Genomic DNA, 56864 nt, shown 5'->3' on the forward strand with positions numbered 1-56864 from the left:
TGTCACAAGCGTGATATCGGCTGACGTCGCCGAGTGTCTGTGGGACAATGGCGGCCAGATTATACAGATATAGAGTATGCATGGCGCTGTCCCCCGCAATAAAATTGCAGATTGGTCAATGGTATAAGGCCCTGCAAGCGCAAATCCCGGATTTTATTTCCCGCGTTCCCCAGCGACAGATGATTGCCGAAGTGGCGAAAACGCTGGCGGGCGATTACCCGCGCCATTTGGCTATCGAAGCACCAACCGGCGTCGGGAAAACGCTTTCTTATCTGATTCCGGGGATCGCTGTAGGGCGTGCGGAGGACAAAACGCTGGTGGTCAGCACCGCGAATGTGGCGTTGCAGGATCAGATTTACAGCAAAGATTTGCCATTGTTGCAGAAATTTATTCCCGAACTGAAATTTACCGCGGCATTTGGCCGTCGTCGTTATATTTGCCCTCGTAATTTGGCAATGCTGGCAACCGATCCCGATGCACAGGGGGATTTACCGCTCTTTCTGGATGATGAACGGCTGTCTGCCAGTAAGGAAGAAGAACGCGTCTGTGTAAAGCTTGAAAAAGCACTACAAGGCCACGCCTGGGACGGGCTGCGCGATCATTATCAGGATTCAATTGACGATAGCCTGTGGCAGAAATTGTGTACGGATAAAGCGAACTGCCTTGCGCACAACTGCCACTACTATCGCGAGTGCCCGTTCTTCATTGCACGGCGTGAGATCGAACAGGCGGATGTCGTCGTGACCAACCATGCGCTGGTGATGGCGGCAATGGAAAGTGAGTCGGTGCTTCCTCCCCCGAAAAATTTATTGCTGGTGCTTGATGAAGGACACCATATCCCCGATGTTGCCCGCGATACGCTGGAGATGTCCGGCGATATTCATCCCGCCTATATGATGGCGCAAATGGAACAACTGGTGCAGCTCATCGGACAGTGTATGGCGCAGTTCGCGCCAAAATCGCCACCGCGCCTCGCTAACAGTGAACGGTTAACCAGCCATTGTGAGGAGATCCGTGAATGTGTGCTGTCGTTCTCGCAAATGTGCGGGCTGTTTCTTCCGCACGATGGGCAGGAAACCGAGTACCGCTTTGCGATGGGTAAAATGCCGGATGAAATGCGTGAGCTCTGTGTGCGATTGTTCAAGCTAACCGATACGCTGCGGGCGTTGGTGGAGTATATGCTTAACGATCTCAGCGAGAAAACCGGCAAGCATGATGTGGTGCGGGTCTATCACGCGTTGCTGAAAATGAGCCGCCAGCAAGGCTACGTTGAGTCGATGAGCAAGCTATGGCGACTGGCGGCGATGGAAAAGTCGTCGAACGCACCGGTATCTAAATGGATTACGCGAGAAATACGTGATAACCAGCCGCATCTTCACCTGTACTGCGCGGGGATTCGCGTTTGCGATCAGCTTGAAAGGCTGCTGTGGAGTAAGGTGTCACATGTGGTGGTGACGTCGGCCACGTTGCGGTCGCTTAACAGCTTTGCGCGCATGCAGGAGCTTTCTGGTTTGGGCGAGCAGGAAGGGGACACCTTCATCGCGCTGGATTCGCCGTTCAACCACCGCGAGCAGGGGCGTCTGGTGATTCCCAAAATGCGTTATGAACCGCTGATGGAGTCAGAGGCGCAGCATATTGCTGAAATGGCACAGTTCTTCCGGGCGGAGTTAAAACAGGATAAGCATAAAGGGATGTTGATGCTGTTTGCCAGCCAGCGTGCTATGCAGCTCTTTCTAACGCAGGTTACCGATTTACGCCTGATGCTGCTGGTTCAGGGAGATAAGCCGCGTTACAGGTTGGTCGAGCTGCATCGTCAGCGGGTACAGGAAGGTCAGACTAGCGTGTTGATTGGCTTACAGTCCTTTGCTGAAGGGTTGGATCTGAAAGGGGAGCTCCTTTCTCAGGTGCATATCCATAAAATCGCGTTTCCGCCCATCGACAGCCCGGTGATTTTGACGGAAGGCGAATGGTTAAAAAGCCTCAAACGGCATCCGTTTATCGTACAAAGTTTGCCCAGCGCCTCGTTTAATCTTATCCAACAGGTTGGACGCCTTATTCGTAGCCATGACTGTTTTGGTGAAATCGTTATTTACGATCGTCGTTTGCTGACCAAAGGCTATGGCGCACAGCTGCTGGCGGCGCTGCCCGTTTTCCCGATTGAGCAGAGAGATATGCCATAGCAAAGTCGGTCTGAGTATTACCGTCCGCCGAATAAGGGGGTAATTGTCCCCTATTTAGCGCTATATTTTTTTATTCTTATTTGTTAGATTTGTCTCCGAACAGCAAGGATGCCGTTAATACGTGTGACAATTTATGTCATTACGCCGCGCGGTTTTTATCAACCAAGGACAGGTACCATGATGAAAATTAACGCAGTGAATAAAAACCCCTTCCTTTCCGAAAATGAACGCTGTCTGGCATCCGTTTCTCTTGTTTTTCATATCAATACCAATAATAAAAATTAGTCACCGTGACTTTATTATTTATCATTTGATAATAACGAAAATAATTGGCGTTATTTCTTAATTATTTCCTTATAGAGATAATTTTTATTTATATGCATTTTTTGGATATAAATATTTTTAGTGAGCTCTATTTACCCAGGAGACGATTAGACCGCGACCACGTGCGGTACATGCAATACCGCTATTGCATGAAGGGAATTAGGATTCTGATCATCCCGATCAGACTTATGGAGAAGAAAAGATGGCTTTACGAGATCAAGATAAGGATACCTCCGAATCGGCATTGCATGCAGCGGGTACGGGGTATAGCGATGTATACGATCTGTATAATTACCACTCCCGTGGTGAGGGACAGTTTAATGGCAAACCTTCGTTCACCAGCGAGCTGGCCGCGAAGGAAATTGTCCGCGACGGCCTGACCTGGAATGGCACGAACGTATTCGGTAAATCTGCTAATTTGACCTATTCGTTCTTACAGAACGTGCGGTCTATCCCTTCTGGCGATCAGGGCTTTGTAAAATTTAACGCCGCTCAGACCGAGCAAGCTAAGCTGTCTCTGCAATCGTGGTCAGATGCCGCTAATATTACGTTTACCGAGGTTAATCCAAGCGAGAAAGCCACCATCACGTTTGGTAACTACACCCGTGATTCAAGCGGTCGGCTGGACAATAGTACTCAGGCCTATGGCTATATGCCGGGTAACTACTCGGCGGCGGGCAGTACCTGGTACAACTATAACGTCGATAATATTCGTAACCCGGATACGATGGAGTATGGACGTCAGACGCTGACGCATGAAATCGGTCATGCGCTGGGTCTGAATCACCCAGGCGATTATAATGCGGGTGAAGGTAACCCGAGCTACCGCGATGTGACCTATGCGGAAGATACACGCCAGTTCAGCCTGATGAGCTACTGGAGTGAGCAAAACACTGGAGGCGATTTTCATGGGCACTATGCTGCTGGTCCGCTGCTCGATGACATCTCGGCGATCCAATATCTTTACGGCGCAAACATGACCACGCGTACCGGTGATACGGTATACGGTTTCAACTCCAACACGGATCGTGATTTCTATACAACCAACAGCAATAGCCAAAAACTAATCTTCTCCGTCTGGGACGCGGGTGGTAATGATACGTTTGATTTCTCTGGTTACCGAAACGATCAGCGCATCAATTTGAATGAAGGCGGATTCTCTGATGTTGGCGGCCTGAAAGGTAACGTTTCTATCGCTCACGGTGTCACGATCGAAAACGCCATTGGCGGCTCCGGCAACGATATTATTGTCGGTAACGACGCAAATAATATTCTGAACGGTGGTGCAGGCGACGACGTTATTTACGGCGGCGGCGGTGCAGATACGCTGACGGGCGGTGCGGGCAAGGATATTTTCGTCTACGCCAGCGCGAGCGACTCTTCCGATAAAACTGGTAATGACACCATCACCGATTTCCAACGCGGCATCGACAAAATCGATCTGTCAGCGTTAAATCAAAATAAAGATTTGCAGTTTGTTGATGCTTTCACCGGACGTGGCAATGAGGCACTGCTTGATTGGGATGCGGGTAGCAATACCACCAATCTGTGGCTGAATTTTACCGATCAGACCACGCCAGACTTTCTTGTGCATATTGTTGGCCAGCCTTCTGCGGCAACCGATTTTATCGTGTGATGTAGCAAGGACGGGGAAACCCGTCCTTTTCTGTTATCGATTTGGGGCCACTATGAAAAAATTAATCATCGCGGCGTTGTTAAGTGCAATCAGCGGAGGATGTATGGCAAATAGTCTGAAATTACCTTCAGCAAGTGAGCTAAGCGGCGTATGGCAATTGCGTAGCGGGGAACAGCAGTGTGAGGTTGTACTGCACAATACGCCGTTAGTGGATAGTACCTGGCGCCTTGACGGCGATGCTCAATGTTTAAAAGCGCTATTATCTGATGTACCCGCCGGCTGGCGGCCGACGCCGGACGGTATCACGTTAACGAAAGAACAGGGTCAATCCGTCGCGTTCTTTAGCAAGGAAAAAGAGGGCTATACGCTGATATTGCCTGATGGCAGTACACGTACGTTGCACAAGCAGCCCTAACAGGAGAGGCAAACGCAGTGAGTCAACTATCAAATAAGGAACGTTCGTTGTTGAGTATACTGCGTCCTTTCCGGCGCAGCTTCTGGAGCATTGGGATTTTCAGCGCTATCGTTAATATACTGATGCTCTCGCCTTCGATTTATATGCTTCAGGTTTACGACCGCGTACTGGCTTCAGGGAATGGTACGACATTGCTGATGCTCACTCTGCTGATTGCGGGGTTGGGCGTATTCATGGCGGCACTCGAATGGGTGCGAAGTTTGGTGGTCGTCAGACTTGGTACGCGGATCGATTTACAGTTGAATCAGCAGGTCTTCAACGCCGCGTTTGAGCGCAATCTGGAGGCGGGCGAGGCAAAAGCCGGGCAGGCGCTGAACGATCTCACGCTATTACGGCAGTTTATTACGGGCAACTCACTGTTTGCCTTCTTTGATATTCCCTGGTTTCCCTTCTTTTTATTGGTGCTGTTCCTGATTCATCCGGTTCTCGGCTTTCTGGCGTTAGGGGGAACGGTGGTTCTGCTGCTGTTGGCGTGGCTGAATCAGTATCTCACCACGTCGCCGTTGGAAGAAGCCAACCATGAAGCGCTACAGGCGACCCATCTCGCTGATACGCAACTGCGTAATGCGGAAGTGATTGAATCAATGGGGATGCTGCCTAACTTACGTCGGCGCTGGTTAGGGCAACATTATCGCTTTATTACCCTGCAAAATCTGGCGAGCGAACGGGCCGCGGTTGTCGGCGCTGCGTCAAAACATGCGCGCATTTTTCTGCAATCGCTGATGCTTGGCGTGGGGGCCATGTTAGCGATTAAGGGCGAAATTACGCCGGGGATGATGATTGCAGGGTCAATTCTTGTCGGGCGCGTGCTAAGCCCTATTGATCAGTTTATTGGTATTTGGAAACCATTGAGCAGCGCACGGCAAGCCTGGCATCGACTGAATCGAATTATGACGGCGTATCCGCCCAAAGCAGAGGCGATGGCCTTGCCTGCGCCGATTGGCCAGCTTAGCGTCGAAAATGTGTTATTGCAGACGCTGCAAGGAGCATCAAGATTGCAGGACATCCATTTCTCGCTTCAGGCGGGGGAAACGCTGGCGATTCTGGGCGCATCGGGCTCAGGAAAATCCACATTGGCGCGTTTACTGGTCGCGACGCAAGCACCGACGCGTGGCAAGGTTCGACTGGATGGAGCCGATCTTAGTCAGGTAGATAAAACGGCATTTGGCCCGGCAATGGGCTACCTGCCACAAGATGTACAGTTGTTTAAAGGCACGCTGGCGGAGAATATTTCCCGCTTTGGCGAGCATGACGCAGAAAAAATTGTCGCAGCGGCGAAGCTGGCTGGCGTCCACGAAATGATTCTTAGCCAACCGCAGGGATATGACACGCCTCTTGGCGCTGACGGCAACGGACTGTCGGGTGGGCAGCGGCAACGTATCGCGCTGGCGCGCGCGGTATATGGCGATCCCTGCCTGCTGGTACTCGATGAGCCAAACTCCAGCCTCGATAACGAAGGTGAAGTGGCGCTGGCGCAGGCGATCTCGCACCTTCAGAAGCGAGGAGCGACGGTGGTGTTGATTACGCATCGTCCTGCATTAACCACATTGGCGCATAAAATTCTGGTTCTTAACCAAGGCAGACAGCAGCGTTTTGGGCCTGCCCGCGACATTCTGAACGAATTGCAGCCGCGTCGTGCCGCCAATCAAGCACAAATGACACCTGCTGCCGCTGTCCAGCAGTAACAGGGAATGACGAATACAGGGAAAGACATGTTCGCATCAGAAATAAGTGAAGAGAGTATGAGCCAGACGGCGCGGCGCGATGAGAAACGTGCTGTGCGTCTGGGGTGGTTGCTGGTGCTTGCCGGGTTCGGCGGTTTTCTCCTGTGGGCACTGTTTGCGCCGTTGGACAAGGGCGTCATGGTGAACGGGAGCGTCGTGATTTCCGGTAATCGTAAGGTAGTGCAGCACAATCAGGGCGGTATTGTCGATAAAATCCAGGTGAAAGATGGCGACAACGTGGAAGCCGGTCAGATCCTGTTAACGTTGAATGAGGTTGATGCACGTTCGGCGAGTGAAGGTCTGGATGGTCAGTATTTACAGTTGGTGGCGCGGGAAGGTCGGCTGCTTGCCGAGCAGCAGCGGTTGAGTGACATGGTGATGACGCCTCGCCTGCAACCGCTAGCGGAAAAGCCAGAGATGAACGTGATTATGGCACTACAGCGTGATTTACTGCACAGCCGCCAGCAGTCGCTCAAGCTTGAAGCGGAAGGGATGCGCACCAGTATTGCGGGTATGGCGGCATCGCTCAGCGCCCAGCGTCAGGTGATGGCCAGTAAGCAGAAACAGCGGGAGACGTTGGAACAACAGCTGCAAGGGCTGCGTTCCCTGGCTGCGGAAAATTATGTGCCGCGCAACAAAATGCTGGAGAACGAACGCCTGCTGGCGCAGCTTAACGGTGATATCGCGCAGCTGGCGGGAGAGATTAATCGCACCCGTCGTGACATTGAGCAACAAACGCTGCTGATCGCACAACGCCAGCAAGAATATGACAAAGAAGTAAACAGCGAACTGGCAGAAGTCCGGGCGCTGCTGAGCGATGTGGGCAGCAAGAAGGAAAAAGCCGATTTCAATTTGGCGAATATCCAGATGCGCGCGCCGGTTTCGGGTACGGTGGTCGGGTTGAAAGTGTTTACGGAAGGCGGTGTGATTGCGCCGGGTCAGACACTTCTGGAGATCGTACCGGACGATCAGCCTTTATTCGTGGATGCGCGTCTACCCGTTGAGCTGGTGGATAAGGTCTGGCCGGGGTTATCCGTCGAGCTTCAGTTCGTCGCGTTTAATCAAAGCACGACGCCACGCGTGGCGGGAACGGTCGAACTGCTGTCCGCCGATCGCCTGCTCGATGAACGAGACGGTTCTCCCTATTATAGCCTGCGCGTGATGGTGGATGAGGCAGGGAAACGTGCGCTGGAGGGGCTGGAAGTCAAGCCAGGTATGCCGGTGCAGGGATTTGTTCGCACCGGAGAGCGATCGTTCGTCAATTATCTATTTAAGCCTTTAATGGATCGCCTGCATCTGGCATTAACGGAAGAGTAATCATGCAAAGGATCGCGATAATCGTGCTGTTTGGGCTGCTTTCTTCAGGCGCCAACGCATTAGGACTGCTTGATGCCTGGGAGCTGGCGCTGCGTAACGATGCGCAGTTTCGGGCTGCGGGGTTTGAGCATGCAGCAGGTCAGGAAGAGGAGACGATCGGTCGCGCTAACCTGCTCCCGAATCTCCAGTATGGCTATAACGCTAACCGTAGTCATTCCAAAGTCACCCAAACGGATAGCTTCACGGGTAACACGTTAAAACGCGATTATGACAGCTACACGTCAACGCTATCATTGCGTCAGCCGCTGCTAGACTATGCGGCCTGGGCGCGTTATCAGCAGGGTGTTGCCCGCACGCTGATGGCCGATCAGCGTTTTCGCGATCGCAGCCAGGATTTGATGGTGCGGTTATATCAAGCTTGGAGCAGCGCGCTGCTGGCGCAGGAAAAGCTGCAATTGCTGGATGCGCAGCAGCGTGCTTATCAGGAACAGCTGGCGCTGAATAAACGCCTCTTGCTGGCAGGAGAAGGCACGTTAACGGATGTGCGGGAAACGGAAGCACGTTTTACGCTGACAGAAGCGCAGCGCATTGAGCAGCAGGACAATCTGGATGCGGCAATCACCGATCTGGAAAATATGACGGGCACGATGCTGGATATCGCGGCGCTACATCCTCTGACGCTCACGCAACTGCCATCAACGGAATCAGGTAAGCAGACGCTGGCGCAGTGGCGCGATCTTGCCGTGCAGCACAATGCAAAATTGGCGACGCAGCGCGAAGGACTGGCAGTCAGCCGCTATGAAATCGAACGCAGCCGCGCCGGACATTTACCTACGTTGTCGCTGGTAGCATCGTCGCGCAATAGCCGTTCGGAAAGTGAATACAACTACAACCAGAAATACGACACGCAGAGTGTTGGTTTGCAACTGAATGTCCCACTTTACTCCGGTGGCTCCGTCTCGGCATCGATGCGGCAGGCGGCGGCGGAATATCAGCAAAGTCAGGCGGAGTTGGACGATCAAACCAAGCAAACGCTGGCGGAATTGAAAAAGTACTACAATTTGTACAATAACGGTTCGGCGAAAATTAAGGCTTGGCAAATGACGGCCTCATCCGCCCAAGAAGCCGTTAATGCCACACGGTTGAGCGTTGCGGGCGGAGAACGTATCAATCTGGATATTTTGTTGGCCGAGCAGGATTGGTATAACGCCCGGCGAGAGCTGGCGGAAGCGAAATACAGCTGGCTTCAGGCGTGGCTATTACTACGCTATACGGCGGGTACGTTGAACGAGAAAGATATTCTGGAACTGGCGGCCTGGTTTCAGCCGGCTGGCAAGCCATCATTTTAAATGGTTCAATTTTGTGGGATATTGCGCCGCAATAATGCTTAACCTCCTTTAAAATCATCAAATCTTTCCGTTTTTCATAATAGCCTCCATTCTTATCGGGAGGCTTTATTGTGAAAAAAATCAAAAAACCGCGTCTTACTGGCTGGATCGCTCACTGTTTCCTAAAACGCGTCCTGGTTTGTTTCTCGAACAAGGTGATGAACCTGTGCCACGTGGACGTTTCCGGTTCGGGACGGCCATCACACCGTATTTGCCGCGGCAATGTTACGACGGACACTGATTGTGTCAGCCGTTTGCATCGGCGTAGCGATGGGGCTGTGATATGCGACATCTTCTTATCCCCTCGTTTTTTAACGCTCCGGTCTGTGCTGACACTATCCCCCGAGCCGCACAGACGTATCGCAGTGATGTGATCCGCAGCGCACGACTGGATTGTGGCATGAATGCCCCGATTGCTGATTTTGCAGCGCAGTTGCATCAGGAAAGCGGCTGGAATCGATGCGTTGGCATTTACTCATCGCATTAAATAAAACACGTCCTTATACATACCGCGAATGAAATGTTTTTATTGGCCGTGATGCAACTGATGCGCCGCGCGATAAATTGAGTACCAGATCAATTTCACATATTGATAATAAATTACAAAATCAGACCGTAGTTGCTGGAAAATATTTATAGAGGGCCGATATGCCGACATCATCGATAATTGCCAACTGACATCTGCTATGCTTGTTCTCCAGCAATTTGCCAATCATATCCCTATCGTCCAGTGTGAGTACGCGTGGCCTTCAACCCCGCTAATTACACGTATTTCCCCGCATGGGAGAAAGACAGCATTCCTGTCATTGACTAAAAAGCGGCGGGATAGCAATTTCCTCTGTGCCAGAGTCACCAGAACCCCACCAAACATGTTATTTTCATTGATAAGTTCTTTACTGTCTCGCCGCAAATGAGAGGCCAGAATGGATTACACCAAAATTATCAAAGAAGTTGGGCGCGGGAAAAATCATGCGCGTGATATCGATCAGGCAACGGCTTATGAACTGTATAGCGCCATGTTGCGTGGTGATGTACCGGATTTGGAGCTCGGTGGGCTGTTGATTGCATTTCGCATCAAAGGAGAGTCCGAATCTGAGATGTTGGGTTTTTATCAGGCGATGAACGAGCATGTGCTACGTCTGAATCCGCCTGCGAGCTTTCCCATGCCTATCGTTGTCCCTAGCTATAACGGGGCGCGGAAGCAGGCAAACCTGACGCCGTTGTTGGTGCTACTGTTAGCAAAACTGGGTTTTCCGGTCGTGGTTCACGGCGTCAGCGAGGATCCGACTCGTGTTACCAGCGCGGAGATTTTACGTAATCTCGGCGTGACGATTGCGGAGAACGCTGGGCAGGCTCAGCAGGAACTTGATAACGGCAGTCCGGTATTTATTCCTGTCTCTGTGCTGTGCCCTGCCATCGATCGTCAGCTACAGTTACGCTGGCGTATGGGGGTACGTAACAGCAGCCACACGCTAGCCAAGGTGGCGACGCCATTTGGTGAAAGCGAGGCGCTACGCGTCGCCAGCGTGTCCCACCCTGAATATGTTTCCCGTGTGGGAACATTTTTTAACGACATCAATGGGCGCGCGCTTCTGATGCACGGCACGGAAGGGGAGGTTTATGCCAACCCGCAGCGTTGCCCGGAAATTCATTTTATCCGTCAGCAAAATACCAAAGTGCTACAACTTCGTCAGGAGATCAGCGTCGCGCCTGCTGCTCTGCCTATTGCTAAGGATGCTGCAACCACGGCGCGCTGGACACTACAGTGCCTGACGGGAGAAATTGCCATCCCGCAGGCGATTCGCCTGCAACTGGCGTGCTGTCTGGTTGCGGCTGGCGAAGCGGCGACCATGGAACAAGCTGTCGCAACGATTAATAAACGCCTTGGTTGATCGGTTTGCCGAGGCGGAATCAGGCGCGGATTACCGCGCCACTTCACACAGCCAGACGGCTGTCATTTGAAGAGAAGGAATAGCATGCAACAAGTAGCGGACTATTTTAATGCATTGAATCGTGACTATCTCGCGGTCCATCAGACGAAAGAAGAGCTGTTTTGGCAACTGTATATGGGAACGGGTAACGATGAAGTGTCTGAGCGTTTCTCCACCGCAGAGAGTGCGTATAAGCGCTTTATTTCACAACCGCAGCGTCTGGCTGAGCTGAGAGCCCATATTGCAACACTGGAAAGCAGCCCGCGTGATGAACAACAGGCTCTGTTACATGGTTTGCACGGCTGGTATCGGTTTTTTGACTGTAATGTGATTGAGGATCCGCAGGCTCAGGCGTTAATGGACGAGATTATTGCGGCAGAAAGCGCGCTATACGCCAAGCGTAAATCTTATGAGATGACGCATCTGGATGCCAAGGGAGAACGTGTTTCCGCTTCGCTCGGAGAACTGCTGACCAATCAGGCAACCAATGATACGGAAGCCTATCGTCACAGCTCTCAGCAGGCACTGCGCGATCTCGAGCAGTGGTTGTTGCAGAACGGTTTTCCTGAGCTGATTTCACTGCGTAACCGCTTTGCCCGTCAAATGGGCTATCGGAACTATTTTGACTATAAGGTCAACAAGACGGAGCGAATGACGCCGGAGCAGCTTTTTGCCATTCTCGATCCTTTCGAAGAGCAGACCCGTGAAGCAAATGCTCGTAGCCTAAAAAATCTGGCTGATGAAAAGGGTGAAGACGCGCTGCAACCGTGGAATATTCGCTATGCCAGTGCGGGGGATGTGACGCGCCAGCTCGATCCTTATTTCCCATTCTCTGCATCGCTGGAACGTTGGGTCAACAGCTTTAAGCGTTTACGTATCGGGTTTAACGGTGCAGAAATGCAGCTCGATTTATTGGTGCGCAAAGGCAAATATGAGAACGGCTTTATGCACGGCCCAGTGCCGCCGTTTGTACAGGAAGGGAAATGGCTGCCGGCTCGGATTAATTTCACCAGTTTGGCAAAACCCGATCAAATTGGCAGCGGATCTAGCGGCATTAATACGCTGTTCCATGAAGGCGGGCATGCCGCACATTTTGCCAATATTAAGCAGAATGCCCCCTGTTTTTCTCAGGAGTTTCCACCAACGTCGATGGCCTACGCTGAAACACAGTCCATGTTCTGTGACAGCCTGCTGGGTGATGCCGACTGGCTAAAACGCTATGCAAAGAATGCACAGGGAGAGACGATTCCTGATGAATTGATCCGTGCGGATATCAGCACGCAGCAGCCGATGCGCGCTTTCAATGAGCGACACATTCTGTTGGTGCCGTATTTTGAGTGGCAACTCTATTCTTGGGATGATGAGGCGCGCACGCCAGAGGCGATGACCAAACTGGCGCGTGATACCGAGCAGCGAATTCTTGGCACCAGCGGTAGCCCCCGTCCGACGTTGGCGATTCCACATTTGTTGTCTATGGAATCCGCGTGCTCTTATCAGGGATATCTGCTGGCGCTGATGGCGGTGGAGCAGACGCGGAACTACTTCCTGCAACGCGATGGCTATTTGACAGATAATCCCGCTATCGGGCCGGATTTGGCGCGGCACTATTGGTTACCGGGTAATAGCGTGAGTCATGACGATACGCTGCGTAGTTTGACGGGTGAGGGGTTCAATCCGGCCTATCTCGCGCAGGCCTGCAATCTGACGGTAGAGGAAGCCTGGCAACAAGCGCAGGGTACGATGGTGCAGGCTGCTGCACGCCCTCAGCCTGCTGCGGATTTCGATCTGTCAGCCCACATTCGTGTGGTCGATGGTCGCCGCGTGCTGGCGGATAATGCTCAGGGTGATGAGAAGATGTGTCAGGATTTTGCGACGTTTATTGAACGGGAGTATCCGCGTTCGCAGGTATAAGGCTGAAAAGAAGCAAGGGGGCGAAAGCCCCCTTTGTTGATCAAGATACGTGTTGTAGGAACTCGCGCAGGCGGTCGCTGGGTGGATTCGTAATCAGCGTTTCTGGGTCGCCATCTTCCGCGATGCGGCCTTTATCAATAAAGATCAGTCGTGAAGCCACTTTATGGGCAAAGCCTACTTCGTGGGTGACGATCACCATCGTCATGCCTTCCTCTGCCAGATCTTTCATGACGGTCAGCACTTCATGACGCAGTTCTGGATCGAGTGCAGACGTTGGCTCATCGAACAGCATCAGTTTCGGTTTGACCGCCAAGGCACGGGCGATTGCCACACGCTGCTGCTGGCCACCAGAAAGCTCAGAAGGGTAGTGATGCGCGCGTTCTGACAGACCGACTTTCGCCAGCAATTCCAGCGCCAATTTCTCTGCTTCTGCTTTACTCGCGCCGCGCACACGAATCGGGCCGAACGCGACGTTTTCCAACGCGGTAAGGTGTGGGAACAGATAAAACTGCTGGAACACCATCCCCGCTTCCTGACGGATTAAGCGCTCATCAACGCGTGGATCGTTCACTTTGAGGCCGTCAACAATCAATTCACCGCTGGTAATTTCTTCCAGCTTATTGATGCAGCGCAGCAGCGTGGATTTACCCGAACCTGAAGGCCCGATGATGACTACAACCTCACCCTGACCGATGGTGAGATCGATATCGTGTAAGACTTGCGTTTTGCCAAAGTGTTTGGATACGTTTTTAAATTCAATCATATAATCTTAAGTCTTCTTTCCAGACGACGCAGAATAAAGCTGAGGACCAGCGTGATGCACAGGTAAATAATGGCAACCGCAGTCCAGATTTCCAGCGCGCGGAAATTGCCCGCAATGATTTCCTGGCCTGAACGCGTGAGTTCAGCCACGCCGATAACAATAAACAGTGACGTGTCTTTAATGCTGATAATCCACTGATTGCCCAGCGGTGGCAGCATGCGGCGCAGTGCGAGTGGGGCAATGACATGCCGTAACGTCGCACGGCGAGATAGCCCAAGCGCCAGACCCGCTTCACGGAAGCCATTATGGATTGACAATACTGAACCGCGAGTAATTTCTGCGATATACGCACCGGAGTTAATCATGATGGTCACTACGGCGGCGGCGAAAGGGTCGATCCGCACGGACGTGAAAATCATCGGTAAGGCGAAGTAAATAAACATCACCTGCACAACAATCGGGGTACCGCGGATTATTTCAATAAAAACGAGCGAAATGCGGCTGGAAAACCAGCCGCCGTAGGCGCGGGCAAAACCCGCGACCACGCCAATCACCAGGCCGCCAAGCAGACCCAGAACAGAAATCAACAACGTCATTTTTGCCCCTTCCATCAGGAGGGGCAGAGAAGGCCAAATGGCACTCCAGTCAAACTGCATGGAATATCTCCAGATTAAATCGGCAATTACTTAGGTTCTACGCCAAACCACTTCTTGTAGATCTCAGCATAAGTGCCGTTTTCACGCAGTGTTTTCAGGGCGCCATTCACTTTTTCACGCAGTTCGTTGCTGCCTTTCGGGAACGCGATGCCGTATTGCTGGGCTTTAATAGAATCACCTACTGCTTTAAATTGGCCATTGCCTGCGGTTTTGATGAAGTAAAGGATATTTGGCGTATCGTGCAGAACGGCGTCAGCACGGTTGGTGCCCAACTCCATATAGGCGTTGTCGATGTTAGGGAACTGACGTAGATCTTTGGTTTTGATATTGGCTTTTGCGTAATCAACGGAACCTGTGCCGCTCTTCACCGCAACCACTTTACCGGCCAAGTCCTGCTCACCTTTGATATCGTTGTTGTCTGCTTTAACCATCACCAACAGGCCGCTATTGTAATAACCGTCAGAGAAATCGATTGCTTTTTGACGCTCTTCGGTAATGGTAATGCCTGCGAGCGCCAGATCGATGTTACGCGTTTGCAGGGCTGGGATAATACCGCCGAAGTCCATTGGCTTCAGGGCGTACTTCAGGTTGAGCTGTTTAGCGATAGCATCCCAGAGGTCAATGTCAAAACCGACGTATTTGTCGCCTTGTTTGAATTCAAAAGGGACGAAAGCGGTGTCGGTTGCGACAATCAATTCTTTCTCAGCGGCATAGCTGGATACGCTCATCATCAGCGTCAATGCAGCCAAAGAGGCCTTAAGTAGTGATTTCATCAAATCCTTCCTATTAGCAGTTGTGGGAGCTTTTTGTTTTACAGGCGTTTTAAGCGTAGTACGAAAGTGACACTCATTAGAACATTAGGTCAATTATCATGCGTTGTGCTTAACCTGTTGTTTTTATTTTATTACCTTGCTGGCGGTGAAATTTTCATCTCCGATTCGCTTGGGCAAGGCGCTGTTATGATTAACTGATTTATAGGAGGGAAACAACCGTTGATTGGCGTTATGGTCAATTAATGGAGGCAAAAGCTAATTTTTTGAGCGTCTTAACGGATAAGATGCGTAGTTTGTGCGGATTACATGAAGAAAGAAGGCGCTTGAGTGGATTGAGCAAACAGTAAAAAGGCTGCCTGAGCAGCCTTGAGAGCATTAGCGCAAATTATTCAATGTTTGATTCAATGAACCACAGGAACTGATCCAGATCGCGTGATGCCGCGGTCAGAATGTCCGCAGAGGCCTCATCTTCCGTTTTACCAATAGCACGGCGAACATTGTTCGCGACAATGGCATAACGCTCGGCCAGCGCTTTTAGATGATCCTGAACGCTATGGATGGCCGTCGGATAGCTTTTCAGCGACGTTTGTTTACCGACAATTTGCACGGTACCTAACGCGACCCCGCCTATCTGCACGACGCGTTCGGCGATGGTATCCTGATGATCAATAATTGAGGTGCGGAAGCCGTCCAGCATTTCATGAACAGCGATAAAGTTTGCACCGCGCATGTTCCAGTGAGCCTGTTTGGTAATCAACGACAGGTCGATAAAATCAACAACCAGTTGGTTTAACAGTGCGATCGTCGAGGTCTTAACGCTGTCGTCCAAATCATTGCGAGTGTAAAGCAGTTCGGACGGTGCTGATTTCACGAGTTTGGCGGTAGACATAATATTATCCTCTAGTTATTTAGTGTATGACCTTACTGTTCAATATGATTAATTATAGCAGCGATAAAAATTAATATTGAAAAGAATTCCCTATCAAATGAATAGCTATAACATAACGATATCATGATTATTTGTAGACAGGATTTATTTGATATCAATAATGTGAAAATGGTGATGTGATGGAAATGTTTTATATTATCCCTGATACATAATTTCACATATTGATAAATATCATTACTGCTTAAGTGAAAATAGTTATTATTCTCTGGTTTTTGCTTAAGGCATATTATTTGTTATTACAGGGCGTTATGAAGAATGAGAATCAATGTCATTGGCACCAGCGGAAGTGGAAAATCTACGCTTGCCCGCCGTTTGTCTGGAAAGTTGGATGCGCCCTACGTTGAAATGGATACGTTATTTTGGCTGAGAGACTGGCAAGGAAGAACGGATGCCGACTTCTTTCAACGACTTGAAAATGCACTGGAACCAGACTGTTGGGTGCTGGATGGCAACTATAACCGAACGCGAGATATTAAATGGCGCAATGTTGATGTCGTGATTTGGGTCGATTACTGTTTTACCCGCACGCTTTTTCAAACGGTGCGGCGCGCCTATCTTCGGGCATGGCGTAAAGAGGAACTCTGGAGCGGAACGGGCAATAAAGAGTCCTTTATTCGCAGTTTCTTTAGCCGAGAGTCGATTATCCTCTGGACAATAAAAACCTATTCAAGCAACCGGAAACGGTATCTGGCGGATTTAGCCGACCCTCGCTATCGCCATATCCGCTTTATTATCCTGCGCTCACCTCAGGAATGTGAGACTTTTCTGCAACATTTTCCCGAGGAAATACGTACGCATTCTATTTAATTAAGCCTTCTTTTCTTTCCGTACCTCTGCTGATTTTACCGTCAACGTTGCGCCTAGTGATGCGGTAATAATAAATATCAGCGCTACCCACTGTATAAATGAGAGGTGCTCGCCGAGGAAGAGTATTCCAGATAAGGCGGCAATAGCGGGTTCCATACTCATTAGCGTGCTGAACGTTCTGGCGGGTAGGCGCGTTAACGCCACCATTTCCAGAGAATAGGGCAGCGCAGTGGACAGGACAGCAACGGCAATGCCGAGCGGGAGTATCGTGAGCGAAAATAGTGTGCTTTCGGCGTAATATGCCCCGATAGGGCAGAAGATCAATGCGGCAATACAGGAGCCAATAGCGACAGTTCCTGGCCCGTGATTTGCCCCTGCTTTTTGCCCAAATAGAATATAGAACGCCCAGCAGGCGCCTGCTCCGATGGCGTAGGCGGCACCCGTTAAATCAACATTTCCGATATTGTGGCCCAGCGGTAATAAAAACCACAGTCCAGCAACGGCAAGACAGACCCATAGAAAGTCAATCGGCCGGCGTGAGGCTAACATAGCAACGGCAAGCGGGCCGGTGAATTCCAGTGCGACAGCAATCCCAAGCGGCACCGTCTGTAACGAGAGATAGAATAGAAAATTCATCCCGCCCAGCATAACGCCATAAATCAACAGCGGTAGACGGTTACTGCTGAAGCGCATACGCCACGGTTTGAAAATGATGCACAGAATGATTGTCCCAATTCCCAGGCGTAACGCTGTGACGCCAGTGGCACCGATGAGCGGAAACAAATTTTTGGCCAGTGCAGCTCCGCTTTGGATCGACAGCATAGAGATAATGATGAGCAATACGGGGATGAATGATGACGAACGGTGGGAAAATAAGGTCATTCTTTTGGCCTTAAAAACAGGTATAACAATCTGTTGCTATCATATCCAATTGTAAACAATTTGTCTGGTATGAATTGACTTTTATTGACCTTTATTTACGCATCATTTAACTAGGATGTTTTCATTCAATACAATTAGCATACAAACTGAGCGGGAAATTCAGAATTTTCTGTTTTGCTGCCCTGTGGTGAATTTATTTTTAATCTGGCTGTCACAATGAAAAGTTCAATATTATTAGTATGATAACCTCTATTTGACAATATTTGTTACATCTAAAACCTAATTGATAAATATTTATAGGGCGGCAAGTACCGAACTTCTTTGTTATATTTACTGCGTTAGTTAGTCTTTCATAAAATGAATTTGAGGCTGTAAATATGAAAAAAATCGCGTGTCTTTCCGCTCTGGCTTGTGTATTAGCCGTTGGCGCAGGTTCTGCATTTGCTGGTCAAAGCACTGTAACTGCCGGTTATGCTCAAGGTGATGCTCAGGGCGTACAAAATAAAGTTAAAGGTTTTAACCTGAAATATCGTTATGAGCAAGATAATAACCCACTGGGCGTTATTAGCTCATTCACTTACCTGGAAAAAAATGGTAGTGATGACGGTTTCTACAACAAAGGCCAATACTTGGGCTTCACTGCGGGCCCTGCTTACCGTCTGAATGACTGGGCAAGCCTGTACGGCGTTATCGGTTTCAGCCATGGTAAAGTAACAAGCAACAACACCAATGGTCAGGATAATGCTAGCAATGACGATTACGGCTTCACCTACGGTGCTGGTGTTCAGTTCAACCCAATCCAAGACGTTGCTCTGGATGTCGGTTACGAACAAAGCCGTATCCGCAGTGTTGACGTTGGTGCCTGGGCTGTTGGCGTAGGTTACCGTTTCTAATCTGACTCTGTAGGGTTTTTACCCTCAGCGTTGGTGTTAGCTGTGTCAGAAAAATCCGCTCTTTTCAGGGCGGATTTTTTTATGATTTTTTATCTAAATCCGTGCGCGTTTTGTCAGTAGTTTCCCAACCGATCACTATTCACTTGCCCTTGACCAGTTCGATCACATGCGTGTTAATCTGCTATAAGATTTTATCTTGACGTTAAGATTCTTTGTGTGAAGATAATGATCATTAGTCAGCAGTGACTTGTTCAAGCTATTGAGGTTATACATGGTGGTGACATCAACGGCCCGCACGCGGGCTTTTCTTTTCTTCACAATTATCCTGCTGGGGTTGAATTTACGCCCTGTTCTGGCGGGGATTGGTCCGTTGCTGAATCAGATTCAGGCTGCAACAGGTCTGGATGACAGCATAGCTGGGATGTTAACTACGCTCCCGGTTTTCGCTATGGGGTGGTGCGCGTTATATGGCGGGCAATTACAAGCGCGTCTCGGCGAGTATCGCGGGATCACGCTGGGTATCGTGGTTATTGCCTTCGCGTGTAGCGCACGCTGGTGGCTGAATAGCGGTATCGCTCTGCTGGTTAGCGCGGCGTTTGCCGGGATCGGGATTGCCTTGATTCAGGCGCTGGTGCCGTCGTTTATCAAATTCCATTTCGGTCGTCATAGCAGCCTTCTTATGGGGTTTTATACCACGGCAATTATGACCGGTGCAGCATTTGCGGCTTCATCGGTTTCTCCGCTGGCAAATGCGTGGGGCTGGCAAAGTGCGTTGGCTTGCTGGGGAATTGTGGCGCTGGTCGCGACGGTAGTCTGGCAATGTATTCCCAAAGCGTATACCGCGAAGCAGAATGCTGCGAGTGCTTTGGTCACGCACCGAAGCGGAATGGACTGGTTGCTGATGGTATTTTTCGGCATTGGGACGGGGGCGTATACTCTGGTGCTGGCATGGCTGCCGCCGTATTACATGCAACTGGGGGTAAATGCGACGCAAAGCGGCCTGATGCTAGGCGGGTTAACGATGACGGAAGTGATTTCCGGTCTGCTGGTCTCAACGTTCATTAACCGTTTTCCCGATCGACGTAAGCTACTGCTTCCTATTCTTATCGTCATGCTGGTGGGAATGATTGGACTGATTGTCGCCCCGCTGACGTTCACGTATCCCATCATTATCATGCTGGGGATTGGTATTGGCGCGTTGTTCCCGTTGTCACTCATCGTGGCATTGGATCAGGTGACGGAACCGCATAAAACCGGTTCATTGATGGGTTTTGTGCAGGGCGGTGGCTATATTCTCGCCAGTTTAATGCCGCTGCTCGCCGGGTTTATACGTCAGCATACGGCGGGTCTGGAGCAAGCCTGGATGATTATGACGGTTGGTGTGGTCATATTGATTATCATGGCGACCCGTTTTGCTCCGCTTAAAAACCCGAGTCGCTAAGTACGTTACTTTGTTGCAAGCGAGCGGATTCTACCGCTCGCTGTCATGAATCTGCCGGAGAGCGATAACGCCACAGCCAACGCCCACTCATCAGTCTATGGTAATAGAAGAACCCGCGTACAATCCAGTCAAAGAACATGCCCATCCACACGCCGATCACGCCGAAGCCGAGCATCACGCCGAGTATGTATCCTGCGATGACTCGACATCCCCACATGCCGGCCATCGCTACCCACATGGTATAGCTGGCATCTTTTGCGCCTTTTAGCCCAGCGGGTAATACCCACGATGCCGCCCAGATTGGCATAAATAGTGCGTTGAGCCACAGGAGGTGTTTTGCTACGTCGATCACTTCTGGCTCATTGGTATAAAACGACGCCAAAAAGCTGGCGCTGGGAACCGACAGTACGGCAAGAGCACACAGTCCAATGTTGGATAGCCAGAAAATGTGTTTTAGCTGGCGGGTAGACTGCATGATCTGGCCTTTCCCTAGCCGTGTTCCAACGATAATCGTGGCGGCTGCGCCGAGAGAATTACCGGGTAGGTTAATCAGTGTTGAAATGGAGAATGCAATAAAGTTTCCAGCAATCACCTCGGTTCCCATACCTGCCACAAAACGCTGTGTGATCAGTTTACCGATGTTAAACATCACTGATTCAATGCTGGCGGGAATCCCGATACTGAGCACTTCATAGAGAATCGACACAGTAAAAGGGGCAAAATAAGATCTGAAGGGAATGCGCAGCGCACCGTTAAAGCCGTGCATCAGTGTCAGGATCACAAGTATCGCCCCAATATAGCGTGAAATGGTAATGCCGATGCCTGCACCGATAAAACCGAGCCCGTCCCAGGAAAATGCTCCATAAATCAGCAAGCTACTAATGGCAATGTTGAGAATGTTCATCCCAATATTAATGACCATGGGCAACTTGGTATTGCCTGCGCCCCGCAGTGCGCCACAGCCGACTAACGCAATTGCGACAGCAGGATATCCCCACACTGTCCAGCGAAGGAACGTGAGAGCAAGTGCTTTAACCTGTTCATCGGCCTGACCTGCAATGAGATCGATAATTGTGGAGCCGGCGAATTCAACCAGCGCGACCAACAGAAATGATGAAAGAACCAGTAATGACATCGACTGGCGAGCGGCAGATCGCGCCTGCTTTCTATTGCGCTGCCCCAGGCTGAAAGCGACAACAACGGCGGTACCCAATGCGACCGCAGTGAAGAATGCAACGATGACCATGTTGAAGCTATCGGCCAGACCGACGGCTGCCATGGCTTCTTTCCCTAGCCAACTGACCAGGAAGGTGCTGAAAACCCCCATCAACACGACGCAGAGACCTTCAATAAAGATGGGGAAGGCGAGCGGTGAAATTTCTCTCCAGAAGAGCACGCGGTTGGAGTAACGTTTTTTATACCAGTCTGTATCTTTTAATTTTTTCATGAAACGGTCTTGGATATATCTCAAGTTTCCCAGTCAGCAAAGTAAACAAAGCCATAAAATGGCTCGCAAATAGCCTCATTTTTGCACGGCATACTGCTCTATTTTGTGCGCTCGCGGCGGCGTGGCCGTTTTTAAAATAGCGTTCTTATTTACAGAGTATCAGCCGCCAAATTGATGTCCAGCCCGATTGCTTTCCCGGCATGGAAAGTTGTTGCATACGTACACTATTTAATTTAGATTTTAATTTATTAGATTATCCTAAACTATTGGTGGTGCGTATACCCTCAGCGATATCACCTTTCTTGCTGGCTGAACACTGCGTTGAGTGATGCATTATGACGGGTTTCAACAGATCAAAAGAGGATCACGATCATGTCAACACCACTTGCCATTTCACCCACACTGGCTCACCAACTCGTCGATGAAGGCGCGATACTCATCGATATTCGCCAGCCGGAAGAGTACGCCCGCGAGCACATCGTACAGGCGAGGTTGCACCCGTTGAATCCCGCTGCTGGGTATGCGCTTCCAGGAGAGGATAGGGAAGGGAAAACGATAATTTTCCATTGTTTGTCTGGTATGCGTTCAGCACAGAATGCTGAGATTCTGATGCAGTCGGCGTTTCCGGCAAGGGTTTTTGTACTTGATGGTGGAATGACTGCTTGGAAAAAAGCAGGGTTTCCGACAAAAATCAATAATAAACAACCCATTGACGTTATGCGACAGGTTCAAATCGCCGCTGGGATCCTTATCCTGAGTGGTGTATTACTGGGATTCAGCGTCAACAGCGTTTTCTTTCTACTCTCTGGATTTGTGGGGGCGGGGTTGCTGTTTGCAGGGGTTACAGGCTTTTGTGGTATGGCAAAGCTACTAATAAAAATGCCGTGGAACCGTAGTATCAAGCGCTGATTTCCCGGGGTGACTTGCTGGAATAGTAAGCGGAGTGTTAACCCACAACGTTAAAGAATGGGGGCTGTAATATGGACATGAAGAACATTCCGTTTGGTACGACTGATTGGTCACAAATAGAGCCCACTGAGCATAAGGGAGAGTTGGGGATCGCGTATTGGCGGACACAGCGCTTTGATAATATCCGCGTCCGTATTGTTGAATACACGCCCGGCTATCTGGCCGATCACTGGTGCTCAAAAGGGCATATCCTGCTGTGCCTTGAAGGTGAACTGCATACGGAATTAGATGATGGCCGTGTTTTTGTTCTCAAACCTGGGATGAGCTATCAAGTAGCGGATAATGCGGAAGCGCATCGCTCCTACACCGAGACGGGCGCTAAGCTGTTCGTTGTGGATTAATATGAGGGGCCAACTTTGGGGCGCGGAGATTAGCCCTTGAACCTGGTCACTGTAGGCAAGGAAAGTGGTGTGGCTGGCGATGAGCCGTTTTATTATCGAGTTCGGTGACCGCCTGGACGGTCACTTCTGAGAAAAGGCATTTACACAGAATCATGTACAAGGCCGCATCTTGAGCCGATTATCGTTCATGCGATAGGGCCTGATTGCGCTTGCGAAGTTCGGTATTTCAATGAGGCCCTGGAACCAGTCAACAATGCCGAAATTCTGTTTATAAATGACACAGAATTTCGGCACAACGTCAGTTTCAATTTTTCACATTTTGAGCTGTTTCACCGTGGCATCCACATCTATCTCATCTTCCGAGAAGATTAACGTCGTTCCCTGGAAGGTGGTGATCGCCAATTTTTTCAGTGAGCGCATTTCACCAGGTTTAGCGCTTGATTTCGGTCTGATACTATTCATCAGCACTCCCACAGACAGCACCATATTGTCTTTATCAATATGGGTATCGGCAGGCACTTCTTCGCTGTAAACCACGAAAGACTTGAGCGAGGTGAGCTTTAAACGCTCGCCCGCGATATAGATGTATTGACTTTCCGGCGCAACTTTCACCGCATACGCTGATAGGCCTTTGTTATTCGTGGTGGGTTCAAAGGTTACCGCCGCATCTTTCTTAATCAGATCAGGATTGGCGACTTTAATCACATGAAAATAACGGTTTTCGCCGTTTTCATCTTTGATAAATCCAAAACCTTTATCTTTAAACCAGGTTGTGATCGTTCCGTTCATCGCCGTTACCGCCTACTTAATCGTTTATCTACTCAGTTTTTGCAACGCGCAGTGTAAAACACATTGCCGGCGCAGACTACGCCTTTGATTTAAGTCTGGACGATAAATTTCTGATATGCGAGGGGAGTGGTGATGATATAAGCGATGGGGAGTAACATGCTGCGTTCAACTGTGGGAGAAACGCTAACGATTTTGTCAACTCTCAGAGATAACATGGTGCTTTCATTGGCTGACGGAACATAAAATTTGAATGAAAAGCCCTGAAGGACCTTTCATTCATCAGTATTTTTAAGACGTTAATTACCACATTAAATCATCGGGTACTTTAAAATCGGCATACGGATCTTCTTCGTCTTGCTCCTCCTGACTAAGCGCACTATTTAATACAATGCTGTCCGCATCTCGTTGCATAATTTTATCGGCTACAATTGCAGGGATAATCGCGTATTCATTTTCATCGCTGTTATCGAGAACCAAACGTGCGATGGCGAGACGGCCGCTAATCAACTGAGCTTGAGTCAGCTTATCGACATCTATTTTTTTAATTAAATTATTATCTGTGAAATTAAAAGCAATATTGCCTTTTGAAATGATGATTCTATTCATTTCAATGAGCTGCTTCACCTGAGCTTTATATTCTTTGGATAGCGTCGCTTGTTTTTGTTGTTCGCTTAGCAGTTTATCACGCTCAAGTTGTGCTTTTTTATTTTCTTCTACAGCCTCTCTTGCCTCACGAGCCTGAACTCGTGATTTTTTAGCCGTTCTTTGGACTTTGGCCATTTTTTTGCTGGTGACTAATCCAGCTTTTAGCATCTGCTCTTGTAAGGTGAGTTTTGTCATTTTCGTTTCTAAACCAGTTGAATAATGTGTGGGATTATACCTGTAATTTTTAAGGCTGTACCAGATGGCAGGAACTAATGACTGCGTTGCTTGAGTTTGCCGGGGGCTATCAGCGGCTGACGTGAGCTGACTTCAGGATTGGATACAACATTCTGTTTTAGGCACTATCCGTCCGTGAGCCGTGCCAGGACTTTTGGGCGCTATAGACAAGATGCGATCATAACATCGCTATGTTGTATCTTTTCAACACTACTCATTACCCCATTGATTCAGAAACATCGCTATCTCATCAATACGTCGCTCGTCTATACCTGCTTCGGTGGCCATCTCTTTCTGAGCATCTTCGCTGATTTCTTCGTTATTCATTAAGCGGGTGAGCAGCAACTGGAAATAGTGTGCCAACGATCCACGTTCTGGCTCGCTCACTGGATTTGCAGATTCCGTCGAATATTCATCCGCGATGTCATAATATTTAAGTGGTATTTCATTGTTCATCAGTAGCCCTCAGGGTTAACGCCTATGTTATTTGCTGCTAGTATTATCTGGATTTAATAATATCATTCTTATTCCATTAGAGTAATTCCAGTGGCGTGAATTGCCTACTATCACCAGTCAAAGGGAAGAATGCCTAGCGGCTGTGTTCTCCATGTTTAGCGTGTATTCCTTCTCGGCAGGTTTGGCGGCTTTGATCTCGGTATTGGTCAGTGGGGTAGTTATACTACGAGAGAAATTGAATTTGTTATTCAATGTTATGATTTTTAGATAATTTGTCTTCTTGGTCTTTACTTCATAGTCCCAATCGTAGTCCCATAGAGAAAAGTCAGTTTAAAAATGGCTATCTCTCGCCCGTTGTATACGCTGGTTTTTAGCGCTGGCTGTGCTGTAAATTTAATTTAGCTTTACGACGCTCCAATACCATCATTTTTCGGGTGTGTTGCCACAGAATACCATCTAGCAACATAAACTCGCGCCACTCTGCTGTACCCAAATAAAGGGATCTGTGCATCAACTCGCCGACACGTTCAGCAAGGAGTAGGTTTCTTACTCGTAGCAATTGTAACTGCGTGAATCGCCCATCATCACCCGCCAAAGGAAAGAATGCCTGGCGGCTGCGTTCCCCATGTTTCACCGCATTGGTATTACCTATGGGAGCGCCTACACCGGTACGCTTTCCTCCCCAACCGGACGATCTTGATTGTTGGTTGTGTTTTTTGTTGTCTTTCATGGCTGAGTGGTGGTTAGTTGGTGGATGTGTGTGCACTAAAATTCAAAAAGGCGGTAGTTCACCATTTTGATGGTAAACGTCTATGCGTATGAAAGACGCGTAGAATCTGGAGCATATTATCTTTCACACGGTAGGGGATGATGTAGGGATAGTGCGTTAACACCAGTTCACGCGTTCCAGGTACACGGCCAGGTCTTCCCATTGCTGGCTGTTGCGGTAGTAATTCTGTCAACCTTTGGACTTCATCTATGAATTGGCTGGCGGCTTGTGGATCGTCCTGCGCGATATAGCGGTACTCGGCTTCCAAATTGGCCGCGGCTTTACGCAGCCATTTAATTTCCATGCCTTGCCGTACCTAATTTTTTAAAGAGATTGTTCATCTCATCTGATGAGACAAAATCACCCGCATTAGCCTCTTTTATAGCTTGCTCGATCTCTGCTATCTGCCAGGCTTCCCGCGCAAGATAGTTTTCAATGGCTTGCCCAGCCAGAAAAGAGCGGGTACGTCCTGTAGCTTTAGCCAACGCATCAAGCTGAGCGGTTGTTTCATCATTCAATCGAACGGACATGACACCCATACTGCCACCTCACTACATTGTATGTTTTGTATACATTGTAGTTACTATGGAAAGGAGAGACAAGTGGCTATCCGATGGTATTGGGATGTTGTTCCGACGTAATCGCTTGTAAGATGCGCTCTGAACACAACATGGTGAGTTGTTAGATGCTAAAATGTACCTTGATAGTATTCGATATGTCATCGACAGTTTGTTGTATATAAGGAATAGATATGACAAAAATTAGTGAAAGATGGAAGCATAATGGGATTGTAAAAGGTTATTGTAATATTTGTGGAAAACACGATCTGCTTACGAAAGATCATGTTCCACCAAAGTGTGCCATAACGTTAGAACCTGTTCTTCAGAAAACAGTTAGCGAATTTTTTCACACAAGGGAACCTGTAAAACCATTAAACGCTAAAAATGGTGCTTACTTCAGAACGATTTGTAGCCACTGTAATAATGACGTCTTAGGCGGACTTGACAAAGCAATTGAACAAGTAACGAAATCCTTTAAAGACCAGTTGAATCAATACATGATTGGAGAAAAAATATATCCATTTATTAGGGTGGCATTTGATAGCTTATCTTTCACTAAAGCTATGATTGGCCACATACTATCCGCTACATCAGTTGAAGATTGCAGAAAAGAGCCAGTAGATACTCCCTTCTATACACCTTTAAAAAATTATGTTTTAGATAAAGAATCAAGTTTTGAGGACACGCATGATATTTATTACTGGTTTTATCCGCATAGGATGCACGTATCAGCTCAAAGTATAGCATTTATGAATGAAGGACATATGGCATTCATGTGTGCTCTTCATTTTTTCCCTATTGGTTTTATGATTACAATCAAAGATGAAGGGGTTTTCCCTGCCCATTCTTCAAAATTAAGTCTTAAAGATGAGTTCCTTACATTCAGCATGACTTCTGTAAATTATGAATATACAACATTTCCCTTTGTCAATCTTAAGGGTAATCAAATGTATGCACTTAGTAATGGTCATACTTGTATAAGTTATCCAATAATAAAGTAACCGTTAATCTACGCACGAACTGCCCCGCATCGATTAATTCGCTATGATATTAGCAATGGTCCGCTTCAGGTACGAATTAGCCCATGATAAAGTCATCGTACGGCTATGAGCTGTGAGAAGCGGACTTAGGAAAAAAGTTACCGCAGAGAATTAATTTTCTAGGCTGTGTCCCTTAACTTAACAGCCGCTTCAAAAATAACCGGATCGCACCCAGTTTAAGCATACTCAGATAATTTCTCGCTGTTTTTTCTGAGCGGGTAGCGATGCGACGATTTTCTTTTAATCCCGCAAAGCAGCGCTCCACAACATTGCGTTTTTTGTACAACCGGGTATTGAGTTTTCTGCGTCTATCCTGACTGGTTTTCTCATTCCGTTTAAAAGGAATGACTGACTTTATTCCCTTAACCTTCAAATAAATACGAAGACTTTTCCCTGAGTATCCCTTATCCGCCAGTACAGCTTTTGGTCGCGATTTCAGACACCCACTTTTACGAATAACACCAACTCGGTTGAGCAGGTCTTTTGCATACTGGCTTTCGTGGGCTTGCCCACCGCTCAGACAGAAACTTAATGGCAATCCGGTGCCATCTGTCGCCAGATGGATTTTGGTGCCAAAGCCGCCGCGAGAGCGACCCAGCCCATGATCGTCGAGTTCATCGGGATGTTTTTTTTGGCTCCCGCAGCGGCTTTCAGGGCTCGAATATTACTGCCATCAAGCGCGATGACATCCCAGTCAATCAGTGCTTTTTCATCCAGAATTTGAAGTAGCTTATTGAAAAGGCAGTTCATTACTCCGGTTTTTGACCACCGGTTAAAGCGGTTGTAAATCGTTTTCCAGTGGCCATAGCGTTCGGGTAAATCTCTCCACGGTGCTCCAGAACAAAGAACCCAAAATATGCCATTCATGACATGCCTGTGCGCAAGATAAGGCCGTCCCCCTTTAGCTGAACCTCTCTCAGGTGGCGGCATGGGGGCAATCAGAAACCATGCATCATCAGGGAAATCGTAACGAGCCAAATTGAAGGACTCTTTGTGGTTAAACTATGCTTCGTATTGTACAAAAAATAGTTACGGGACACAGCCTAGTGTAGTAACTTGTTAGTACTAGTTAATTCCAAGAATACCTCGATATGAGGGGTGAATCTCCCAAATATGTTGCACATAGTCCAATGAAGGATCAGTTAACAACTCTGGGCGCTCATCGAAATCAATAAAGTGCGGTGGGCTATCGGGATTTGGTATTTCTCTAAGAAGAACAAAACCAATCCTAAATAAAAGTTGTGCGATCTGTAAGGGTCTTATGTAATTTTCGCTATCAATTTTTCCAATCCCATTGACCCCAATGCGATTTACAAATCCATTTTGTATTTTATTTAGAAGATCATCTGTGCTGTATCTTTTAGGACCCTTAGAAAATGTTTCAATCAATTTTTGTAGTTCACTGAACTGGTGAGAGTGCTCTTTATATATATCATTTACCCTAAAGCGCCCAAAATCACTCAAGATAAGATTTATATCTTGCATACCTACTTTCTTCATCCCGCGTTCAGCAGCCGCTTCGGCAGATAATCGGCATAATTGGCTCATCCATCTAAATAGCTTTCCGAAATAATAGATCACTTGGGGGGGAACTCAGTCCAAGTTGAGCGATCTGATCAATCGCTGAATATCCCAAATCACCAACCGGACTGAGTCATGCCGATCATAACACCTATCCAACCCGACGAGCGTCAATTGATGCAGAAAACCATGCAGACGACACGCGACAAGAACCATTATCGCAGGCTTGCCGCTCTACTAATGCTTGATGATGGCATCTCCGTTTCCGATGTGGCTAAACACCTTCAGGCTGCTCGTTCCACCGTCGGACGCTGGATAAACTGGTTTACCCAAAGTGGCGCCGAAGGACTGGAAAGCCGACCCGCAGGACGACCGCCGAAATGGTCGCCAGAGCCTGTATTGCCGCTGCTATCTCATCTGGTTGATTACTCGCCACAGGATGTCGGATGGCTACGCTCGCGCTGGAGTCTGGAATTGCTGACCATGGAGATAAATGGTTTTTTCAACATTAATGCCTCACGAAGTACCCTGTATCGCTGGGTTAAGATGGCCGGTCTTGTCTGGCGTCGGGCTGCCCCCACACTGAAGCTCTCCGACCCAGATTACGATGAAAAAATGACCGCTATTCAGGCCGCGCTGGCTGTCAACAGTTCGGAACATCCCGTGTTTTATCAGGATGAGGTTGATATTGCCCTCAACCCGAAAATCGGCGCTGACTGGAGCCAGAAAGGTAACCAAAAACGGATAGTGACGCCGGGCCAGAATCAGAAACATTATCTGGCTGGCGCACTGCACGCGGACACAGGAAAGGTGACCTATATAGGCGGAATAAAGAAGACATCAAAATTGTTTATAAATCTGTTGGTTAAACTGAAACGCACATACCGGCACGCCAGCATTATCACACTGATAGTAGATAACTACATCATTCATAAAAGTAAGGAAACCCAGCGCTGGCTGGCAGAGAATCCGAAGTTCAACCTGCTGTTTTTGCCGACTTACTCGCCCTGGCTGAACAGAATAGAAGGGCTCTGGCATAAGTTGCATGAAACGGTAACACGAAATCATCACTGTCATTACATGTGGCAGTTATTGCAGAACGTAGCCCAGTTCATGGAGGCTGCTTCGCCTTTCCCTGGAAATGCACCGGGAAAGGCAAGGGTGTAGCAGTATTATGAAAAGCTATTTAGGTCGCTTAGCACCTAAAATACGGATAGGAGTGAAAGGTGATACCTGAGATCCAGACCAACGGATTTTTTTCATAAATACAAGAGATATTAACTTCTCTCTATCTGTAGCCCGCTCGACACTCCAGTGCTTTGTAACATTATTTTGGCGGTGTCTATTTAAATAGGAAAGAATTTTATTGGAAATTATCTTCTCTAGTTCTGTTCTACTCCAATTAATATCAATTGCATACTGCTCACACTTATCAAGATCTTCATTATATCTAATAGTTGTCCAAACATCAGTCCTAACACTTGCTCGTATTTTCATACCTTTGACATCTCTTGCGAGTGCCCTGCAAGCCGAAAAAAAGCTAGATACCCTTGCCTTATGAATGTCATCAGCAGAAAATGTTGAATCTATATCATCTACAAACAACCAAATATCAGCATCTTCTTTCTCAGCCATATACCGCTCGAGCAAGACACTAGAATTTTTGGCTACAGGAGAGATAAGTTCTATGGGTATATTTTTGCTTTTAATTCTGCTTAATAACGCGCCAAGAAAATTTCTCCCTTTATACCCAACCAGTTCTGAAGCTTCGACTAAGGCCATCTGATCATCGGTCCAAGCAAAACCTATTTTACTTCCCAATTCATAATTGATTCGGGCTGAAAGTGCCTTTTTCCATTCGTTCTGAAGCTTAAGATGATCATGTCCCTCAAAATTACCATAGCTTAGCAAGTCAGCCCCAGTGACCGATATAACGACTGCACCAGGATCCTTCTTGGATACGTCAAATGCAAGTTTAGATAAAAGTGAAGATTTTCCCATTCCTTTCCGAGCTCTGACTATCCCAAAACTACGACTGGGAGAAAGAAATTTATCAAACTTGTCTTTAGTTATAAAGTATGATGAAAGCACTTCTGGGTCTTCATCTTCACCAGCTTCATTACCAAAAAGGTTTTCATCATAAAAATCCAAATCTATGGTGTATTCCTGCGGGTTGAACATTTCTCTCTCTCTTATGATTTTCACTCATTTAAAATTAATACTGAAGCACTTCTCTTTCAGAATTTTTTGAAATCTCTAGGACGAAGCCTGAAAACATGTACAGTTTTTCTCGGGTGGAACATAATTTCATTCATACAAGAATACTGAATTTTTAGCTTTTTACTTTAGCAGAATGTAAGGAAAAAATGATATGAATTTGGATATTTCCTATGTTCCGCTATTCTAAATAGCTTTGCATAATAGCGCTACACTTGCTGAGGGGCGCACCCCGCCAGCACTGGTCTCACACAATGAGAAGTGAAGCATCAATGCGCAAAGTTATTTAGAACCACCTGTTTTTGGGATTGTATGATACTCCGTCGTATACAGTCACAGTTAAAAGCGTATGATGTAGTAGTAAATAATAAATTTGGAATGTCGCATAAAAATTGCTGAGGTATACCATCTAATTATGAGTGTGGTAATTATACTCACCCTCATGTTTATAACTAACGATGCTTACTTGAAAATTTTTTTTGACCACGCTACTGATATAACTATTCAGTCCTTGCCCTGAGTGCGCTAGTTCTTTCATCCTAGAGGCTGTTGCAGTCCCCAGCTTATTAGCATTGTAAACGTATTTCCATCCATCTTTGAACTCGACTCTTATAGAGTCGGCCGTAGTTTCATAAAACACCACCCTAGAATTACCGCTTCTATTTGCATAAGCTGGCATTTTGTTATCCTTCATTGAACGCAGCAAAAGATTGCTGTTCCACAGTTATATACCTCGTATGAAAACTGGTTATTGAGCTAAGTCATAACTTCAATTTTTCTCATGAATGTAAACTATTTTTCCTGCTGTGTTAACTAACAGGCCGTAGTGTTTGTAATGTCAGTCTAGCATATAATCGACAGACCAGATCTGGTCTCCATGAATACACTTAAAGAAGCTTTTTGCAGCGTTCGGTTTCTGTATTGTTTCACTCTGTCATAGATCGAAACCGTCCCCAATCTACCATTTTAAGCACATTCCCTATACCACTCCCTGACGCGCCGATTGCGCAAAAAACCATAGCATTTCGATACATGCGTACCGACCAAAAAATTGACTTCAAATTGAATAAAATGAGGTGTGGCGCGGGTTGCAGCAATGTTCGCAGTTCGCACAGCAACGCGTCACAACTGCGTACCACATTGCGAATTTTTCCGTACCCGCTCAGTGTCGTTTTACGTGCTTTCTCACTGGCACTGGTTTAACCATCATGATTTTTGTGTGCGCAAATTCTTATAGATAGGCAAAAGTGGGTCGGTTCGGTAGGTTCAGTCGGTTCACGTAGTCAACTGATTGATAGATAGGGTAATTATTTTTAGAATTGAACCGACTTATGGGTAGGTTCACGCGGTGTGTAGGTCGGTTCACCAAGCCAGCCAGAAAAGGGGCGTTTGATTAGGTCGGTTCAAAATGGCTAAAGTCGGTTCAGGGTCGGTTCACTATTCAAATAAAAATAACCATAAATCAATGTATTAAAATAATGAACCGACTGAACCTACCGAACCGACCTTATTTTACCTTACGCGTGATTTACTCTTCCTCGTCGTCGAGTGTCATGAGTACCACAAAGCGCGGCTGCTTGCCGTCAATGCGCAGTGATTTACGTGTAATGCCTTTGGCGGGTTTATCCAGCATTCCGGCATCAGCCAGCACCTGTGCGAACGCAGCGGCATTGGCACCAGTGGCAATTTCGTTATTGAACACGGCGGGGAAGGTGTGAAACACCAGCGTATCGGCTCCTGGCTTTTTCACCCGATATCCCGCCAGATCCTTGATGGGTAAATCGCGTGGATCAGGATTGGGATGCGGTAAATAACGGCTGTAGCCAAACTGGTGCAAAAAGGCGTCGGCTTGTTCTACCCAGGCTTTGGCCTCGCGGTTGCCCATGCCAAATTCATTTACCCAAGCATAGAAGCTATGCTGTAAGGCATCGTGGCATTCCTGCGCCGTCCAGCCAGTAAAAGAGGCTGAGAGCAATAAAGCCGCTTCTAGCACGGCAAAACGTGACGCCACCCGCCGCACTTGTTCGCTGGCATCATCGGGTAACAGTGAAAACCAGCGCCGCTCTGTTTCGCGATAGGCTCCTAGCGCGTTTTCTTTCTGGCTGGCGAGGTGAGCAATCCACGTCCGACCAACCGCGCCATAATGGGCGTTGCTGGCATCTCGGATCGCGTCAGCATGGGCTTTGCCATCCTGATAGCCATGAAATACCGTCGCTTTGGTGATCGGGACATTCAGCAAGCGCACCAATTGACCGGCATTCACTCGCCCACCGTCAGCGCGGATATAGCTTTCCAGATCGATCTCGCCGGTACTGAACGCCATTGCTCGCCAGCGCTTTAGTTCTCGGTTGCCGCCTTCTCTGGCTCCCTGAATCTTACCCACACCGTTAAACAGCGCATAGGCGGCATCGGCCACGGCTTTGCGATTGCTGCCTTGCCCGATTTCATCCAACGGCATGAAACCGTCATTGTGGACGGCGGCTTCGTTTACCAGCCCCAACGCAGTGGAATACCACGTTAGTTTAAGCGCATTAGGATCGCCATAGACAGAAGAGGCGATATTGCCGGTGGTGGTTTTGCCCGCAGATGAACCGCCAAACAGATGGACGCCGAACCCGTCCGTGCCCACTAGCCCGATAAGCGGTGCGGCAAAGGCACAGGCGACCCCCAACATCATAGAGGGATTACCCTGTGCCAGCGCCGCTACATTACCACGCCAGCTTTGCGCCGTTCCGCTGGTGGCATAACCTTTGGCTGCGCCCGATTTACCGTTGAACAAGACGGGAATGCTCGGCATGCCGATAACTGAACCGTCCGGCATCAGGTAAGCGCCATGCTGCCAGCCGGTCGCGCTGGCGATTGCCCAGCGGCAACCTGCATGACTGCGACACAAGTGATCGGCCAGTATTGCCCGTAACCCGCCTTTGGCCGTGACTGCCAGCCCACCCGCACGTAATCGTGCCCAGCCTTCGCGTTCGCCAATATCGCGCATTGGAATGGCTTCGGTGCGGGGCTGGCTCTCACCGCTTGGCGTCCAGCTTAAAACCAGATAACGCTCTGACTCATCCGATCCAATCCCCGCCACCGTAATAGGATCAGACAGCCAGCTTTCACGCTCGATAATGTCGCCGCTGTCATGGTCAGTCTTCGGCTCTACCCAATACAGCCCGCCATGACGAATGTCTGCGTAAGGTTTTAAGGGGGAATAGGAAGACGGCAGCGGTTTTTGTCCTGGCTGATAAAGTGAGGCGGCAAAGGCCGATATGGATACCGCCTCGCCATGTTGCTGGTAGTAATCATTCCAGTCGGCTTTTTCAGTTGTCGGCGGGAGCGCCACCCAACCGTTTACCGCTAGTGCTGCTTTTTCAGCCGCGATTTTTCCCGTGTTGTTACCATCGGGTTTACGGTCATTATCCGCAGCAAGGATGATTTTGGCGTCCGGCCAGACAGCACGGCAAGATCGTGCAACGTGGATCAGATTCCCGCTATCTAATGCGCTGATAGCGACACCTTGCATCAGTAACGATGTCGTAATCGCGGTAGCGTAACCTTCGGCAATGATCATTGTATCCGCGTGTTTGGGTAGGGTACTAACGGGAATGAATGCGCCTTTCTTTCGGCTACCGGCAATCAGCTTTTTCTCACCATTAGGTTTGATAAGCTGTGCGCCAGTAGTGGTGCCGCCCATGTTTTGCAGCGCCAGCAACAGGGAACCATCATCCAGCAGTAGTGAGGGGCGTTGCAGCCCTTTATTCAGCAGATAGTCAGATTGACCCGATACCGCTTTCGCCACCAGCGAATTTACCCGTTCGGTAATTAGACGATGATCAGGTTTTTTACTGGCGAGTATAACGACCGGCAACGGAAGCGCCAGCACCTCGGCGACCTGTTCCGCTGCTTGCCACGCATCACACTTATTCACTTTCATCACCAGATCCAGTCCGGTTCCTGCGCCGCAGTGAGAACAAAAATAGGTGCCACGACCTTCTTTATCGTCAAAACGGTAGCGGGTATTCCCGCCACAGTTGGGACATTCACTTTCCTGCCGATTGGTCGGGATGCCTAACCGCTGCAAAATTCCCTCCCAATGGCCGTTGGCTTTTGTCCGCACGTCTTGAATGAACGTGTTGCTCATGCGGCCTCGTCCTCCTGCGCCCGGTGGAGCGCATCAAGCCGTTCGGCAAGAATAAACATCAGGATCTCTTTTGCCTGCGGTTCCCTTAACTCCACGATGGCATAAGCCAATGCACGACACTGATCGATCAGTTCTTCCTGTTCCAGCGGTGTGTTATCAAACATGGCGCACCTCCTGAACGGGAAGGCGAGCAGAGAAAGTAAATGCAAAACACGGAGACAGCATTTGCCGTGCTTCCCGCTCTGAATAGGCTTCAACGGATAGGCGACAAAACGTTTTTTCCTGCGGAGAGTAGGGCAGTACCAGAAAGCGATACTGAAATTTAAGGCGAGTTTGGGTAGACTGTGAATCAGCCATGACGTTACTCCTTTTAACGCTGTGGTCAGAAGCCCAGTATGTGTTGCTGCACTGCCGGGCTTCGTTATGTTAACCTTGAATTCAATCAAGGTGTGCGCACAGGATAATTCTTGGTGTGCGCACACGTCAAACGCTTTAAATTTCAATTTTTCAGGCAGAGTACCGTCAGTGTCTTTAACGGAGTTAGGCATGGCTACAGGCAATAACAATAGTAAATCCACTAAAAAGGGAATCCGTTTCCCACACGAACTGATTGATGAAATTGATGCCAGCGTAGCGCGTGAAAAAGTAGACAATCCCAACGCTAATTTTTCTGCGTGGGTATTGGATGCCTGCGGGCGTAAGTTAGAAGCGGAAAAAGACGATAAATCAAAACCGTGATTTGAGCGTTTTTCTAAATAGCTGATGTGCTGATTTTGGGCGTAGCAATGCCCGCTCCAGCCAGTGCCAGATTTTTGGATCATCATATTTTTGATTCCGATATGCCGCTAGCGCGGCAATAAAAATGGATGTGTCGGATTATGCGGTTTCGGTTTGCTGGTCACGTTCGGCAATGCGTTGCCTTAACCAATCGCTAACTTCATCCTCGAACCAGCCTACGCGCCGTAAGCCAACCCGAAACCCTTTGGGGAATTCTCCGGCATTGATCATTTCCTGAAAGCTGCTGTCTGAATTAACGCGCAGAATGGCTTTCACTTCTTTCTTTAACAGGATTTTTCTGTCTAACAGGTTCATACGTCTTTATCTCCAATGAAACCGGCGTTGTCCGGTCAGTGCAGATAGTTAAACGGTTTTGTGGGCTAAAGGGTGGTAGGCAATAAAGATAGTTGGTAAGAGAGAAAATCAAATGAGGTAAGGCATGGTGCTAGTTTGGTAACGGCCGCTGTCTAACACGGCCGCTATTCTGTCGCTAATAATAATGATGGTGTTAATTAGCGGGCATAGCCGCCAGAGCTTCCGCAATTAGCTTACGAAAAGACTCTGTTTTATCCGGCGTATTTTCACCGAGCACCGAACCCACCGCCAGCGCTGCATCTTCTGCGAGTTTTTTCTGGTTCAGTTTGTTACCCCATTTATAAACACCGCCGCTTTTACCTTCAAGCGCCTTCGATAAACCAGCGATAAGAAGCAATGCGGTATCACGGTTAGCAAATTCGCCCCAACTTTCTGGTAGTGGTACGTCTTTTTTGGGATCGGAAAAGCCATACCAGGGTGAATCATCGGAAAGTAATTGGTTAGCCCACGGCCAAATATCAGCGGCAAGAAACGTGGCATCGTGTATCTGGGTATTTCGATTGATAGTGTCTACATCAATCTGTGTTGTCCAGATATTGGTAGTATCACCCCATGCGCTGGTGTGGGACGCGCGGATCGGTTTGATGATACCGAACCTTACCGCCTGAAAGATGGTTTGCAGATAGCTTTCTATTTCAGATTCTTGGTAATGGGGAACGGAATCAGGCAGGTAATCATCGGTGCAATAGGTGATAGATGTATTGTCGCTGCCGTGACCGGCCATGACGCTTGCCACCTGATGTGCAGTGACTTCGATCATTCCCCTCATGTGTTTAGGTATTTTCAGCATATTCCCTCGGCTGGTATATCAAATAGCACAGCCCCGATGTAAAGGGGCTGGTTAACGGTGTGGGTTTCTTTCGGTTTGTACCGGATAACGACATTTTAGGAGGGCAACTAACAGGAATCAATAATTAGCTGTATATAAATACAGTGTTAGCCATTAACTGCGCGCAATCCTCTGGCTCCTTCTGACGCCATCACTTTTCCCGTTGCGGCTGTTTCGACAAATTCACCCCACCAGCACATCAATATTTTGCGCTGTTCCAGATAAGTGGATCGGTTATAGGCGCGGCGCACTTCGTTGGTGTCAACGTGGGCGAGGGCGGCTTCAATCACATCTGGCGGGAAGCCTTCTTCATTGGCGGCAGTGCTGAATATGGCGCGTAGGCCATGAGACACCAGCACACCTTTGTAACCCATACGGCGCAATGCGGCGTTAGCGGTCTGGCTGTTCATCGGCTGCTTAGGGTCTTTACTGGAAGGAAACAGGTATTCACGGTGTCCGCTGATGGGTTTCATGGCGTCCAGAATAGCTAATGCCTGCGGGGGTAGGGGAATAACGTGATCACGACGCATCTTCATACGGCCAGCGGGGATCGTCCAGGTGTTATCTGTAAGGTTTATCTCGCTCCAGCGGGTTTCAGCGGCTTCGGCAGGGCGGGTAACGGTGAGTAGCTGCCATTCAATCAATAAGCGGGTCTGTAACTCAATGCTGGCGACCGATAGCGTTTTCATCAAGCCAGGTAATGCCTCTGGCCGAATGGTCGGCATATGGGTTTTCACCGGCGTCTGAAACGCTTTGCGGATCTTGGCGGCGGGATTTGCAGGAATCAGCCCGGAGTTAACCGCATAATCCATCACCTCGTTGATTCGCTGGCTTACCCGTTTGACGGTTTCCAGTTTGCCGCTGGCCTGTATCGGTTCCAACGCGGTGATGAAGTGACGAGCGGTAAGCTGGGTGATCGGTAAGGTTCCGATGAACGGGAACACGTATTTTTCCAGCGAGCGCCAGATATCTTTAATGGTGTTCTCGGCCAGCGGTTGAGACTTTTTCACTTCGTACCAGTCGGCGGAAACTTTGGCGAACGTGTTCAGGTTGATGGCTTGCTCTTGTTCGCGCTGCTGTTGCTGGTGGAATTGCGGATCGATATTTTTTTCTAAGAGCGCTTTTGCGGCTTCCCGCATTTGCCTTGCATCAGCCAAAGAAATTGCCGGATAGCTACCAAACGTCAGCGTAGTGCGCTTTTTAGTTTGTGGGTGGTAATAGCGAAAACGCCATGTCTTTGTGCCGGAAGGTTTGACGAACAGTAGCAGACCGCCACCATCATGTAGCGACAATTCTTTGTCTATTGCTTTAGCAGCTTTGACTTCCGTGTTTGTGAGGGGCTTTGCCTGAATTGCCATGATCGTTACCTTTGGGACTACGGTTTTATGGGACTACGTTGATTTAGTCCCAAATGTAGTCCCAAACTTTCCGGCTGTAAACGGGGTATCCCGATAGATAACAGGCAACAAAAAACCCGCAAACTCAGTGAGAATGCGGGTTTCTGTGGGGTTTCCGGTAGTAAACGATACTAACCGAAGTTGTATTTGGTCGGCACGAGAGGATTTGAACCTCCGACCCCCGACACCCCATGACGGTGCGCTACCAGGCTGCGCTACGTGCCGATGCTATGGGCATTTATACTACCTTTTCCTGACCTTATTGCAATAGTCTGATGGAACGACTGTTTTAGATTTAAGCAGTTAGTTAGCAATAAAGCGCCTTTCGTTCGTTAGTACCTGCAAGAGTAAAGCAAGCTGCGGTTTTTCATCATTCAGCCGATTTCCTTCCATGTCGTAAGCCCGGTAGTTGCCGTTGCTTTCCAATACGATGAGCTGATCCTGCGTTGTGATGAGCAACGTGCCGCCGTTACCGTTAATCAACCACGGGTAGCGTCGTTGGGCAGAGAACAGATCTTCGCCCTGCGAATAATCATCCGTACTGTTTTTAACGTGGAGCAGGCGCTGCATTAGTGTGGTCATGACGTCTTTGTTGTCCGTCATTTTGGTAATGGTCTGCGCAGGCGTGTTCGGCCAGTGAACAACGAGCGGCGTTTGCCACTGGGTACGGGCAAAACGTGTCGTGTTGTTGGTATTAGCATTCTGGTTTTGTGCAGTTGTCACGATGACAACCGTGTTATTCAGGATGTTTTTTTCCTGTAGGGTGTGAATGATTTGCCCAATCTGGCGGTCAACGCCCTGAATATTCATGCGACCGTTAGGCTCAGCACCTTTGCCATCTGCGGTTTTCGGTGCGCTGCTGAGTTCAACATAAGAGAACCACGGCGCTGGACTATTATCGAGATTGAGCCATTCTTGCCACTGCGTGATGATAGTATCGCCGCTTTGCGGCTGCGGTGTAGGCAAGGAGAAATCAGAAAGCAACGCCTGACGGTAGAGCGGGCTGTTGAAGCCATTCGCTGAAAATAGCCCAAACTGGTAGCCCTGCTGGTTTAATGCTGCGATCAATGCGGAGGGTTTTCGCGCACTCAGGATGCCATCCATATAGGTCGTCGAGAGGCCGTAAAACAGATTAAACAAGGCGGCGTCTGGCTGAGAACCTGAGTCATAATGATCGCTGAAACGTACGTTTTCTGCCGCGAAACGCGACAGGTTCGGCATCCTGTTTTGTATGGCGTCAGGCGGTGTATCGTCGATCATCACCATCAGCAGGTTATAGCCGCTGCCGCCATCGCGGAAAGTGATGCCATTCAGCGGGTACTCCACGGTTATCGCCTCAGGGTTACCTTGCTGCGTTAACCGACGCTGATATTCCTGCGCATCCAGCAGGCCATGTTTTTCCAGAAACCGTCGTGCCGTCATCGGATACGATAGCGGTAGGTTAGCGCGCTGCATGGTAATCGGACGATAGAAATTCGCATCGGCCCAGATGTACATCAGGTGCGACGCAAAGAACGCCGAGATGAAAACGCCCGCCAGCGGTTTACCAAAATGGCGGCGATTCAGACTACGTAATTTTTGCCAACTCCACGTGCCGAACAGCATTTCCACCATGAAAATCAATGGAATGCCGATGAACATCCACTGCCAGTCGCGGGCAATTTCCCCCTGACCTGGGTTGACGACAAGCTCCCAAACGGTGCTGTTAAGATGCAGGTGAAAACGTGTAAAGACTTCAACATCGACTAACAGTATTGTTAGCCCAGTCGTTGCCAGTGCTGCAGACAAGAACCGTAGCAGGCGCTGAGACATCACAATAAACGTGAGCGGGAAGATGATCAGCAGATAGGCGGCAAAGACGATAAAACTAAAATGACCGAGCCAGCTAACCAGCGCATAAATTCGGCCGAACAGGGAGATCGGCCAATCGGCAACAAATAGGTAGCGGCTACCCAGCCCCAAAGTGAGCAAAATGTTGAATAAGGCGAACCAGTGTCCCCAACTGATCATCTGGGAGACTTTTTCGCGGTAGCGCTGACGGTTGGTTACCATACGTTGGTCAAAATTTAGTGAGCTTTATCGGCTTTTTTAATCGAAGCCTGTAGGGCTTCAGCGAAAGAATGCGCCAGAATCTGACGTTGCGCAGGTGCGATGCTGGTGTTAATCAGGTTCGTCACCATATTACCGAGCACCATCAAAGCAAGATCGGTCGGAGCATGGTGCTTTTCCAGAACGTTGACCATCTCAGACAGCAGCTGTTCAACGTGTTCGTCACTATAACGGGATGATTGTGGCATAAAATGGCGTATCTCAAGCGAGTAAAGTCGCTTATCTTACCGTATAGGCTTATGCTTTTCCGCACTTTTATCATTACGTACTTTTATCACTCATTAGTGTAGACGTTTACGCGCGTACAGGCGTGAAGAGCGGTTTTATGTATTGCGAGCCGTTCGTATCAGTGTTTGAATACGCGCCTTGCCAAAAGGAGAGTTTATCATGAGTCTGGATATCGCCCAGATTGCCCTACATCAGCTAATTAAACGTGACGAACAAGCGCTGGAAATGGTGTTGCGTGATTCCCTGCTGTCGACTAATACGGCAGTCGAAGAGATGATGGCTGAACTGCACCGCGTTTACAGCGCCAAGAGTAAAGCCTACGGGCTGTTTAATGAGCAGAGCGAGCTAGCGGATGCGCTTCGCGCTTGTCGAAAAGGGGATGAGGACTTTCTGAGTTTCTCACGCGCGGCGACCGGACGCTTGCGTGATGAACTGGCGAAGTACCCGTTTGCTGAAGGCGGTATCGTGTTGTTCTGCCAGTATCGTTATCTGGCGGTCGAATATTTGTTGATATCTGTGCTCAATAGCTGCAACAGCATGCGAGTTAATGAACAGCTGGATATCAGCACCACGCACTATCTGGATATCAATCATGCCGATATCGTTGCGCGTATCGATTTGACGGAATGGGAAGTTAATCCAGAATCCACTCGCTATCTGACGTTCCTCAAAGGCCGCGTCGGGCGCAAAGTGTCTGACTTTTTCATGGATTTTCTGGCCGCGGCAGAAGGGCTGGACACCAAAGCACAAAACCGTGGCCTGTTGAAAGCGGTTGATGAGTATTGTGATGAGGCGCAGTTGGATAAAAACGAGCGTCAGAATTATCGCCAGCAGGTGTATAGCTATTGTAATGAGCAATTGCAGTCCGGCGAAGAAATTGAGCTGGCATCGCTGTCGCAAGAGTTGCCACCGCTGGGTGAGAAAACTTTTCAACAGTTTTCAGCCGATCAGGGTTATGAGCTGGAAGAGAGCTTCCCCGCCGATCGTGGAACACTGCGCCAGTTGACCAAATTTGCGGGCAGCGGCGGCGGCATTAGCCTAAATTTTGATGCGTTGCTGCTCGGTGAGCGAATTTTCTGGGATCCGGCGACGGATACGTTAACGATTAAGGGCACGCCACCGAATCTGCGCGATCAGTTACAGCGTCGGACGAGCAGCAATAAGCAATAGATATCCAGAAGACGGCGTTGCCCTTTTTCTTATCGTCAGGGAAAGGGCTGTGGCTGAACTCTGCTACGTCAAGGCGAAAAAAAACGCCGCATAAGCGGCGTTCTTTTTTTCCGGCGTCCCGGAAAACAACTTCAGCGCAAACTAAACGCGAACGAAGTCGATGTGAGTCAGTTTTGGCTTGTAAACGTGACGTTGTACAGCCTGAACTTTAACTTGAATTTCTTTACCATCGATAGACAGGATCACTGTTTCACCGTAGAAGCCTTCTTTCACTTCTTGGTTTTTTACTGAATCGTGATCCAGCTCGATAGATACTGGTGCTTCTGAACCACCGTAAACGATGGCTGGGAATTTACCAGCTGAACGCAGGCGGCGGCTCGCACCCTTACCCTGACCTTGACGTGCTTCTGCTTTGATAGTAATCATTTTTTTCTCTACTTATATAAAGTAATCCTGCTACAGGCGACCCAGCAGCAGGTTGGGTTATTCAGCTTTTGTGAACAAAAGCGGGCTGAATTCTAGCGGAATATGAGGTTATGGGCAAATGAAACCCACAATTACTTAGCCCCGCAGTTCGTTGGCGCGGCGAAAGCGCCCCTGATAATCAAAGAGCTTTTCGCGTATTTGCCAGAATTTCCCGTTTTTACGTGCGACGACGAAGTCGGGGGCGCGTAATAAGCCCTGTTGCACGACGACGTCAGCGGCATTCTGCCAGTTAAACGGAATTCCCGGCGCGTGTTGGTGAACACGTAAGAACTGTTGCAGGAAAACGTGGCGCTGAGCGGTAGTGTGCAGGCGAAAACGTTCGCTCACGTCGGCGCCTTCCTCATCATGGTAGGTAATTTTCAGCCATTCTCCTTTGGCATCTTGTCCCTGAACGAAGCTCATACCGCTACAGCGTAAAACCAGCGCATCTTTCAATTTCAGCGCCGCTTTCAGCATGTCGTCGGGGTCGACCAGTACCTCATCACACTGGTGGCAGCGTCGCGCAGCAATATCATTTTCTGCGCCACAGTGGGGGCAAACTTTAAATCGAAACCGGAAATCGCACTGATGGCGCTGACCGTTTTCCACCATTTCCCAGCCTTGGCAGCGGCGGCCATAGTGTTCGATGATGTCGCCGTCTGGGGTCGTTTTCCCCCAGAACAGATTGGCAAAACCACATTCAGGGCAGAAGACTTGCACCGGCTGACTACCAGCATGTGGCTTGCTGTTGCCAACCTCTGGCGTGTAGAGGTCATGCGGGTTGCCCGCGTAATCCAGTATCAGGCAATCCGTTTTTCCTGGATACAAACGTAAACCGCGTCCGACAATTTGCTGATACAGGCTGACGGACTCCGTTGGGCGGAGGATCGCAATAAGATCGACATGTGGGGCATCAAAGCCAGTTGTCAACACCGCCACGTTGACCAGATAGCGCAGCGCCTGCTGTTTAAAGGCATCAATCAGCGTATCGCGCTCGGCTGGTGGAGTATCGGCGCTAACCAGCGCAGCCTGACCTGCGGGCAACAGGGCAGCAATCTCTTTGGCATGTTCAACGGTGGACGCAAAAATCATCACGCCGCGTCGCGTTTGCGCATAATCGATGATCTGGCTGATGATGTGCGGCGTAATACGCTGCTGACGTTTGAGTTCGAGGTTTAGGTCGGCTTCGCTGAATAACCCGTTGCTGCGGGCGACGAGCTTACTGAAATCATATTGCACTACAGGCATATCCAGCCGGTCAGGCGGCACCAGAAAGCCATGCTTGACCATATAACGTAGCGGCAGCTCATAGATGCAGTCGCGGAACAAACAGCGCTCGTCGCCGCGCATCATGCCGTGATAGTGATACTGATATATCCAGCCTTTGCCAAGCCGATAGGGCGTCGCCGTTAAGCCGAGTAGCCGCAACTGTGGGTTAGTTTTTTGCAGATGCTGGATGATTTGCTGATATTGGCTGTTATCGTCGTCGCTAATACGGTGGCATTCATCAATGATCAACAGTGAGAAGGCATTATCGAACTGGTCGAGATTACGCGCGACGGATTGCACGCTGCCAAAGACCACCTTTCCCTGACTCTCTCGCTGTTGCAGCCCCGCCGCGAAAATATCCGCTTCCAAATTTAAGGCGCAGTATTTGGCATGGTTTTGCGCGACCAGTTCTTTGACGTGAGCGAGTACCAGAACACGGCCACGTGCAAGCCGTGCCAATTCGGCGATGACCAGACTTTTCCCTGCGCCAGTAGGCAAAACGATGACGGCCGGTTGGGTATGGCGGCGAAAATAGTCGAGCGTGGCGGAAACAGCCTCACGCTGGTAAGGCCGTAGTGTGAATGACATCGCTAGTGCTGGCAGATTTTATTGGCGCTGGTGGTGAACCCTGCATCCTGCGGGATAAACTTTCCGCGTTCAGACAGAAATTGCACCAACATTGGAGCCGTCATGTTTTCGGCTGAGCAGGTATGAAAACGTGCTGCACGGCCGAAACGGGTTTCTATGGTGGTAATTAACTGTTCGGTGGTAAATGATTCACCAGACGCGAGCATCATTTGCAAAACTTCATGACCATGAATGGATGACATAGGGTGTCCTTAAAATGTAAGAAATTGCCCCTATTATGCCTGTTGATAATACCTGGTGCGAGGAATGCGCAGCCTGGATACGGGCTAAAAAGAGCGATCCGCAGACAGTGAATTGCAGGACGAGCGGGCAAAGCCCCGTTATACTACAATTTCATCATTTAGGGTCTCATGATTTGAGACAGGCAGTTATTTGAGATAGGTAGTCAGTTTTAATGCGATTGGACAAATTTTTATCCCAACAGTTGGAAATTAGTCGTTCACTGGTGGCGCGTGAGCTCCACGCACAGCGCGTTACCGTCGATGGTGAAGTGGTAAAAAGCGGTGCATTCAAGTTATCCCCCGCGCATAACGTTGAATTCGATGGCAACCCACTGAAACAGCAGAATGGCCCACGTTATTTCATGTTGAATAAGCCTCAGGGCTACGTTTGCTCAACGGACGATCCCGATCACCCTACCATTCTTTATTTCATGGATGTACCGGTGGCGTACAAACTGCATGCGGCAGGGCGGTTAGATATCGATACCACAGGGTTGGTGCTGTTAACTGACGATGGACAATGGTCGCATCGTATTACCTCACCTAAGCATGAGTGTGAAAAAACCTATTTGGTGACGCTGGAGCAACCGCTGGCTGAGGATACCGCTGCACAATTTACGGCGGGGGTACAGTTGCATAACGAGAAGAGCCTCACTAAGCCCGCGACGTTAGAGCAGATAACGGATCACGTCGTGCGGTTGACGATTAGTGAAGGTCGCTATCACCAGGTAAAAAGGATGTTTGCTGCGGTAGGTAATCGCGTTGTGGAGTTGCATCGCGAGCGTATTGGCGGCATTTCTCTGGATGACGAACTGGAACCGGGGGAATACCGGGAGTTAAGTGCTGAGGAGATCGCCAGCGTAAAATAATACGATTCAGACCGACCTTTTTCTAATCTGGAGTTATTCGTGCGATTACGCCGCTCTTCTCATTTCGGGCTGATTTTTATTCTCGGCCTGATTTCGATGCTAATGCCGTTAGCGATCGATATGTATTTACCGGCGTTGCCGACCATAGCTGACGAGTTTGGCGTGGGGGATGGCCATGTCCAAATGACGCTCAGTACCTATGTGCTGGGTTTTGCGATTGGCCAGATGTTCTACGGGCCGATGGCGGACAGTCTGGGGCGTAAGCCTGTGATTCTTGGCGGTACGTTGGTTTTTGCGTTCGCAGGCGTGGCCTGTGCGCTGGCACAAACGGTAGAGCAGTTGATCTACATGCGTTTCCTGCACGGCGTCTCCGCTGCGGCGGCTGCGGTAGTGATTAATGCACTGATGCGCGACATGTTCTCGCGGGATGACTTTTCTCGCATGATGTCGTTTGTCGTGCTGGTGATGACCGTTGCGCCACTCATTGCGCCAATCGCCGGTGGCTGGCTGCTGCTGTGGTTTAGCTGGCACGCCATTTTCTGGGCGATCTCTGGTGCGGCTTTTCTTGCGTCAGCGTTGATTTTCTTTTTTATCAAAGAAACCTTACCGCCCGCGAAACGACAGAAATTTCATCTGCGCACCACCATCGGGAATTTTGCCATCCTGTTCCGCCACAAGCGGGTGTTCAGCTATATGGTGGCAAGCGGGCTTTCGTTCTGCGGCATGTTTTCCTTCCTGAGTGCCGGGCCGTTTGTGTATATCAATCTGTATGGCGTTTCTCCTCAGAATTTTGGCTACTATTTTGCCCTGAACGTCGTCTTTTTGTTTGGGGTGACGCTGTTTAACAGCCGTAATGTGCGACGGTTGGGTGCCATGGCGATGTTCCGTACGGGACTGGTCATCCAGTTTGTGATGGGGATATGGCTGGTGGTTGTCTGCCTGTTCGATCTTGGCTTCTTACCGCTGGTATTTGGTGTGGCGCTGTTTGTTGGCTGCATTGCGATGGTGGCGTCGAACGCGATGGCGGTTATTCTTGATGATTTCCCTCATATGGCAGGGACGGCATCATCGTTGGCTGGCACGCTACGCTTTGGTCTTGGCGCGATAGTGGGGGTTATCCTCTCACTGGCTTCATTCAACAGCGCCTGGCCGATGGTGTTGTCTATGGCACTTTGTTCTATCTGTGCATTTCTGCTGTATCTGTACGCGCACCGTTCCGCTCCATCCTGATTTTTCCCTTCTTTTCAGGTGCAGGTAAGGTATTCCTGCACCTGAATGTGTTCTCTCTTCTTCGTTTTCCTTCTGATGACGACAGTCAGGCATTCATTTTTGTTTTGGTAATGTAAAATATTTAACCTAAAAGTAAATAAATAGGCTGAAAGGGGTTGAGATATTAAGTGGAAAAGGTTACATATAGCCGGAAAAGAAGAGCAATTCGTGATCGGTTTGGCATTAATAGCGCTTGCAATCAGGCTGGTTAGCCCCTAACACGATAGGTAAAAGGTGTGTTTGTTGTTTTTTTGTTCACCAAAAGTGGCTGGAAATGGTGTGAACACGCTACTATGATAAATATGTTATCATTTTGTGAATTATTACCTGAGGGAAACAGTAGTGGACGGTTTTCAACTTTCGGTAGTTCATCGTTTGCCGCAAAGTTATCGCTGGTTATCGGGTTTTACAGGTATCAATGTTGAACCGATTCCGCTGAGCGGCAGAGAAGAAGACAATAATCTGATTGGTCTCAAACTATTGAGCCATGATGGCGATATCGCATGGGAAATCATGCGTCAGTTGAATCAATCCCTGTCTGAAATACAGGTTGAATGCGCCGTTCTGGAATGGGAAGGCGAGCCCTGTCTGTTTTTACATCGCAATGATGAAAGCACGGCAATGTGCCGTTTGAAGAATATCGGTGTTGCTATCGCGGAATCGGTATCGGCACAGTATCCTTTTTAAATCGCAGCGTCAGTCATTGGCGCTGCGGTTTTCTCTTGTTTGTTTCCGCTGTTTTGCTGCCACTCAGGATGAAAACTGTAGCAGTTCCCGCGTGTACTGTTCGGCAGGGTGCGTGAATACCTGTTTACAGTCGCCCTGTTCGATGACGTTGCCCTGCCGTAACACCATAACCTGATGGCACAGTGAGCGAATAATCTGCAAATCATGGCTGATAAACAGGTAGGCGATTTTGTGCTTTTTCTGCAAGGATTTCAGCAGTGCCAGAATTTGCGCCTGAACTGTCCTGTCCAGCGAAGATGTAGGTTCATCGAGGATCAGCAGTTCCGGTTGCAGTATCAGCGCTCGAGCGATAGCGATACGCTGGCGCTGACCGCCGGAAAACTCCGAGGGATAGCGGTAGCGAGTGGTGGGATCGAGTCCCACTTCCTGCATCACCGCCACCACGCGTTGTTCGCGTGCTTCTTTACTCAGTTTTTGATGAACGGTTAATCCCTCAGCAATGATTTGTTCTACATTCAGCCGCGGGTTCAGCGCGGAATTTGGGTCCTGAAAAACGACCTGAATCCGGTGGCGGAAAGGTAGCATTTGCTTACGGGTGATTCCTTGTAAGGGCTCACCGTCAAACCAGATATCACCGCGTGATTGAATCAGGCGCAGCAACGCTAATCCGGTGGTGCTTTTTCCTGAACCGGATTCCCCTACCAGCCCCAGACTTTCACCGCGGCGCAAGGTGAAACTAATATTGTTAACCACCTGCTTTTCGTCAACGGTTCGGCGCAAGAGGCCACGTTTGATGGGAAATGACACGTACAACTGATCCACCCGCAGGAGCGGTTCACCGGTATCTTCTAGTGGAAGCGGCTCGCCCGATGGCTCTGCGTCCAGTAATTGGCGCGTGTAAGGATGCTGCGGTGCGCTGAAAAGCGGCTGACAGCGGTTGTGCTCCACGGCCTTACCCGCTTTCATCACCGAGACGTTATCTGCCAACTGACGGACAATATTCAGGTCGTGAGTGATGAACAGTAAACTCATCCCCAGTTCCTGCTTCAGCTCGTTCAGCAATTTTAATATTTGCGCCTGAACGGTCACGTCTAGCGCCGTTGTGGGCTCATCGGCAATCAGCAAATCGGGTTGGGTCAGTAGCGCCATCGCAATCATAACGCGCTGGCGCTCCCCGCCGGAAAGCTGATGCGGGAAATCAGTTAACCGACTTTTCGCCTGACGAATGCCCACGCGATCCAGGCAAGAGATGACTTCGCTGCGGGCGGCCTCGGTGCGCATTCCCCGGTGTAACGAAAGCACTTCGATCAGCTGTTTCTCAATACTTTGCAAGGGATTGAGCGACACCATCGGTTCCTGAAAGATCATTGCGATCCGATTACCGCGTATTTGACGCAGGGTTTTCTCATCGGCGTGCAGCAGTGATTGCCCTGCGAAACGGATATCTCCTTGCGGATAAACCACCGGTGGGGAGGGGAGCAAACGCAAAACTGACAGTGCGGTGACGCTTTTCCCCGAACCTGATTCACCGACCAGCGCCAGTGTCTCACCCGCATTGACCGCTAGCGAAAGCTGATCGACAACGCGCTGTTCTTGATCGCCTTTGCGGAAGGCAATGCTGAGATTATCTATCTGCAATAAAGGTGAACTGGACATATTAATGCGCCTTGCTGGGATCAAAGGCGTCGCGCACCGCTTCGCCGATAAAAATAAGTAAGGAGAGCACGATGGAAAGTACCATAAACACGGTAATGCCCAGCCACGGTGCCTGAAGATTATTTTTCCCTTCCAGTAATAAAGTACCTAATGACGGTGAGCCCATAGGCAGACCAAAGCCGAGAAAATCCAGCGATGTCAGCGTGGTAATCGAACCGCAGAGAATAAAGGGCAGGTAGGTCAGCGTCGCGACCATCGCGTTTGGCAGCATGCATCGAAACATAATGGCGCGGTCGCTGACGCCCATCGCCTGTGCTGCGCGAATATAGTCAAAGTTTCGGGTGCGCAGAAATTCCGCCCGTACCACGCCAACCAGACTCATCCAGCCGAAAAGCACGGTAATGCCCAATAGCCACCAGAAATCCGGTTGGATCACGCTGGATAGCAAAATAATCAGAAATAGCGTCGGCATGCCGGACCAGACTTCGATAAAGCGCTGACCCCACAGGTCGAAACGTCCGCCGTAATAGCCCTGTGTCGCCCCGACGACGATACCAATCACGCTGGACAGGATCGTGAGCGCCAGCCCGAACAGCAGTGAAATGCGAAAGCCGTACATTACCTGGGCAACCACATCTTTCCCCTGACTATCTGTTCCCAGCCAGTTCTGTTTGGAGGGGGCGGACGGGAAAGACGCGGTAGTCGCGTAGTTTATGGTGTCGTAGCTGTAGCGAATCAGTGGCCAGATGGTCCAACCGTGGCTGCTGATACGTTCAGCGATATAAGGATCGCGGAAATCAGCGGCGGTATCTAACTGCCCGCCGAACGTTTTCTCGCTGTGATCAATCAGCACGGGCGTATAGAGCTGACTGTCATATTTCACCAGTAGCGGTTTGTCATTGGCGATCAGTTCGGAAAACAAGCTGAGGATAAACAGCACCATGAAAATCCATAGCGACCAGTAACCGCGACGATTACTTTTAAAACGCGCCCAGCGCGCCTGATTAATCGGGCTTAAGCGGCTCATTAGCGACCCTCAAAATCGATACGCGGATCCACCAGCGTATAGGTTATGTCGCTGACGATATTCAGCAATAAGCCGATCAGCGTGAAAATATACAGCGTGCCGAACATGACGGGGTAATCACGTTGCAGCGTCGCGTCATAGCCCAACAGACCCAACCCGTTGAGAGAGAACATCACCTCAATCAGCAGTGAGCCAGTGAAAAACATGCTGATAAAGGTGGCGGGGAAGCCAGCAATCACCAGCAGCATGGCATTACGAAATACGTGGCGGTAGAGAATGCTCTTTTCATCCAGCCCTTTAGCGCGTGCCGTCACCACGTATTGCTTACGAATCTCATCCATAAAAGCGTTCTTGGTGAGCATCGTTAAGGTCGCAAAACCGCCAATCACGGAAGCAATAACCGGTAGCGCGATATGCCACAAATAGTCGGTAATCTTGCTGTACCACGGCAAGGTATCAAAATTGCTGGAAACCAACCCTCGAAGCGGGAACCAGTCCAGATAGCTGCCGCCTGCGAATAGCACAATCAAGATGATCGCAAACAAAAACGCGGGAATGGCATAGCCGATAATGATGAGTGTACTACTCCAGGTGTCGAACGGAGTGCCGTTTTTTACCGCCTTTTTGATGCCAAGTGGAATGGAAATCAGGTAGACGATCAGCGTACTCCACAGCCCCAGCGTAATCGAAACCGGCATGCTCTCCTTAATGAGTTGCATCACCGAAGATCCACGGAACAGGCTGTCGCCGAAGTCAAAACGCACGTAATCCCACAGCAACGTAAAATAGCGCTCATGGATGGGTTTATCGAAGCCATAGCGTTTGGTGATTTCCTCAATGACTTCTGGGTCAAGCCCGCGTGAGCCTCTATAAGCGTTCTCGATATTGGGGGCACCGCTGGTGCCTGTGCGTGCCATTCCGGCATCCATTCCGCTATTGGCGGTATAGCCGCTGCCGTGGCCCATTTCGATCGCCGCAATGGCCTGATCGACAGGGCCACCGGGAGCAATTTGTACAATGAAGAAGTTAATCGTAATAATCGCCCACAGGGTTGGGATGACCAGCAAGAGGCGGCGTAACAAATATGTTCCCATTTTGATTCCTTAACGTCGCTCTGCGGGCAGCGTAGCTGCCTGTTTGGCATCGAACCACCAGCCGTCAAAGCCAAGCGAATAAGCCGGGCGAACAGCTGGCATAGCAAATTTGTTCCAATAGGCGAAGCGGTCATGATTGGAATACCACATCGGGATCATGAGCTGATTCCAGGTCAGCACCCTGTCCAGCGCACGACCTAATGACAGCAGGGGGACTTTCTGCCCTTGATGCTTAACGATGTCTTCAATGAGTGAATCAATCGCGGGATCGCTGACGCCCGGTCTGTTGTAGGTTGAATCGATGTACTGTGAGCTCCAATACACTTGCAGATTGTCATTGGGGTAGAGGAATGCAGGGTACACCATCGCCGTCATATCGAAATCCCGCTTACGGATGCGGCTGTTGAGCTGCGTGCTGTCGATGTTACGCACGTTCATGGTTATGCCCAGTTTTTTCAGGCTCTGCTGAAAAGGCAGGACATACTGTGAGTTGCCAGCGCTTGGCAGCAGCAGTTCAAACGTAAATGGCTGCCCGGTTTTGCTATTGACCAGCTTTTGATCTTTCAATTCCCAACCCGCTTCTTCCAGCAGCTTGAGTGCCTTAAGCCAGTTTTGCCGATCATAGCCGCTGCCATCGGAGGAGGGCGGTTGATAACTGGGGCCAAAAACCTCGGCTGGCACTTTATCTTTAAGCGGTGTCAGCCAGACGAGTTCCTCAGCGCTGGGTTCGCCTTCGGCGGCATACTCGGTGTTTTGGAAATAGCTGTCGGTACGTTGATAGGCGTTGTAATACAGCGCTTTGTTCATCCAGTTAAAGTCAAAGGCCAACGCTAACGCCTGACGCACGCGACGATCCTGAAACAGCGACCGCTGGATATTGAATGCCAACCAGCGCGTATCCTGAGCGGATTGATTGACCTGATCTTGTTTGATGATGTAGCCACGCGCAAAGTTGCCGCCCTGATATTGAGCCGCCCAGTTTTTGGGCGATCCTTCCTCGCGCAGATCGAAAGCCCCGGCTTTAAAGGCTTCCAGCGCTACACTGTCGTCGAGGTAGTAGTCGTAGCGGATTTTATCGAAATTATACTGGCCTTTATTGACCGGCAGATCGGCACCCCAGTAGTCTTTCACGCGTGAATAGGTGACATATTGTCCCGTTCGATAGGCGGTGATGCGGTAAGGGCCGCTGGCCGGAGGCGGATAGGACAGCGGCTCATTGAACTTATGATTCTTCCAGAATTTCTCCGGCATGATCGGTAGCGTCAACAGGCTGAACATACGATTTTTGTCAGACTCGGGAAAATCGAAGCGTACGGTCAACGGGGCAACGGCTTTGGCGGTGACATCTTTAAAATAGATGCGGAACTGCGGCACGCCCTGTGTCATAAACATGTTGTAGGTAAACGCCACGTCAGCGGCGGTAATCGGTGAGCCGTCATGAAAATGAGCCTTGGGATTCATCTCTATTTCAATCCAGCGAAAATCCGCCGAATGGCGTGTCGTCAGCGCGACCAGTGGGTAATAGCTGCCAGGTTCGTCATCAGAAGACGTAAAGAGCGAGTCGTAGAGTCGTTCCGTACGCGCTGCCGCTACGCCGCGTAGCGCAAAACGGTTGAAGTTGTCAAAAGTACCCAGTGCACTAAGGGTGATACTACCGCCTTTGGGTGCAGCAGGATTGACGTAATCAAAATGGCTGAAGTTCTCACCATATTTGGGTTCACCCAAAAGTGCAAAACTGGTGCTGTTTTCAATCGTTTCGGCATGCAGCCCAAAATGGGTTGTGCAAAGCAATACGGCAGCGATAACGCGTTTTAACATCTGACGGCAATCTCCTGCGAGTGGACGTTATCTGATTGGGCATCTGATATAGATATGCCATACCGTAACGTCAACAATGCCAATTTTCTCGGCATAAAGTTCTTGAAATAATTAACATTCCCATCGGGAAGTTGCGTGTTTTCTTTTTATCATGAAATCAGGTAATAAGCCTACTGTAATCACGGCCTGTTAATGTTTCAGGTTGTTGAGTCAGTCATATTTTGTGCAGTCTGTCGCCGAAGGGGAGGAAGTAGCGGCATTCGAGGGGCTTCAAATCAGAGGGCGTCGCAATGAAGGTCAGCTTGAGGGGCACGGAAAGCCCCCTCATTCAGGTTATCACCACGGCGTTGCAAGCACTGGTGACTCTTCGTGTGATGGGAAATGTGGCAGCACGTCCTCAGCCAACTCTTGAATGACCTCCGTGGCTGGCCGCTCCGAGAACTGGATACCCAGTGCAGCATGGTTGACACCGGCTTGCTGCCATTCCTCCAACAAGGCGATGAGACCTTTACGACCCGTGCGTAAAACATAGCCGCCACGCAATGGGGTACGCGGGTGATCGGGGTCGTCCACCAAATCTACCCATTCGTTGGTCATGTGTGGCCGGAATCCACCATCGGGAATCAGGTTGCGCCAGGCTCGGATCTTTTCTGCCAAGCGTTGCGATCCCTGACCATTGTGTGTGGCTTCGGGGTAGGTTAGCCAACCATCTGCATGATCGGCTATCCATGTCAGAGATTGGCCGGACGAACTGGTGACGATTAACGGAATTGCGCCAGTGACGGGCTTGGGCAGGAACTCTGCGCCGTTAATTCGGCCCAGAGGCGAATCAATGGATGGGGTGGTGGCCAGCATCAACTGGCGAAAGTATGCCACTGTCTGCGAAAAACGTTCGCCGCGCTCGCTATGTTCCAGCCCATACGCGGGAAACTCGCTGGCTCGGTCACCGGAGGCGATGCCCATCACCAATCGGCCACCCGATAGCTGGTCGATAGTCGTGGATGCCTTGGCCAGGTCGATCGGATGACGCAGGGAAAAGACGGCGCTGCCCGTTGCCAACGCAATCCTTTTCGTTTTTGCTGCAAGGAAAGCCAGGTAGGTGAAAGGATCGAATATCTGTCCTGCATCGCCGAATGACGGGTCAAACAGCGGCACATCGCGCACCCATACGGCGGCGAAGCCGCGGCGGTCGATGTCCGTCACCAGATCTGCTTGCCCAGCCAACACACGCATGTCGCCTTGGTAGAAGCGTAGCGGCAAGAAGATTCCGATGGTCAATCGGTCAGGGGCGAACATTCGCCGATAACCCGGATGTGTGGAAAACGCGGCAAAAGAAGCACCGCCTGAAACCTGGATAGCAGTCATGATTAGTCTGTCCTTACGTAGTCTTTGATTCATGCGCCCGTCGCGGGAGCGGGGAGCGTGATGCCCTTGCGCACGGCGGTTCTTGCCGCCACACGCTCATGCCAGTCAGTCAGGTGCCGATATGCACTGAAGTCGAAATCGATGATTCGCGCAATGTGCGTCCAACCGAAGTGGGCGATATCTGCGATGGAATAATCATCACCAGCCAGATAAGGATGTTCGGCCAGTCGGGCATCTAATGTGGCAAACGCGTCTTGGGTCAGGCGACGATAGCGTTCGATGTTGGCGGGCTGCCTCTCTTGGGCAAACAGCTCAAAATGCACCCACTGCCCCATGATCGGCCCAACGCTTGCCGCGTGAAACACCAGCCATTGGATGGTCGCCCAGCGTTTTTTGGGCTCAGCCGGGAGTAATTGCCCCGTTTTTTCTGCCAAGTACAGCAGGATGGCGGCTGATTCGAACAATGTGATTCCCGTCTCGTCGTCTTTGATCACAGGAATACGTCCGTGTGGATTGAGCCGCAGGAACTCGGGTTGCCGGTGTTCCCCATCGTCGATATGGATGTGGTGTAAGGTATACGGCAAGCCGAGTTCTTCCAGGGCAATCGTGATTTTGAAACCGTTGGGCGAGCTGTCGGTGTAAAGCTGAATCATCGTGCAACCTCCACAACTGCCGTTTTACCTGGCAGGATGAGCGTCGCGCAGACTAAGCCGACCTCCTGTGTTGTCGTGAGCATACCGCCTGTTACACCGTGATCGACGGCATCGACCCCTTCGATCTGTGTCGTTAAGAGCAGCATCAGGCAACGCCGCCAGCGTGGATTGTTCATATGATCTCCCAAGTTAATATACTTTATCTAAACCTATCTATTACTTCTAAACAGACGGTATGATGGGCGCTAATCTCCGTTATCGGAAACGATCATTTCTTCTCTTGAAATTTAGGAAAACTAAATCTGATGACAATATCACTCCCTCTGTTGGCGTTGCGTACCTTTGTTGAGGTTGGGCAGCGAGGTAGCATCAAGGCCGCAGCTGAAGCACTGAACGTGACGTCGGGCGCAGTTAGCCAACAGATTCGGGTGCTGGAAGAGCGGGTAGGGGTGGTACTTTTCACACGAGAGAGGCAGGGGCTACGACTCACCGAGGCAGGGGCGGATGTTCATCCTTCGCTGCTTCAGGCTTTCGAGCAAATCGAAAAAGCGGTGCAGACCTTAGATCAGATTAAAGCTCGTCAGACCCTGACAGTCAGCACGGTTGCCACTTTTGCGGCATCATGGCTGGTGCCGCGCCTGGGTCGATTCAACCATCGCTACCCGCACATTGAGGTTCGGGTTGAGGCGACCTCGGCGGTGATAGACATGCGGCGAGATCGTGTAGATGTCGCACTGCGGCATGGGTTGGGTATCTACCCTGGTCTGGATGTCACCCGTCTGATGGCTCCTGTACTGGTGCCAGTGGCTTGCCCAAAATTGGTTGCTACAGATGCTGTCCTCAAAGAACCCGAAGATTGCCTGACTTATCCGCTGTTACACGATAGCGATCGTGCAGACTGGCCGCTTTGGCTTGCCGCACATGGGGTTGCCGAAGATCCTCGCGCCGCACGAGGAACCGCGTTTGAGGATGACTTCCTGTTGATCCGTGCGGCGGAAGCTGGTCAAGGACTCGCGTTAGTGCCGTTAGAGTATGCGGAAGATGAAATTGCTGCGGGGCGTTTGGTGCAGGTGCTAGACAAGCCATGGCCCGCACGGTTCGCCTATTATGTGGTGACGAAGCCTGGGGCCATGCAGCGGCAAGAGGTTAAGGCGTTTGTGGATTGGATTCGGGAAGAGGCACAGAGTATTGCATGACGAGAGCCATCCAACTGCGTGGTCAGTATCGCCTTGAAATTTTGATAAACCTGCTGTGGCAAATTTGGGTATAGCCCAGTGAATTTCGGTATTGGGTTATGGTGAAATAAAAAAACGCCGCTTAGGTGATAAGCGGCGTTAGTGTCGTCTGATTCGTTGGCGAGTTAAACAATATCACAGCAAGGGAGAAATATTGTTTAGCTGGTTTTTCCTTTACTCAGAACACGGCGTCCTTCTTGATAACGCTTATTCCAGTAGTCTTCCGTCATTTTGGATATGATGACGCCACTGCTGGTAGAGGCGTGGACGAACTGATCGTTGCCGAGATAAATGCCAACGTGACGTCCGGTTGAACCGGCACGGAACAGAACAAGATCGCCAACGCGCAGTTTGTTGCGCTGAATTTGCTGGCCCATTTCTTGCTGTTCATAAGTTGAACGTGGTAGATCCATACCAAACTGTTCGCGGAAAGTGCGCTGAACGAAAGCTGAGCAGTCAATGCCACGGCGACTATCACCGCCTAAGCGGTAACGAACACCTTTCCAACTGGCATATTGGTTAAGTAATTT

At 49.6% G+C, this 56864-nt stretch carries 56 protein-coding genes, 1 tRNA gene and 2 pseudogenes (1 of these 59 running past the window's edge); 23 read left to right on the top strand and 36 right to left on the bottom strand.

Annotated elements, in window-relative coordinates; all coding sequences use genetic code 11:
- Window positions 1–80 precede the first annotated feature (80 nt).
- The 8 genes and pseudogenes from dinG to AACH44_RS08120 all read left to right on the top strand — a co-directional run.
- Window positions 81–2180 carry an ATP-dependent DNA helicase DinG gene (dinG, locus tag AACH44_RS08085; RefSeq protein ID WP_261848575.1) on the top strand — a complete coding sequence of 700 codons (2100 nt, stop codon included), beginning with the start codon at window positions 81–83 and terminating at the stop codon, window positions 2178–2180.
- Between the two features lie 526 nt (window positions 2181–2706).
- On the top strand, window positions 2707–4140 hold the full coding sequence (locus AACH44_RS08090) for a serralysin family metalloprotease (RefSeq protein ID WP_261848576.1): 1434 nt from the start codon (window positions 2707–2709) through the stop codon (window positions 4138–4140).
- A 103-nt stretch (window positions 4141–4243) separates the two neighbouring features.
- On the top strand, window positions 4244–4555 hold the full coding sequence (locus tag AACH44_RS08095) for a protease inhibitor Inh/omp19 family protein (RefSeq protein WP_338659606.1): 312 nt from the start codon (window positions 4244–4246) through the stop codon (window positions 4553–4555).
- Window positions 4556–4572: 17 nt separating this feature from the next.
- Window positions 4573–6300 carry a type I secretion system permease/ATPase gene (locus AACH44_RS08100; RefSeq protein WP_261848578.1) on the top strand — a complete coding sequence of 576 codons (1728 nt, stop codon included), beginning with the start codon at window positions 4573–4575 and terminating at the stop codon, window positions 6298–6300.
- A gap of 27 nt (window positions 6301–6327) precedes the next feature.
- Entirely contained in the window at window positions 6328–7656 is a 1329-nt protein-coding gene (locus tag AACH44_RS08105) for an HlyD family type I secretion periplasmic adaptor subunit (RefSeq protein WP_261848579.1), read from the top strand.
- Window positions 7657–7658: 2 nt separating this feature from the next.
- Window positions 7659–9005 carry a TolC family outer membrane protein gene (locus tag AACH44_RS08110; protein ID WP_261848580.1) on the top strand — a complete coding sequence of 449 codons (1347 nt, stop codon included), beginning with the start codon at window positions 7659–7661 and terminating at the stop codon, window positions 9003–9005.
- A gap of 136 nt (window positions 9006–9141) precedes the next feature.
- Window positions 9142–9326 (top strand): annotated as a pseudogene (locus AACH44_RS08115) (putative holin); the annotation flags it as partial.
- A gap of 1 nt (window position 9327) precedes the next feature.
- Window positions 9328–9501, top strand: a pseudogene (locus AACH44_RS08120) (lytic transglycosylase domain-containing protein); the annotation flags it as partial.
- Between the two features lie 151 nt (window positions 9502–9652).
- Here the strand turns inward: AACH44_RS08120 and AACH44_RS21220 are convergent.
- Entirely contained in the window at window positions 9653–9760 is a 108-nt protein-coding gene (locus AACH44_RS21220; protein ID WP_425606637.1) for a hypothetical protein, read from the bottom strand.
- A 207-nt stretch (window positions 9761–9967) separates the two neighbouring features.
- On the opposite strand from AACH44_RS21220, the gene ybiB reads away from it, so the two are divergent.
- Window positions 9968–10936, top strand: a complete 969-nt coding sequence (gene ybiB, locus AACH44_RS08125; protein ID WP_261848581.1) for a DNA-binding protein YbiB — start codon at window positions 9968–9970, stop codon at window positions 10934–10936.
- 84 nt (window positions 10937–11020) lie between these two features.
- Entirely contained in the window at window positions 11021–12886 is a 1866-nt protein-coding gene (locus tag AACH44_RS08130; protein WP_261848582.1) for a M3 family metallopeptidase, read from the top strand.
- Window positions 12887–12926: 40 nt separating this feature from the next.
- Here AACH44_RS08130 and glnQ read toward each other — a convergent pair whose 3' ends face one another.
- The 4 genes from glnQ to dps all read right to left on the bottom strand — a co-directional run bounded on the left by glnQ (window position 12927) and on the right by dps (window position 15967).
- Window positions 12927–13649, bottom strand: a complete 723-nt coding sequence (gene glnQ, locus AACH44_RS08135) for a glutamine ABC transporter ATP-binding protein GlnQ (RefSeq protein ID WP_005972679.1) — start codon at window positions 13647–13649, stop codon at window positions 12927–12929.
- Window positions 13646–14305 (bottom strand): glutamine ABC transporter permease GlnP, encoded by a 660-nt coding sequence (glnP, locus tag AACH44_RS08140; protein WP_107167970.1) that lies wholly within the window; start codon window positions 14303–14305, stop codon window positions 13646–13648. Before glnP ends, glnQ begins: the two co-directional genes overlap by 4 nt.
- Window positions 14306–14331: 26 nt before the next feature.
- Window positions 14332–15078: a glutamine ABC transporter substrate-binding protein GlnH gene (glnH, locus tag AACH44_RS08145; protein WP_261848583.1), complete on the bottom strand. Its 747-nt coding sequence runs from the start codon at window positions 15076–15078 to the stop codon at window positions 14332–14334.
- A 385-nt stretch (window positions 15079–15463) separates the two neighbouring features.
- Entirely contained in the window at window positions 15464–15967 is a 504-nt protein-coding gene (dps, locus tag AACH44_RS08150; RefSeq protein WP_261848584.1) for a DNA starvation/stationary phase protection protein Dps, read from the bottom strand.
- A 315-nt stretch (window positions 15968–16282) separates the two neighbouring features.
- Between dps and AACH44_RS08155 the strand changes: the two genes are divergently transcribed.
- Complete coding sequence (locus AACH44_RS08155; protein WP_261848585.1) at window positions 16283–16834, top strand: adenylate kinase; 552 nt, start codon at window positions 16283–16285, stop codon at window positions 16832–16834.
- On the opposite strand, the gene rhtA is transcribed toward AACH44_RS08155, so the two are convergent.
- Window positions 16835–17716, bottom strand: coding sequence for a threonine/homoserine exporter RhtA (gene rhtA, locus AACH44_RS08160; protein ID WP_261848586.1), 882 nt, complete (start codon window positions 17714–17716; stop codon window positions 16835–16837).
- 377 nt (window positions 17717–18093) lie between these two features.
- Between rhtA and ompX the strand changes: the two genes are divergently transcribed.
- On the top strand, window positions 18094–18609 hold the full coding sequence (gene ompX, locus AACH44_RS08165; RefSeq protein WP_261848587.1) for an outer membrane protein OmpX: 516 nt from the start codon (window positions 18094–18096) through the stop codon (window positions 18607–18609).
- A 271-nt stretch (window positions 18610–18880) separates the two neighbouring features.
- Complete coding sequence (locus AACH44_RS08170) at window positions 18881–20050, top strand: MFS transporter (protein ID WP_261848588.1); 1170 nt, start codon at window positions 18881–18883, stop codon at window positions 20048–20050.
- A 43-nt stretch (window positions 20051–20093) separates the two neighbouring features.
- On the opposite strand, the gene AACH44_RS08175 is transcribed toward AACH44_RS08170, so the two are convergent.
- Window positions 20094–21497: an EmmdR/YeeO family multidrug/toxin efflux MATE transporter gene (locus AACH44_RS08175; RefSeq protein WP_261848589.1), complete on the bottom strand. Its 1404-nt coding sequence runs from the start codon at window positions 21495–21497 to the stop codon at window positions 20094–20096.
- A gap of 372 nt (window positions 21498–21869) precedes the next feature.
- On the opposite strand from AACH44_RS08175, the gene AACH44_RS08180 reads away from it, so the two are divergent.
- Together AACH44_RS08180 and AACH44_RS08185 are read left to right on the top strand one after the other, a co-directional pair.
- Entirely contained in the window at window positions 21870–22406 is a 537-nt protein-coding gene (locus AACH44_RS08180; RefSeq protein ID WP_261848590.1) for a rhodanese family protein, read from the top strand.
- 71 nt (window positions 22407–22477) lie between these two features.
- A complete protein-coding gene (locus AACH44_RS08185) occupies window positions 22478–22807 on the top strand; it encodes a DHCW motif cupin fold protein (protein WP_261848591.1) in 330 nt (109 codons plus the stop codon).
- A 312-nt stretch (window positions 22808–23119) separates the two neighbouring features.
- Here the strand turns inward: AACH44_RS08185 and AACH44_RS08190 are convergent, their stop codons facing one another.
- The 6 genes from AACH44_RS08190 to relB all read right to left on the bottom strand — a co-directional run bounded on the left by AACH44_RS08190 (window position 23120) and on the right by relB (window position 26239).
- Complete coding sequence (locus AACH44_RS08190) at window positions 23120–23596, bottom strand: cold-shock protein (RefSeq protein WP_261848592.1); 477 nt, start codon at window positions 23594–23596, stop codon at window positions 23120–23122.
- 300 nt (window positions 23597–23896) lie between these two features.
- Window positions 23897–24436: a DUF2058 domain-containing protein gene (locus AACH44_RS08195; protein WP_261848593.1), complete on the bottom strand. Its 540-nt coding sequence runs from the start codon at window positions 24434–24436 to the stop codon at window positions 23897–23899.
- Between the two features lie 249 nt (window positions 24437–24685).
- Window positions 24686–24931 (bottom strand): YmjA family protein, encoded by a 246-nt coding sequence (locus tag AACH44_RS08200; protein WP_261848594.1) that lies wholly within the window; start codon window positions 24929–24931, stop codon window positions 24686–24688.
- 370 nt (window positions 24932–25301) lie between these two features.
- Window positions 25302–25661: a hypothetical protein gene (locus AACH44_RS08205; RefSeq protein ID WP_261848595.1), complete on the bottom strand. Its 360-nt coding sequence runs from the start codon at window positions 25659–25661 to the stop codon at window positions 25302–25304.
- A gap of 58 nt (window positions 25662–25719) precedes the next feature.
- Window positions 25720–26004, bottom strand: coding sequence for a type II toxin-antitoxin system RelE/ParE family toxin (locus AACH44_RS08210; RefSeq protein WP_261848596.1), 285 nt, complete (start codon window positions 26002–26004; stop codon window positions 25720–25722).
- Window positions 25994–26239 carry a type II toxin-antitoxin system RelB family antitoxin gene (gene relB / locus AACH44_RS08215; protein WP_261848597.1) on the bottom strand — a complete coding sequence of 82 codons (246 nt, stop codon included), beginning with the start codon at window positions 26237–26239 and terminating at the stop codon, window positions 25994–25996. The genes AACH44_RS08210 and relB overlap by 11 nt, the downstream gene beginning before the upstream one ends.
- A 212-nt stretch (window positions 26240–26451) precedes the next feature.
- Here relB and AACH44_RS08220 point away from each other — a divergent pair, with 212 nt between their 5' ends.
- Complete coding sequence (locus AACH44_RS08220; protein WP_261848598.1) at window positions 26452–27261, top strand: chaperonin; 810 nt, start codon at window positions 26452–26454, stop codon at window positions 27259–27261.
- 172 nt (window positions 27262–27433) lie between these two features.
- On the opposite strand, the gene AACH44_RS08225 is transcribed toward AACH44_RS08220, so the two are convergent.
- Window positions 27434–28278 (bottom strand): IS5 family transposase gene (locus AACH44_RS08225; protein ID WP_338659560.1). Its coding sequence is split into 2 segments (ribosomal slippage): window positions 27434–27936 and window positions 27936–28278, totalling 846 coding nucleotides; the frame shifts between segments, so codons are not numbered across the junction.
- Between the two features lie 87 nt (window positions 28279–28365).
- Window positions 28366–28848: a hypothetical protein gene (locus AACH44_RS08230; RefSeq protein ID WP_261850259.1), complete on the bottom strand. Its 483-nt coding sequence runs from the start codon at window positions 28846–28848 to the stop codon at window positions 28366–28368.
- A gap of 108 nt (window positions 28849–28956) precedes the next feature.
- Between AACH44_RS08230 and AACH44_RS08235 the strand changes: the two genes are divergently transcribed.
- A complete protein-coding gene (locus tag AACH44_RS08235; RefSeq protein WP_338659344.1) occupies window positions 28957–29988 on the top strand; it encodes an IS630 family transposase in 1032 nt (343 codons plus the stop codon).
- Window positions 29989–30003: 15 nt separating this feature from the next.
- Here AACH44_RS08235 and AACH44_RS08240 read toward each other — a convergent pair whose 3' ends face one another.
- The 4 genes from AACH44_RS08240 to AACH44_RS08255 form a co-directional block, all read right to left on the bottom strand.
- A complete protein-coding gene (locus AACH44_RS08240; RefSeq protein WP_261849862.1) occupies window positions 30004–31002 on the bottom strand; it encodes a P-loop ATPase, Sll1717 family in 999 nt (332 codons plus the stop codon).
- 1564 nt (window positions 31003–32566) lie between these two features.
- On the bottom strand, window positions 32567–35173 hold the full coding sequence (locus AACH44_RS08245) for a TOPRIM and DUF927 domain-containing protein (RefSeq protein ID WP_261849863.1): 2607 nt from the start codon (window positions 35171–35173) through the stop codon (window positions 32567–32569).
- Complete coding sequence (locus tag AACH44_RS08250; RefSeq protein WP_010286537.1) at window positions 35170–35337, bottom strand: hypothetical protein; 168 nt, start codon at window positions 35335–35337, stop codon at window positions 35170–35172. Before AACH44_RS08250 ends, AACH44_RS08245 begins: the two co-directional genes overlap by 4 nt.
- Complete coding sequence (locus AACH44_RS08255; protein WP_261849864.1) at window positions 35330–35530, bottom strand: host cell division inhibitor Icd-like protein; 201 nt, start codon at window positions 35528–35530, stop codon at window positions 35330–35332. Before AACH44_RS08255 ends, AACH44_RS08250 begins: the two co-directional genes overlap by 8 nt.
- Before the next feature lie 189 nt (window positions 35531–35719).
- Between AACH44_RS08255 and AACH44_RS08260 the strand changes: the two genes are divergently transcribed.
- Window positions 35720–35911: a YlcI/YnfO family protein gene (locus tag AACH44_RS08260; RefSeq protein ID WP_014915000.1), complete on the top strand. Its 192-nt coding sequence runs from the start codon at window positions 35720–35722 to the stop codon at window positions 35909–35911.
- Window positions 35912–36049: 138 nt separating this feature from the next.
- On the opposite strand, the gene AACH44_RS08265 is transcribed toward AACH44_RS08260, so the two are convergent.
- The 6 genes from AACH44_RS08265 to AACH44_RS08290 form a co-directional block, all read right to left on the bottom strand.
- A complete protein-coding gene (locus tag AACH44_RS08265; RefSeq protein WP_103162093.1) occupies window positions 36050–36265 on the bottom strand; it encodes a helix-turn-helix transcriptional regulator in 216 nt (71 codons plus the stop codon).
- A gap of 193 nt (window positions 36266–36458) precedes the next feature.
- Window positions 36459–37085, bottom strand: a complete 627-nt coding sequence (locus AACH44_RS08270) for a hypothetical protein (protein ID WP_261849865.1) — start codon at window positions 37083–37085, stop codon at window positions 36459–36461.
- A gap of 176 nt (window positions 37086–37261) precedes the next feature.
- Window positions 37262–38512 carry an integrase domain-containing protein gene (locus AACH44_RS08275; RefSeq protein WP_261849866.1) on the bottom strand — a complete coding sequence of 417 codons (1251 nt, stop codon included), beginning with the start codon at window positions 38510–38512 and terminating at the stop codon, window positions 37262–37264.
- 187 nt (window positions 38513–38699) lie between these two features.
- Window positions 38700–38776, bottom strand: a tRNA-Pro gene (locus AACH44_RS08280).
- Window positions 38777–38854: 78 nt separating this feature from the next.
- A complete protein-coding gene (gene yejM, locus AACH44_RS08285; RefSeq protein WP_261849867.1) occupies window positions 38855–40603 on the bottom strand; it encodes an LPS biosynthesis-modulating metalloenzyme YejM in 1749 nt (582 codons plus the stop codon).
- A 14-nt stretch (window positions 40604–40617) separates the two neighbouring features.
- The gene (locus AACH44_RS08290) at window positions 40618–40848 is read right to left on the bottom strand and encodes a YejL family protein (protein ID WP_261849868.1); all 231 of its coding nucleotides are present in this window, start codon (window positions 40846–40848) and stop codon (window positions 40618–40620) included.
- Between the two features lie 199 nt (window positions 40849–41047).
- Here AACH44_RS08290 and yejK point away from each other — a divergent pair, with 199 nt between their 5' ends.
- A complete protein-coding gene (gene yejK, locus AACH44_RS08295; protein WP_261849869.1) occupies window positions 41048–42058 on the top strand; it encodes a nucleoid-associated protein YejK in 1011 nt (336 codons plus the stop codon).
- Window positions 42059–42199: 141 nt separating this feature from the next.
- On the opposite strand, the gene rplY is transcribed toward yejK, so the two are convergent.
- The 3 genes from rplY to AACH44_RS08310 form a co-directional block, all read right to left on the bottom strand.
- A complete protein-coding gene (gene rplY / locus AACH44_RS08300) occupies window positions 42200–42484 on the bottom strand; it encodes a 50S ribosomal protein L25 (protein ID WP_261849870.1) in 285 nt (94 codons plus the stop codon).
- 135 nt (window positions 42485–42619) lie between these two features.
- Window positions 42620–44380: a DEAD/DEAH box helicase gene (locus AACH44_RS08305; protein WP_261849871.1), complete on the bottom strand. Its 1761-nt coding sequence runs from the start codon at window positions 44378–44380 to the stop codon at window positions 42620–42622.
- A 2-nt stretch (window positions 44381–44382) separates the two neighbouring features.
- Complete coding sequence (locus tag AACH44_RS08310; RefSeq protein ID WP_261849872.1) at window positions 44383–44622, bottom strand: YecH family metal-binding protein; 240 nt, start codon at window positions 44620–44622, stop codon at window positions 44383–44385.
- 212 nt (window positions 44623–44834) lie between these two features.
- Between AACH44_RS08310 and rsuA the strand changes: the two genes are divergently transcribed.
- From rsuA to AACH44_RS08325, 3 genes are all read left to right on the top strand, one after another.
- Window positions 44835–45530, top strand: a complete 696-nt coding sequence (rsuA, locus tag AACH44_RS08315) for a 16S rRNA pseudouridine(516) synthase RsuA (RefSeq protein ID WP_261849873.1) — start codon at window positions 44835–44837, stop codon at window positions 45528–45530.
- A 96-nt stretch (window positions 45531–45626) separates the two neighbouring features.
- The gene (locus AACH44_RS08320; protein ID WP_425606649.1) at window positions 45627–46760 is read left to right on the top strand and encodes a Bcr/CflA family multidrug efflux MFS transporter; all 1134 of its coding nucleotides are present in this window, start codon (window positions 45627–45629) and stop codon (window positions 46758–46760) included.
- Between the two features lie 381 nt (window positions 46761–47141).
- Complete coding sequence (locus tag AACH44_RS08325) at window positions 47142–47486, top strand: YejG family protein (protein ID WP_261849875.1); 345 nt, start codon at window positions 47142–47144, stop codon at window positions 47484–47486.
- 63 nt (window positions 47487–47549) lie between these two features.
- Here the strand turns inward: AACH44_RS08325 and yejF are convergent, their stop codons facing one another.
- From yejF to AACH44_RS08360, 7 genes are all read right to left on the bottom strand, one after another.
- On the bottom strand, window positions 47550–49142 hold the full coding sequence (gene yejF, locus AACH44_RS08330) for a microcin C ABC transporter ATP-binding protein YejF (protein ID WP_261849876.1): 1593 nt from the start codon (window positions 49140–49142) through the stop codon (window positions 47550–47552).
- Between the two features lies 1 nt (window position 49143).
- Window positions 49144–50169, bottom strand: a complete 1026-nt coding sequence (locus AACH44_RS08335) for an ABC transporter permease (RefSeq protein ID WP_261849877.1) — start codon at window positions 50167–50169, stop codon at window positions 49144–49146.
- On the bottom strand, window positions 50169–51263 hold the full coding sequence (locus tag AACH44_RS08340; protein ID WP_261849878.1) for a microcin C ABC transporter permease YejB: 1095 nt from the start codon (window positions 51261–51263) through the stop codon (window positions 50169–50171). The genes AACH44_RS08335 and AACH44_RS08340 overlap by 1 nt, the downstream gene beginning before the upstream one ends.
- A gap of 9 nt (window positions 51264–51272) precedes the next feature.
- A complete protein-coding gene (locus tag AACH44_RS08345; RefSeq protein WP_261849879.1) occupies window positions 51273–53081 on the bottom strand; it encodes an extracellular solute-binding protein in 1809 nt (602 codons plus the stop codon).
- Between the two features lie 336 nt (window positions 53082–53417).
- Entirely contained in the window at window positions 53418–54446 is a 1029-nt protein-coding gene (locus AACH44_RS08350; RefSeq protein ID WP_261849880.1) for an LLM class oxidoreductase, read from the bottom strand.
- Window positions 54447–54475: 29 nt separating this feature from the next.
- Window positions 54476–55099 (bottom strand): glutathione S-transferase family protein, encoded by a 624-nt coding sequence (locus AACH44_RS08355; protein WP_261849881.1) that lies wholly within the window; start codon window positions 55097–55099, stop codon window positions 54476–54478.
- Complete coding sequence (locus tag AACH44_RS08360; RefSeq protein WP_261849882.1) at window positions 55096–55275, bottom strand: hypothetical protein; 180 nt, start codon at window positions 55273–55275, stop codon at window positions 55096–55098. The genes AACH44_RS08355 and AACH44_RS08360 overlap by 4 nt, the downstream gene beginning before the upstream one ends.
- Before the next feature lie 129 nt (window positions 55276–55404).
- On the opposite strand from AACH44_RS08360, the gene AACH44_RS08365 reads away from it, so the two are divergent.
- The gene (locus AACH44_RS08365) at window positions 55405–56295 is read left to right on the top strand and encodes a LysR substrate-binding domain-containing protein (protein WP_261849883.1); all 891 of its coding nucleotides are present in this window, start codon (window positions 55405–55407) and stop codon (window positions 56293–56295) included.
- Between the two features lie 197 nt (window positions 56296–56492).
- On the opposite strand, the gene mepS is transcribed toward AACH44_RS08365, so the two are convergent.
- Window positions 56493–56864, bottom strand: the 3' portion of a protein-coding gene (gene mepS, locus AACH44_RS08370; RefSeq protein ID WP_005967268.1) for a bifunctional murein DD-endopeptidase/murein LD-carboxypeptidase. Its footprint extends 210 nt past the window's final position; the window shows 372 of its 582 coding nt (coding positions 211–582); its start codon lies off the right edge, out of view — the gene reads right to left on this strand; its stop codon occupies window positions 56493–56495.

The sequence above is a fragment of the Pectobacterium araliae genome, assembly GCF_037076465.1.
Lineage (GTDB): Bacteria > Pseudomonadota > Gammaproteobacteria > Enterobacterales > Enterobacteriaceae > Pectobacterium > Pectobacterium araliae.

What these genes read in the sequence shown, in the direction of transcription:
- AACH44_RS08095 (WP_338659606.1), top strand. Translation starts at nt 4,244, where the DNA reads ATGGCAAATAGTCTGAAATTACCTTCAGCAAGTGAGCTAAGCGGCGTA.
- dinG (WP_261848575.1), top strand. Translation starts at nt 81, where the DNA reads ATGGCGCTGTCCCCCGCAATAAAATTGCAGATTGGTCAATGGTATAAG.
- AACH44_RS08155 (WP_261848585.1), top strand. Translation starts at nt 16,283, where the DNA reads ATGAGAATCAATGTCATTGGCACCAGCGGAAGTGGAAAATCTACGCTT.
- AACH44_RS08245 (WP_261849863.1), bottom strand. Translation starts at nt 35,173, where the DNA reads ATGAGCAACACGTTCATTCAAGACGTGCGGACAAAAGCCAACGGCCAT.
- yejK (WP_261849869.1), top strand. Translation starts at nt 41,048, where the DNA reads ATGAGTCTGGATATCGCCCAGATTGCCCTACATCAGCTAATTAAACGT.
- AACH44_RS08250 (WP_010286537.1), bottom strand. Translation starts at nt 35,337, where the DNA reads ATGTTTGATAACACACCGCTGGAACAGGAAGAACTGATCGATCAGTGT.
- AACH44_RS08175 (WP_261848589.1), bottom strand. Translation starts at nt 21,497, where the DNA reads ATGAAAAAATTAAAAGATACAGACTGGTATAAAAAACGTTACTCCAAC.
- AACH44_RS08170 (WP_261848588.1), top strand. Translation starts at nt 18,881, where the DNA reads ATGGTGGTGACATCAACGGCCCGCACGCGGGCTTTTCTTTTCTTCACA.
- AACH44_RS08365 (WP_261849883.1), top strand. Translation starts at nt 55,405, where the DNA reads ATGACAATATCACTCCCTCTGTTGGCGTTGCGTACCTTTGTTGAGGTT.
- AACH44_RS08270 (WP_261849865.1), bottom strand. Translation starts at nt 37,085, where the DNA reads ATGATCGAAGTCACTGCACATCAGGTGGCAAGCGTCATGGCCGGTCAC.
- glnP (WP_107167970.1), bottom strand. Translation starts at nt 14,305, where the DNA reads ATGCAGTTTGACTGGAGTGCCATTTGGCCTTCTCTGCCCCTCCTGATG.
- AACH44_RS08255 (WP_261849864.1), bottom strand. Translation starts at nt 35,530, where the DNA reads ATGGCTGATTCACAGTCTACCCAAACTCGCCTTAAATTTCAGTATCGC.
- AACH44_RS08265 (WP_103162093.1), bottom strand. Translation starts at nt 36,265, where the DNA reads ATGAACCTGTTAGACAGAAAAATCCTGTTAAAGAAAGAAGTGAAAGCC.
- AACH44_RS08220 (WP_261848598.1), top strand. Translation starts at nt 26,452, where the DNA reads ATGACAAAAATTAGTGAAAGATGGAAGCATAATGGGATTGTAAAAGGT.
- AACH44_RS08240 (WP_261849862.1), bottom strand. Translation starts at nt 31,002, where the DNA reads ATGTTCAACCCGCAGGAATACACCATAGATTTGGATTTTTATGATGAA.
- glnH (WP_261848583.1), bottom strand. Translation starts at nt 15,078, where the DNA reads ATGAAATCACTACTTAAGGCCTCTTTGGCTGCATTGACGCTGATGATG.
- AACH44_RS08320 (WP_425606649.1), top strand. Translation starts at nt 45,627, where the DNA reads ATGCTAATGCCGTTAGCGATCGATATGTATTTACCGGCGTTGCCGACC.
- AACH44_RS08355 (WP_261849881.1), bottom strand. Translation starts at nt 55,099, where the DNA reads ATGATTCAGCTTTACACCGACAGCTCGCCCAACGGTTTCAAAATCACG.
- yejF (WP_261849876.1), bottom strand. Translation starts at nt 49,142, where the DNA reads ATGTCCAGTTCACCTTTATTGCAGATAGATAATCTCAGCATTGCCTTC.
- AACH44_RS08275 (WP_261849866.1), bottom strand. Translation starts at nt 38,512, where the DNA reads ATGGCAATTCAGGCAAAGCCCCTCACAAACACGGAAGTCAAAGCTGCT.
- AACH44_RS08200 (WP_261848594.1), bottom strand. Translation starts at nt 24,931, where the DNA reads ATGAACAATGAAATACCACTTAAATATTATGACATCGCGGATGAATAT.
- AACH44_RS08350 (WP_261849880.1), bottom strand. Translation starts at nt 54,446, where the DNA reads ATGACTGCTATCCAGGTTTCAGGCGGTGCTTCTTTTGCCGCGTTTTCC.
- AACH44_RS08130 (WP_261848582.1), top strand. Translation starts at nt 11,021, where the DNA reads ATGCAACAAGTAGCGGACTATTTTAATGCATTGAATCGTGACTATCTC.
- relB (WP_261848597.1), bottom strand. Translation starts at nt 26,239, where the DNA reads ATGGGTGTCATGTCCGTTCGATTGAATGATGAAACAACCGCTCAGCTT.
- AACH44_RS08205 (WP_261848595.1), bottom strand. Translation starts at nt 25,661, where the DNA reads ATGAAAGACAACAAAAAACACAACCAACAATCAAGATCGTCCGGTTGG.
- AACH44_RS08335 (WP_261849877.1), bottom strand. Translation starts at nt 50,169, where the DNA reads ATGAGCCGCTTAAGCCCGATTAATCAGGCGCGCTGGGCGCGTTTTAAA.
- glnQ (WP_005972679.1), bottom strand. Translation starts at nt 13,649, where the DNA reads ATGATTGAATTTAAAAACGTATCCAAACACTTTGGCAAAACGCAAGTC.
- AACH44_RS08260 (WP_014915000.1), top strand. Translation starts at nt 35,720, where the DNA reads ATGGCTACAGGCAATAACAATAGTAAATCCACTAAAAAGGGAATCCGT.
- ompX (WP_261848587.1), top strand. Translation starts at nt 18,094, where the DNA reads ATGAAAAAAATCGCGTGTCTTTCCGCTCTGGCTTGTGTATTAGCCGTT.
- AACH44_RS08185 (WP_261848591.1), top strand. Translation starts at nt 22,478, where the DNA reads ATGGACATGAAGAACATTCCGTTTGGTACGACTGATTGGTCACAAATA.
- rsuA (WP_261849873.1), top strand. Translation starts at nt 44,835, where the DNA reads ATGCGATTGGACAAATTTTTATCCCAACAGTTGGAAATTAGTCGTTCA.
- AACH44_RS08180 (WP_261848590.1), top strand. Translation starts at nt 21,870, where the DNA reads ATGTCAACACCACTTGCCATTTCACCCACACTGGCTCACCAACTCGTC.
- rplY (WP_261849870.1), bottom strand. Translation starts at nt 42,484, where the DNA reads ATGATTACTATCAAAGCAGAAGCACGTCAAGGTCAGGGTAAGGGTGCG.
- AACH44_RS08360 (WP_261849882.1), bottom strand. Translation starts at nt 55,275, where the DNA reads ATGAACAATCCACGCTGGCGGCGTTGCCTGATGCTGCTCTTAACGACA.
- rhtA (WP_261848586.1), bottom strand. Translation starts at nt 17,716, where the DNA reads ATGACCTTATTTTCCCACCGTTCGTCATCATTCATCCCCGTATTGCTC.
- AACH44_RS08340 (WP_261849878.1), bottom strand. Translation starts at nt 51,263, where the DNA reads ATGGGAACATATTTGTTACGCCGCCTCTTGCTGGTCATCCCAACCCTG.
- AACH44_RS08210 (WP_261848596.1), bottom strand. Translation starts at nt 26,004, where the DNA reads ATGGAAATTAAATGGCTGCGTAAAGCCGCGGCCAATTTGGAAGCCGAG.
- AACH44_RS08235 (WP_338659344.1), top strand. Translation starts at nt 28,957, where the DNA reads ATGCCGATCATAACACCTATCCAACCCGACGAGCGTCAATTGATGCAG.
- AACH44_RS08195 (WP_261848593.1), bottom strand. Translation starts at nt 24,436, where the DNA reads ATGACAAAACTCACCTTACAAGAGCAGATGCTAAAAGCTGGATTAGTC.
- AACH44_RS08290 (WP_261849868.1), bottom strand. Translation starts at nt 40,848, where the DNA reads ATGCCACAATCATCCCGTTATAGTGACGAACACGTTGAACAGCTGCTG.
- dps (WP_261848584.1), bottom strand. Translation starts at nt 15,967, where the DNA reads ATGTCTACCGCCAAACTCGTGAAATCAGCACCGTCCGAACTGCTTTAC.
- yejM (WP_261849867.1), bottom strand. Translation starts at nt 40,603, where the DNA reads ATGGTAACCAACCGTCAGCGCTACCGCGAAAAAGTCTCCCAGATGATC.
- AACH44_RS08310 (WP_261849872.1), bottom strand. Translation starts at nt 44,622, where the DNA reads ATGTCATCCATTCATGGTCATGAAGTTTTGCAAATGATGCTCGCGTCT.
- AACH44_RS21220 (WP_425606637.1), bottom strand. Translation starts at nt 9,760, where the DNA reads ATGATTGGCAAATTGCTGGAGAACAAGCATAGCAGATGTCAGTTGGCA.
- AACH44_RS08090 (WP_261848576.1), top strand. Translation starts at nt 2,707, where the DNA reads ATGGCTTTACGAGATCAAGATAAGGATACCTCCGAATCGGCATTGCAT.
- AACH44_RS08190 (WP_261848592.1), bottom strand. Translation starts at nt 23,596, where the DNA reads ATGAACGGAACGATCACAACCTGGTTTAAAGATAAAGGTTTTGGATTT.
- AACH44_RS08345 (WP_261849879.1), bottom strand. Translation starts at nt 53,081, where the DNA reads ATGTTAAAACGCGTTATCGCTGCCGTATTGCTTTGCACAACCCATTTT.
- ybiB (WP_261848581.1), top strand. Translation starts at nt 9,968, where the DNA reads ATGGATTACACCAAAATTATCAAAGAAGTTGGGCGCGGGAAAAATCAT.
- AACH44_RS08230 (WP_261850259.1), bottom strand. Translation starts at nt 28,848, where the DNA reads ATGAGCCAATTATGCCGATTATCTGCCGAAGCGGCTGCTGAACGCGGG.
- AACH44_RS08110 (WP_261848580.1), top strand. Translation starts at nt 7,659, where the DNA reads ATGCAAAGGATCGCGATAATCGTGCTGTTTGGGCTGCTTTCTTCAGGC.
- AACH44_RS08105 (WP_261848579.1), top strand. Translation starts at nt 6,328, where the DNA reads ATGTTCGCATCAGAAATAAGTGAAGAGAGTATGAGCCAGACGGCGCGG.
- AACH44_RS08305 (WP_261849871.1), bottom strand. Translation starts at nt 44,380, where the DNA reads ATGTCATTCACACTACGGCCTTACCAGCGTGAGGCTGTTTCCGCCACG.